The organism is Shewanella sp. POL2 (assembly GCF_000282755.1).
In the GTDB taxonomy this organism is placed as follows: Bacteria; Pseudomonadota; Gammaproteobacteria; order Enterobacterales; family Shewanellaceae; genus Shewanella; species Shewanella xiamenensis.
The window spans coordinates 1-57,671 of record NZ_AKZL01000016.1 but is presented as its reverse complement, the minus strand read 5'-3'; the positions used below and the strand labels follow the sequence as shown (position 1 = coordinate 57,671).

The following is a 57,671-nucleotide window of genomic DNA, read 5'->3' as shown; positions in this document are numbered from 1 at the left end:
AACGATCGATGGTGCAAGGCAAAATACCAGTTCGGGCCATCGCGGTTCCTATTTTATGGACCCTGAACTACTTAAATCTATCGAGGTGATCCGAGGCCCTGCCAGTAGTTTGTGGGGCAGTGGTGCCCTCGGCGGTGTTGTTGCACAAAATACTAAGTCTGCTCAGGATTTTTTAGCGCCAAATGAAACCTTTGGTGGTTATGTCAAGCAAGGCTATGACACCAATGGCGACCGCACTAAAACCAGCGGTGCAGTCTATGGCCAGCAAGCGACAGTCGATTGGTTGCTCAATGGTAGTTATTTTGATTCCAATAATATTAATACCGGCAATGATGAAACCTTAGTCAACAGCGCTTCTTCAGGAAGTAGTGGATTGGCTAAATTCGGCTGGCAGGCTGATGAAGCCTCGCGCTTAGCGTTATCGGCAAGAGTTAACAAGATTAATGAATTGGTGCCAAGTAACCCTTCTGCTGCGGTGAGTAGTTCGGTGCCTTTAGTGCGCCGCAAAACGGACGATCAAAATATCACCCTCAATTACAGCTTAGCGCCAGCCAATAATCCTTATTTGGATACTCATGTGCAGGTTTATTGGAATAGCACAGATTACGACGAAGACCGTGTCACTAAAGGCCAATTAGATAGTACTGAATACCGCACCGTTGGCATTAATTTGAACAATAGTTCTCAACTCGGTAACACTAAGTTGACCTACGGTGTTGATGGCTATCGCGATACCCTTAAAACCGTTAGAGACGATAAGGGACAGGTTGGGCAGCGTCCTGAGGATATTGATGGCGAAACAACGGTATGGGGAGCTTTTACTCGGGCGGATGTGCAACTGACACAAACGGTAAACCTCGATGCTGCTTTGCGTTATGACAGTTTTAAAAACCAGAGTCATAACCTTAATGCATCTGCTGATGATACTGAGCTATCTCCTTCACTTGGATTAAGTTGGCAAACGCAGCCATGGCTGACCTTAAGTGCGCGCTATGATCAGGCCTTCCGAGCGCCGACGGTGGAGGAAATGTTCTCTAGCGGTACCCATTACTGCATTCCGCCAATACCGGGTTTTTTACCCCAAGGGTTATGTAACACCTTTGCGACAAATCCTAGCCTAAAGTCAGAAGTGGCCCGTAATAAAGAGCTTAAAGCTGACCTTCGCTTCAATGACTTAGCTGGTGATGATGAGTTAGCCATTACCTTAAACATCTTCCGTAATGATGTGGACGATTTTATTGTTCAGCAAGTCTCTAATCCATATCGGGGGATACCAGGACTTGAGCAAACAACCTCGTGGAACAACGTGGAAGACGCTCAATTAACGGGCTTTGAGCTCAGTGGTCGTTATCGTATTGGACAAACGCGTTTAGCGATGAATTATGGTCAAACCCGCGGAGAAGACCGTAACACTGGCGATTATATCGAAGGGATGCCAGCCAATAAGTTTAATGTCGACTTGTCCCAAGGGATTATGGAAGGCGATATGAAGCTAGGCACGCGAGTGACCTATGTTGCCAGCCAAGCGAATACACCCAAAGGTTACAGTGTTGCAAAATATGATGAATACACCCTTTGGGATGTGTATCTAGCATGGGAGCCCGCGATGGGCGTAATGTCGGGCCTGAGAGTTGATTTTGCCATTGAAAACATTGGTGATGAGAAGTATCTGCAGGCATGGCAAACCTTGTATCAGCCCGGCCGTAATATGAAGCTGTCTGCACGCTACATGTTCTAAACCTTGGGATAGAGGATCTAGGAAATGACCCAAACAGTCGACATTGAAAACACGGATAACGTGCTGAGTCGCCGAGATTCAAATGCTGAAACCCAGCAAATGTTGCGGCAACGATTTGAAACTCAACCAGATTTAATGCCTGTACAGTTGGCGAGTGAAATAGGGATTGCCGAGCTTGAGGTGGTTACCGCCTTACCTCAAGCGCAGCGAGTGTTTTTACCTTTGGCCCATATGGACGAGTTACTACAAAGCTTACCCGAGTGGGGTTCGTTAACTACCATAGTGATGCTTTCGGGCAGTGTATTTGAATTTAAAGGCGATTTTCCCCAAGGAAAATTTGCCCATGGCTACTACAACCTCTACAGCAAAGGGGATGGCTTACATGGCCATCTTAAATTGGATGGCATGCGGGCGATAGCCTTGATCAGCAGACCTTTTAGGGGCAGCGAGAGCCATTCCATTAACTTTTTTGGACCTCAGGGTGAAGTGGTATTTAAAGTTTATTTAGGACGTGACAAGCAAAGAGTGCTTTTTCCTGAGCAAGTGCGCCGTTTTAAAGCGCTGGCCGCTACCTTTGCTGATTAACATTGATGAACGTAATTTATTGAGGAAACCAATATGAAGCCTGACATTTCCGAGCAAGAACAGCGTTTAAGGGACAAACTGTTACCTGAAATAGAGGTCTTTAAACAGCAACGTAAAACCTTACAACTCGCCACCGTCGATACCGATGGTCAACCTAATGCCAGTTACGCGCCATTTGCCTTAGCAGACGATGGTTTTTATATCTTGGTGAGTGACTTAGCGCGCCACGGCCATAATCTTAAACAGTCTACTAAAGTGTCTGTGATGCTGGTGGAGGATGAAGTCGAAGCCAAATCTGTATTCGCCCGCAAACGATTAACCTTTGATGCCATGGCTCAAGCGGTTGCACGTGATACGCCCTCGTTTAGCAAAGGAGTCAGCCTGTTATCTAAACGTTTTGGCGACATGTCGGATAATTTGGCAGCGCTGACGGACTTTAACCTGTACAAGTTAGCGCCCCATCAAGGATTGTATGTCAAAGGCTTTGGCCAAGCCTTTACTCTTACAGGCAGTGAATTACTCGATGTGAACTGGAAGCGTGATGGTCACCATGGCACCCCAAAAACGCCTGAAGATATGCAGGTAGCTTAGATATCTGTGTTTTACACTTCTGTACTTTGATCTTGCCCTACTCAAGGCGCAATCATAAACCCGCTATCAATGCGGGTTTATTTTTGGCTTTTATATTCTTAGCCTTGAATTTTTGCTTTGCTAGCATCACTTTGGTTATCGTGTGCGCTTTCTTGTGTGCTCAGTTCATTGTCATTTGTGCTAAGTTGAATGACAAATAAAGCCGAAGGATAACAAGAGTGAACAAACCGCTCATAGAGCCCACCGATTCGAGCATTCCACCTCTTCGACCATTATTGGAGTCCATTGTGTCTCAACAATCTTCACACACCTCGGTTCGCCAACGGGCGGTATTGCCCTGGCTTTGGCAATTTCTTAAGCCCTATCGCCTGCGGGTGGTAGCGGCGATTGTATTTCTGTTGATTGGTTCCTTGGCCTGGCTATCCCTCGGGCAGGGCGTGCGGTTGATGGTGGACGAAGGCTTTATTAAGGATAACGCCCAGCGTCTCAATGAAATTATTCTGTTGGTGCTGCTGATCACCGCCGTGAGTGGCACCGCGGTGTTTTGCCGTTTTTATCAGATGACTTGGCTCGGCGAGCGGGTCAGTGCCGATATAAGGCTTGCGGTTTATAATCAATTACTTAAATTATCTCCGGCATTTTATGCCAAGGTGCGCACTGGTGAGGTGATTTCGCGTTTTACCGCCGATTCAACCTTACTGCAAACCGTTGTCGGCTCGAGTCTTTCTATCGCACTGCGCTCCGGCGTGACGGTTATTGGTGGGCTGGCGATGATGGGGATCACCAGCGTGAAGATGACACTACTGGTGTTACTGGCCGTGCCTTTGGTGTTGGGGCCTGTCGGTTTCTTTGGCAGAAAGGTGCGCACCTTAGCGCGCGAGAGCCAAGATAGGGTGGCGGATCTCGGTGCCTATGTGGATGAAACCTTGCATGAGATCCACACAGTGCAGGCCTATGGCCATGAGGATAAGGACCGCATTTTATTTAACGGCCGTGTCGAAGATGTGATGACCGCCGCCAGCGGCCGCATTCGTTACCGCGCGCTGCTGATTTCTTCAGTGATGTTCCTCAGTATTGCTGCCATTGCGCTAGTGACTTGGGTCGGCGCCCACGATGTGATGTCAGGTAAGATGACGGGCGGCGAGCTCTCAGCCTTTATGTTTTATGCGGTCATGGTGGCAGGCGCGGTTGCGACCATTAGTGAAGTGGTCGGGGAAATCCAACGCGCCTCGGGCGCCGCAGAACGCTTAATCGAATTAGCCGAAACTGAGGTCGATATTCCGGCGCCACTGGTGCCTAAAACTCTGCCAGATAAAGTACGCGGCGAGTTGCAACTGCAACAACTTAACTTCCATTATCCCGAGCAAACTCAGTTAGTGCTCAGCGACTTAGACCTTGTAATAAATGCTGGCGAGCGGGTGGCTTTGGTCGGCCCGAGTGGTGCCGGCAAGAGCACGCTATTTCAGTTATTACAGCGGTTTTATGTGCCTTCATCGGGCAGTATCTTATTGGATGGGATTGATATTGCTGCGCTTTCACCACAGGATTTGCGGGCGCAGTTTGCGCTGGTGCCGCAGGACTCAGTGATTTTTGCCACCAGTGTGCTGGAAAATGTGCGCTATGGCCGCGTTGATGCCAGCGAGCAGGAAGTGATTGATGCCTGTATTGCGGCCCGTGCCCATGAGTTTATCAGTGAATTTAATGAAGGTTATCAAACCTATTTGGGTGAGCGTGGTGTGCGTTTATCCGGCGGGCAAAAACAACGGATTGCTATTGCGAGGGCCATTTTAGCCGACAGACCCATCCTATTACTCGATGAGGCCACCAGTGCACTCGATGCCTTGAGTGAGCAAAAAGTGAAGCAGGCGCTTGATGAGTTAATGGCGGGTAAAACTACGCTGATCATCGCCCATAGGCTTGCAACCGTAATTAATGCCGATCGAATTATTGTGTTTGATAAGGGGCGAATTGTTGCCAGTGGTAAGCATCAAACTCTAATGCAAACCAATGATCTATATCGCGAGTTTGCCAGTTTGCAGCTGCTAACGGATGAGGTTAACCCATTGAGCGAGTAAGACTTGGATTTAAAAAAGGCTCAAATAAAACCCCAGAGTGCTACCTGGGGTTTTATTTTGGATTTAAGACTGCTCAAATTAACTGATTTTTAGCCAAGTTTAAGGCTGATTTTTAAGCTCTCTGCGCAGAATTTTACCCACAGTACTCTTAGGTAGCTGCGGCATAAATTCAATTAACTTAGGCAGTTTGTAGGCAGTGAGTTGCTCGCGGCAGAAGTTGATGATGGTGGTTTTCATCAGTTCAGGGTCTTGGCTGTCATCTTTAAGCACAACAAAGGCTTTAACTGCTTCTCCAGAGTGTTCATCCTTTACACCAACTACGGCACATTCGATGATATTTGGGTGGCTAGCAAGCACGTTTTCGACTTCATTAGGATAGACGTTAAAGCCGGAGACAATAATCATATCCTTTTTACGATCAACGATTTGATGGAAGCCTTCCTCGTTCAGAATCGCAATATCCCCCGTTTTAAAGAAACCATCAGCCGTCATCACATTGGCCGTTTCTTGGGGATTATTCCAATAACCTAGCATCACCTGTGGGCCACGGGCGGCGAGCTCACCGGCTTCCCCTTGCGCGACTTCATTACCGTTTTCGTCTAACAGTTTGACTTCAGTGCCGAGAACGGGCTTACCGATAGTACCAATCTTTTGATATTCCGGGGCATTGAGCGAGATCACTGGCGAGGTCTCGGATAAGCCATAACCTTCGCTAATGGTATTACCCGTGGTTTGTTGCCACAGATTGGCAGCCGCAGCGGTCAGCGCTGTGCCACCTGAAATAGTGATTTTTAAATGGCTAAAATCTAGCGCCTTAAATTCGGGTTGATGGCACAGGGCGACAAATAAGGTGTTAAGCCCTGCAAAACCGGTAAAGGGGTATTTCGCCAGCGTCTTGATTAAGCCATTAATATCACGGGGATTTGGGATTAATACCGAGCAACCACCACATTCAAAATACAGCACCAAGTTCACCATAAAGGCGTAGATATGGTAAATCGGCAGTGGCGCGACAAAGGTATCTTCCCCTTCGGTGATAACACTGCCGATGCGGGATTTTACCTGCGCCGCATTGGCGAGCATATTGCCGTGGGTCAGCATGGCACCCTTGGAGAGGCCCGTAGTGCCACCGGTATATTGCAGCGCCGCTAAATCGCCTAAGGCGGGCACAAAGCGCGTAAACGGTAGCTCTGCACCTTGTTTTAATACGTGACAGAATTCGACATTTTTAAGCCCCGTTTTGGGCTGAACTTGCGGATCGATAAGATCTAACGGGTGGGTCGAAATCACCAATTCAATTGGTGTGGTTGCAACCACTTTGGCGAGGGTTGGCAACAGATCTGACAATACCACTAAGGCCTTAGCGCCTGAGTCATTAAACTGATGGATAAGCTCACGTTCAGTATAAAGCGGGTTAGTGTTGACGAGAATCAGGCCTGCTCGTAGTGCACCATAGGCGGCGATGACGAATTGGGTAATATTGGGTAATTGAATCGCGATCCGATCGCCAGGTTTTAGGTTAGTGTTATTCTGCAAATAGGCGGCAAAATAGCGTGAATCGCGTTCTATCTCATTGAAGCAACTGCTTTTACCTAAGCAAGCATATGCGGTTTTATCGCCAAAGCGTTGGCTAGTACGTTCGATTAAGTCTATGAGTGAAGAGTATTTGCCAAGTTCGAGTTGTGACTCTTGATCGTATGCCATGCCTAACTACCTCAAATCGGTTTAGTCGTTATTATTATTTTAAAATCAAACGAGTGTTTAGATTAGAAGGATTCAACCTATAAGGTCAATCTTTATCGCCAAATAATTCTATCCAAAGATTGCTACTATCTTTATGTTAAAAATAGTGTTTTTACTCTATATGGGCGGAGTAGAGTTAAGTCTTTATTAACTTGGGTATATTAGGGTGTGTTGATGTTTTAGGGGCATTTTTATAGCAATTGGTAGCTGAATTGGGGGAAAGAAAAGGGCGCGCAATAGGATGTGGCCATTTTAAAAACCAATAAGACGCTCAATCGATGGCGTCTTATTGGTTGTCTACAGCTAAATGGGAGCGTTGAGGCTATGAATTAAGGGCTAAAGAAGCCGGTTTCTTGGCTGACGCTTTGTTTGGGTTCGCTGACATCGGTTACCGAGAATTCGATAAGTTTGCGTCCCGCAGGGATAGCATTCTTATCGGCTAATACTGTCACGGGGTAATCTGCTTGTTCACCCGCCGCGAGGGTGATTACCGGGTCGGCAATTAAGCTGAATGGCATTTCGCTGTTGACCGCGAGTTGGTATTGCTTGGTTTGTTGAGTCTTGTTACGGATCTTCAGCTGGTAGGTATTTTCAACTTTATTATCGGTGGTTTCGCGGTACAGACTCTGTCTGTCGCGAATGACGTTAAGCTGAATCTCACTGCGACTGGAGAGATCTAAACCTATCACAACCAACATAATAACAACGGCAGCGCCGTAACCTAAAAAGCGTGGCGAGCGCAAATTGGAATGGGCGACACCTTTTAATTCATTCTCGCTAACATAGCTAATAAGGTTTTGTTTGTAGTCGAATTTTTGCATGGTTTCATTGCAGGCATCGACACAGGCGCCGCAGTTAATGCACTCGTATTGGAGGCCTTGGCGAATATCAATCCCCGTCGGGCAGACCTCAACACATAAATTACAGTCAACACAATCACCGAGTTCGGTTTGTTGCTTGCGTTTACGGGGGCCGCGGGCTTCGCCGCGTGCGGCATCATAGGTCACGGTTTTGGTGTTGGCATCGAACATCACGGCCTGAAAACGCGCATAGGGACAGCAGTGTAAGCACATTTGTTCGCGCATCCAGCCAGCGTTTAAGTAAGTGCAAATCGCGAAAAACCATACCCAGCAGGTTGTCCAAAAGCCGGCGTTGCCAGTAAAAATATCCAAGTAGAGTTCACGGGCTGGGATGAAGTAACTGATAAATCCACAGCCAGTAATCAAGGCGGCTAATCCCCACAGGCTGTGTTTGAGCGTTCTTTTACTGAGTTTACTCGCAGACCATGGCGCCTTATCGAGCAACTTGCGTTTATTGCTGTTACCCTCAATTTGGCTTTCGAGCCAGACAAACATAAAGGTCCACGCGGTTTGTGGGCAAAGATAGCCGCACCAGACCCGTCCCCAAAACACGGTTATAAAAAAGAGGCCAAAAGCCGCGGCAATAAACACCCAAGCGAGTAAGGTGAAATCCTGTGGCCAGAGCGTGAGGCCAAAAAAGAAGAATTGTTGCTGACTCACATCCAGCAGTATCGCTTGCCGACCATCAAATGAAATAAACGGCAGTGCAAAAAACAGCAGTACTAACAGGCTATTCATTGTGGTTCTGAGACGCTGAAAATAGCCTTTCTGCTCTCGGAAATGAATCTGGCCACTGCTTTTGTGTGCAGGCTTATCTTCCGCCTGGATATTTTTTACCGGGATAAATTGCTCGGCAGAGGGATGTTTGGCGTTCTCTCTGTGTTGGGTGTCACTCTTGGGCATATGCTGTCCTAACGGCTTAAATAAGATTCGGCTCCCTATAGCAAGCGTTAGGCCAAAATAATTTGCATTTAACTATTTGATATTTATTGATTTAAATTAGATTGGTTTTTATGTGTGTCGCGATATATCGTCAATTGGCGATATATCGCGTTTTTGAGACTATTCATCATTAGTGATTTGACGTGTAATCCCGAGCTTCTTCATTCGCGATCTGAGGGTACTTGGCGGGACGCCGAGTACACTGGCTGCGCCGTTTGCGCCCGAAATACGCCAGTTCAGCAGTTTTAATGTTTGCTCAATATGCTGTGCTTCTGCCTCGGCCAAGGTTTGTAATGGTTAAGCCGCGGTTTGAGTCTGTAGGTGATTCGTGGGCATGGCATGAATATGTAAAATATCCGTTTGAGATAATATAGCCTCTCGCTCAAGGATATTCTGCAATTCGCGCACATTGCCAGGCCAGCTGTAGGCCATTAATTTTTGTAGGCCTTTTTGACTTACCCCTCGGATTTTTTTGCCCAGCTTACGGTTAAGGGAATGCAGTATATGGCTGACAAGCTCGGGCATATCCTCCAGTCTCGCCCTCAGCGGTGGCACTTGAATTGGGAAGACATTCAAGCGGTAATAGAGATCCATTCGAAATAAGCCCTGTTCAACGCGTTTGAGTAAATCATGATGACTGGCGGCGACTAAGCGAATATTCACCTTGACGGTTTCGCTGCCGCCGAGTCGCTCAAAGGATTGCTCTTGGATCACTCGCAGTAACTTAGATTGCGCCTCCAAACTTAATTCGGCCACCTCATCGAGAAACAGGGTGCCTTGATGGGCAAGTTCGAAGCGGCCCTTGCGCTGTTGAGTCGCACCCGTAAAGGCGCCTTTCTCATGGCCAAACAGCTCACTCTCTAACAGTGAGGCTGAAAATGCCGCGCAGTTAACGCTGATCATGGGCTTATCTTTGCGGCGACTCAGTTGATGTAAGTTGCGGGCAACCAGCTCTTTGCCTGTGCCATTCTCGCCACAAATCAATACGGTACTGTCGGTATTGGCCACCATATGCAGTTGCTGGATCATATGGCGGATCACTGCGCTACTGCCCGAAATATCCACATCGCCAGTCTTATCGGCTAACTCGGCTTGGAGATAATGATTCTCGCTGGCCAGTTGCTCCGACAGAGCTTGAACCTGTGCTAAAGCCTGGCGTAGCGACTGCTCGGTTTGTTTTTGAATACTGATGTCACGAAATATCGCGACTACACCGATAAGTTTGTTGTCCCGATAGACGGGCGTAGAGCTGTAATACACGGGAAAGCTGCTGCCATCCTTACGCCAAAACACATCGTGGGTAATTTCCCTTGCAATCCCATCCTTTAAGGTGTTGTAGATGGGGCAATCTTCCTGGGGATAATGACTGCCATCCGCATGGCTATGATGATGGCAATTATGGATATTTTTGCCGAGTAACTCTTCATTCTTCCAGCCCGTCATGCGCTCGGCGGCGGGATTGATAAAGACAGCATTGCCATTTAAATCAAACCCATAAATGCCTTCACCCACGGCATTGAGCAGTAACTGATTCTCTGGCAGAAAATGTTTATCCAAGGGCATTACGGCGGGCTGTGTTGATGTCATTCCGTTGATTCCTTAATACGAATGAGTGCCCAGAGTATAACCCCTTGAGTCGTGTCGCGATATATCGCGAGTTGCTTTGTCATGTTTGAATAGAATGGTTTTGAGGCTAGCTTAGAGGTCTGACCATTAACTTGTTGATAATAAAAAGCTTATATTTTAATCAATAGAAAGTTTTATTTAGTGCTGGCTTAAATTGCTAAATTGTTATAAAAATGTTTCATAAATATTATTAGCAAGGTTGAAATAGACCAGTACGCTTACCCTTATATGGGAATACGCATTACTTCGCTAAGATATTTAAGTAACTCGCTAGTTATAAAACTATTTTTATAGTGTTTTGGGGTTAGACGGCTGTTGAGAGTACGGAGTGATTTTCTGCCCACCTTTCCGGAAAATTGCTTTCTACTGATTTGAAGTGTGCAAAAAGGCTGCGATGCAGCCTTTTTTATTGCGCTCTCAATACTCCATTTTTGAAGATTAAGCCAAATAAGCAAAATAGATTACAAGGCTTTAGCCTGAGCTAAGCCATTAAGCACGGCATCGATGGTGAGTTTTGACGGTAGTACTATGCCGTTAGGCGCCCTTGGACCATAGACCTTATTGTAAGGTGTACCCGGTACTCCTTCATGTTGCATGTAGTTCGCGATGGTGGAATCGGCTTCGCTCCAATTTCCCTGCATCAAAATAATCTTGTCGGCCATCAGTGCATTCACCACTTGCTCCCTATGGGTGACTTCAGCCTTATTGGTTTGGCAAATGCTGCACCAGTCTGAGGTGATATCCACAAACACTGTGTAGCCTTGGGCGACCAGTGGGGCGATTTTTTCGGGGGCCAGCGTGCGCCACTGTAGCTTTTGATAGGCTTGATAATCTTCGCCTTTATGCACAAAACCGATAATCCCGCCTAGGCCAACGGCGAAAAATCCCAACACAAAAATCACCGCCAGTGGAATGCGCTTACCTTTGCTACGTTGCCAGATTAACAGACCAATCGCGCCCACAAGTAATGCGAGAATGACCAGACTGATGAGAGTGATAGTGCCCATAGATGCCTACATAAGTTTCCGATAATCCATTCTATCTTAGCGGCTAACAGCTTAAATCTGCGTGAATTTATGTTTTAAAAGCCGATTAAACCTTTGACGCATTCAGTTGCAATTGTGCTTTTGCGCCGAGTGCGCAGTCTTTGTAAGCTGGTGCACTAATAAAAAGACCACAAAATAATGACTACAGAAGGGAAGGATAATTGATGCGAGTGCTAAATAAAAAGTCAACGCCCGCAGGGCTAACATGGGCAAGTATGTTGCTGCCCTTGTTATTTACTGTGTCCATGGTCGGCCATGCCGAGCCTGCTCAAAAAGGCGAAGCCAAAGTGGATAAGTTAGTGCCAGAGGTGGTGACCACTAAGCATAAAATGACGATTCAAAATCAGAAGATCAGTTATCAAGCCATTAGTGGGGAGACCATTTTAGAGGATGATAAGGGTGAGCCTCAGGCCAGTATTTTTTCTATTACTTATTTAAGGGATGATGTGCAGGACAGCAGTAAACGTCCGGTCTCGTTTATTTTTAACGGTGGCCCAGGTTCAGCCTCGCTGTGGCTGCACATGGGACTCTTTGGGCCCAAACGTGTGATTGTGCCTGCTGATGCCAAAGATGATGGTGCGGCACCTTATCGGATTGAATCCAACGATTACTCATTACTCGATGAATCTGACTTAGTGTTTATCGATCCTGTGGGTACCGGTTTTAGCCGCGCCCTGGGTGAGAAGAAAGGCACCGATTTTTGGGGCGTAAAAGAAGATGCCCAATCCATTGCCGAGTTTATGCGCCGTTGGTTGATTGAACATAAGCGTTGGAATTCGCCCAAATACCTTGCCGGTGAAAGCTATGGTACGACGCGAGCCGCGGCATTAGTGGATGAACTTCAAGGCGGCTGGACCGATATCTCTGTCAATGGCGTGATGCTGATTTCATCGATTCTCGACTTTAGCCACGCTCGCTATCAACCGGGCAACAACCAACCCTACATTGGTTTTTTACCGACCATGGCGGCGACTGCGTTTTATCATAACAAAGTCAGTGATGCCGATAAGGCCTTGGGGCTCGAAGCATTTGTCGAACAGGCGCGTCAATTTGCTATAAAGGATTACGCCTTAGCCCTATTGCAGGGTAGCCGTTTAGCGCAAAGCGATTATCAAGCTGTACGCAAACAGTTGGCGCGATTTACGGGCTTGAGTGAGTCCTACCTCGACAGAGTAAATTTACGGGTGAGTGCGAGTCGCTATACCAAGGAATTGCTCAGGGATCAGGATTTGACCATCGGGCGGTTAGACAGTCGCTATACTGGCAAAGATTACGACAGTGGCGATGACTCGACTGATAACGACCCGTCAGGATATGGTATTGATGGTGCTTATACAGCGGCTATCCATCAATATCTGTATGAGGATTTAGGGGTTAAATTATCACGCCCCTTCAACGTACTTTCCACCGATGTTAACCGTGGCTGGAACTGGAATATTAGCGGTAAACAAATGCATTATGTGAATGTGGCACCCTATTTAGGGCAGGCGCAGCGCGAGAATAAAGACTTGCGTATTTTTGTCGGTAACGGATATTTTGATTTCGCAACGCCCTTCTTTGCGACTGAAAATACCTTTGCCGATAACGGCATTGATAATAGCCGCGTCACTATGCATTACTACAAGGCGGGTCATATGATGTATGTAGAGCCCGTGTCGCTTGCGCAACTGGTGCAAGATATTCGCGCTTTTTATCATCCCAACGGGGTGAAATGAGAGTGACCGTATCGCTAGGCCAGTGTTAAACTGCCACTCCTGTGAAGGCCCTTTTGAGGGCCTTTTTATGCTTTAAAGGGGTGAAAATGAGCTTTAGTACTTGGTTGGGACTATTGGCGATTTGTTGTTTGGGCGCTATGTCCCCTGGGCCGAGTTTGGCGATGGTCGTGCGTCATACCTTAGGCGGTGGTCGCGGGAAAGGGATTGTGTGTGCTTGGGCGCACTCGATTGGCATAGGGGTCTATGCGCTAGTCACGCTACTTGGTCTTGCGGTAATGCTGAAAAATGCGCCTTTGGTTTTTAATGGGATAGCGATTTTAGGCGCGCTCTATCTGGCATGGATGGGGCTCCAAGCATTACGCTCAAACGGTGGCATGCAGGCAAAACTTACGGCGGGGGAGGCGACGGATACGCTCACGGCGGCGCGCGATGGTATCGCGATTTCCCTGTTCAATCCTAAGATTATGCTGTTCTTTTTAGCGCTGTTTAGCCAGTTTGTGATGGTTGCAGATAGTTTTACAGGTCAAGCACTTATCGTACTAACACCACTGGTAGTTGATGGGCTATGGTACACCTTAATTGCGTTAGTGTTATCCCATTCGAGTATATTGCCTAAGTTGCGGGAAAAAGCGGGCTTGATTGATAAACTTTCTGGTGTGGTATTGATTCTGCTGGCAATACGGGTGCTGTATAGCCTCTATGTGTAGTTGTTCACTATTTTTTGAGCATATAACTCGGATTGCCCGCCAAATAGCTAGTACCGCTAAAATTAGGTTTAACGCATCTGACGGCGCCATCTAACATTGCTAATTCTTGAAATTCTGAAGTAAGAAATAGCTTTATGTGGCAATGGAGATCTTGGGATTCGTGCTTAAATACTGCCAGCAGATTCTCAGGGCTACCAGCTTGTTGATAAACTTTGGTTAGGTGATATTGATGTGCGCTTAATGTTGATTGTGATATAAGCGCATCACCCAAATTCACAATAAACCACTCACATGTTGAAAGCATAATAATTTACCTTACCTGAACTCGGGGTAACGAGTGTCGAAAAAATCTAAATTTAACAAACTAAATCAATGCTATAAATGATTTTTTTGAAAGGAAAAATCTTTTCTTTCTGACTGAGTGCGCAGATTTTTGCGTATATCAAGGCGTTCAGTCGTACGGCATCGCGAGCTATGGTTAGACAGAGCAACGCACAGAGGCCCGAAAAGATGCCTATTCAGCGGCTCTACTTATCCCGAGCTCAGGTTACCTAGTTAGCGCTGCACAGTGTAAAATCTTTTAGCTGAATAAATGGTTTATGGGGCGTAACGTCACATTGGTCTGAGATTCGTTACCACACTTCATCTGACTATATCGCTAGTGCGGCTTTTAGCGTTGTAATTTCAGTGGGTGTTAGCGGTCGCATTTCTCCCTCTGGTAGAGTGTTTAGTGTGTTTGTTGCTGCTTTGCTTTCTGTACAATTATCTTCGCTTACTGTTTCAAGGCTGAGTGTCATTAAGGCCACTCGCTGTAAATCGATAACCTTATAACCTAAGGCGCTGGACATCCGCCGAATTTGCCGATTTAAGCCTTGGATCAGCACTATTTCAAATTTATCTTCACTAAGCCTACGAACGTTACAGGGGAGAGTATCTACCTCTTTGTACTTTACGCCGCTGGCCATTAGCTTAATAAACTCATCGGTGAAGGCCCTCTCTAGCTGCACATGATAGGTTTTACTGTGGGCAAAACTGGGGTGCATCAGTTTGTGGGTGAGTTCGCCATCGTTAGTGAGCAGCAATAATCCGCGGGAATCCTTATCTAATCTGCCGACGGGGTAGAGTCTTGGTGTTGGTGGCAGTAAGTGGAGCAAGCTGGATTTATCGTCTTTGAGTAAACGGCAATCTGTACCTACGGCCTTATTGAATAGCCAATAGGTAGGAGTTTCGCTGCCTAATACAGGCTTTGCATCCAAGCAAATACTATCAAGGCATTGACCATCTGTATCGAGCTGGACTGGGTCGTGATGTGTGGCAATCTTACCATTTAGCGTAATGCGTCCTGCCTCAATTAAGCGGCAGGCCTCTCGGCGTGAACTGATACCACATTGGGCAAGGTATTTAGCTAGACGCATAAACGATTAAGTTAAAATGGGTGATGGACTTGGGCGCGATAATACAGGATTTTGGATAAACGACGCATCGCAAATGCAAGGCTTAAGCACCAAATAATATTGAGGTTCGTTTGCAGCCACATATTGGTACTAACCAAACAGAAGTGATTGTCTATATCACAGGGCGGAAAATCCAGTTGGCTCCAATCCAGTTGTAAACTCAGGCTAATAGCACTGATAAAACTTAATAAACTCAAGTAAAACAATGGCCTTGGGCAGATAAGTTTAGGAACGACTCCGGCAATAATCACTAAGGCATGCAAGGTTAGCGTGCTTAAGAGATAGCTAGTGGAAACCAGTCTATGCATGGTTAAAAAGTTAATCGGAAAAATGCCCATCAAAATCACCGAAGTGCCAACCCAAACTCCTGTGAGTGCAATATATTGGCTAAAGCTATCGAGCTTGAGTAAGTACAGCCCAGCCATAGAGATCAGCATGCAAATCCCTGCGGCCAATAATCCTAAATTAAACACATAGGCAAGGGGCGAGTGGGTATAGTCCCCTAAAAAATCGGCGCGGATAAATAGGGCGCTAACGCCCATGGTTTGGTATTGTCCATACAGAGCAACCATCACTCCTATCGCACTGAGCAGTGCGGCTCCCACAATCAACCAAGTGATTAGGCGATGTAAATCGTAAAAACTGGGTTCACGCTGTCTTGGATTCATTTGGCTTTTAATGAATAGTGGTGTGGGTTAAGGGGCAAGGTTGAATAATCGGGTGTAACTTGCCTGAATCCCTTCATGAAGGCAAGTATTCTAAATAGCGCTGCATTTAACCTTTAAAACAAAGGGAGCCAGTCAAGTGGCTCCCTTTGTTTTGTGTTGCTTTCAATAAACCTTGTGATACTTAACTACATCAGTGGCGTTTACGGAAAATGACAATTGCAATGGCTACTGCTGCGAGGATCATGCAATACCATGCATAGGACACGGCTGCTAGCGGTGTGATGCTAAATGTCGAGGCGATTAACAGCGCTTGTGCACCATAGGGTATTAACCCTTGGATAATACAGGCAAAAATATCGAGTACACTGGCAGCTCGTTTAGGTGTTACGCCGTGTTTTTCTGCGAGATCTTTCGCAATGTCACCAGTGACAACAATCGACACCGTATTGTTAGCAACGCAGCTATTGGTCACGGCTACAATTCCCGCCATCCCTAATTCGGCCGCGCGGCATGAGGCTTCGCCTTGAGCTTTTGAGAAACGGGTGATGAGCTTTTCAATCTGTTTGCTCACAAAGGCTAAACCACCTTGTTGCTGCATCAGCGCGGCTAAACCACCGACTAACATCGACAGGATAAAAATTTCCTGCATATTGCTAAAGCCCGCGTAGATATCCTTACCAAATTGGATCACGCCATAGTCCATCGTCAGCAAACCAGTGGCTCCCGCAAGCAGTATGCCTAAGGTTAAGACGACAAACACGTTTAGCCCTGCAACTGCTAATACTAGAATCGTCAGGTAAGGAATCACCTTAATAAAGTCGATATCTTGAGCGGCTAGATCGGCTTGGCCTTGTCCTGCGATGACAAAGGCAACAAAGGTCAGCAGTGAAGCTGGGATAGCAAAAATCAGGTTCTCGCGGAATTTATCTTTCATATCACAGCCTTGAGTTCGAGTGGCCGCAATCGTGGTATCCGAAATAATTGAGAGGTTATCACCAAACAGGGCGCCAGACATCACGGCACCTGCCATCAGGGCATAATCAATTTGTGCCTGGTCGGCAACGCCTAAGGCGATAGGTGCCACGGCGGCGATTGTACCCATAGAGGTACCCATGGCCGTTGCAATAAAGGCGGCAATCACAAAAAAGCCTGGCAGTAATAGGTTTGAGGGAATAAGAGATAAACCTAAGGCTACGGTTGCATCGACACCGCCAGTGGCTTTCGCTACCGCCGCAAAGCCGCCAGCCAGCAAGTAAATTAAACACATGGCAATAATATTGCTATGGCCAATTCCACCAATAAAGGTATCAATGGCTTGATTTAATTTTTGCTTTGATAACACCAAAGCCAGAATAATGGCCGGCAAAATAGCAATCACACTCGGTAATTGATAGAAAGCAAAGTCCACACCTTGGCTTTGGAAATAGACGCCTGCGCCAATAAACAGACTTAAAAAAACGAATAAGGGTAACAGGGCAACAAATGATGCCGGGTTACTCGGTGCAGTGGTTTGGGTTGATTGACTCAATGTAATTTCTCTTTTACTCGGCGGGTTGTCTGCGTGCTCCTTGGCAGTCAAACTCGCTCTAAATCTATGTCGCCTTGGCATCATATCCTAGCAACTTGGTGCCAAGCATATTGGATTGCCAATTTACTGTCAATCTAGACGTCTAGATGTTTTTACTTCCGTTGTAATCTGTTCGTTAAAAAGAGGTTTAAATCGTGGTTTGTCTTAATTTTTAATCTTAATAAACAGTATATTAAAACTATTCTATTAATGATTTACTGGTTGTTGTTAGCCAATGCTAAATGTGGATTACTCAGTAATATAGCAATAGGGGGCTATTTCTTCCTCCACCGCTGATACAGTTTAGTGGATCTTAAGTTGGTGTACGATTCGGTGTTGTTAGGTTTTCTGTTGTTTTTGACACGGTACTACGTGCTGAGAGTGTGAGGAGTTATGTTAGTTTTTAACATTTTAATTTTGCGGGTATCTTTTCGCATAACATACTAAGGCCACTCTTGCTGTTAGTAACCAGATGCGGTAAAACGGTGATCCTTCATCCACACCTCACATAGCCAGCAGCATCGTGATACGAAGAGCTAAGCCATTACTGGGCACGTTAATTGAAATTGCAGTCGAATCGGTAGTTGAAGAACCCAGCCAACCAACACTCGATGAGCAAGCCATTCAAGCTGCGATTACTGCGGCTTTTTCTCGCATTGCACAAATTGGACGTTTATTAAGTTTTCATCAGCAAGATAGTGAGTTAAATCTTCTAAACCGTCAGCCTGGCCATTGGGTCACCCTAAGCCAAGATAGTCTAAGGGTATTTAAATTAGCCAAGTGGTTTGGTAAAGCTAGCGACAACTTATTTAATTGCACCATTGGTGGTGAAATGATGTCTCGCGCGGCGTTGCCTTGCTACCTTGGTATGCCGCTACTTTTGCAGGGCGATTGGCAAGATATTGAAATTAAAGGGAACCAAGCGCGGTTAGCTCGGCCATTAATTGTTACTTTTGACGGTATCGCCAAGGGGTATGCGGTTGATATGGCAGTAAGTGAGTTACGTCGTGCAGGGGTTTCTGGTGGTTGGGTCAATGCGGGAGGGGACTTGCGAGTATTTGGTTCTGCCTCCTTGGATGTGCTTTGTCGAGGCTCAAATGGATTAAGCCAGAAGATAACAGTCCGCAATATGGCTCTGGCAAGCTCACGAGTTTCGCAGCAATTGAGCCTAGGTTGTCCAGCATTATTACTGCCGACAGGTAATGTCGATATGATGAGCTTTGATGCGTCTAATGAGCGTGTTGTTAGCGTTCAAGCGCCTTTCGCATGGCGTGCAGATGCACTAACCAAGGTGGCAGGTTATCTTTCAGCTAAAGCTGCAAAAGATAAAATTAATCAGCTTGGCGGCCAGTTAGTCTGTTAACCGTTATATTTAAACATGCTCGGTACTAAGGCGGTGTGGTTGACGTGCCGCAGTTTGATGTACCTATCGGATTATTCTATTCAAGCCATTGTTTTAAATAAAAACTGGCCAATCCTTTTGGGCTTGGCCAGTATCTCAAATGCCTCTCTTTAAGCGACTTTAAAGCGCGAGACTTCTTTTTGTAGATTGCTACAAATGGCTCGGGTATTGACCACTATTTGCTGTGTTTCTTGGATCACCATATTGCAATATCTTGTTTTATCAGACAGTTCAGTCAAGTTACGATTGATTTCCTCAGTAACGTGGGTTTGTTCTTCTGTTGCGGTCGCGGTTTGAGTCGACATCTCACTGACTTTAGAGGTGGAATTTAGGATCTGATCTAAGGCATCTTGAGTCTGACTGGCAAGGGTAACCGTAGAATGGGTGAGGCTGGCGCCTGATTCAATACTCTTCACCGCATCATTAACGCCCCGCTGCAATTCTTCGATCATGCGCTGAATATCTTGAGTCGACGTTTCAGTACGACTCGCCAGAGTACGTACTTCATCGGCGACCACCGCAAAACCACGCCCTTGTTCACCGGCACGAGCAGCCTCAATGGCAGCATTAAGAGCGAGCAGATTAGTTTGCTCCGCAATTGAGCGGATCACATCCAGTACCGAGGCAATATTAGCGGAGTTGACGGAGAGCTTTTCGATAACAGCAACGGCATTTTTAACCGATTCAGACAATTGCTGAATATGATGTACCGATTGCGTGAGGATTTTTTTCCCCTCAATAGTCTGATCATTGACCTTAGTGATTTCGGTAGCAGTATGCAGGGCGTTGCTGGCCACTTCCCTTACCGCGGCACTCATTTCATTTACGGCTGTAACTATGGTGTCGACAAATTGTTCCTGCTCGTGGCTGATCCCTATGGTGGTAGCTGATTTAGTCGCTAGGTTTTCAACGGTATGGCTCACATCTTTGGTTTGGCTGATAATGGCGATGACCATCTGTTGCAACTGGGCAACGAACAAGTTAAAAGCATTGGCCAGTTCGCCAATTTCATCTTGGCGAGTGATAGGAATTCGTTGGGTTAAGTTGCCATCGCCATCGACTATATCATTAATTCTATTAGTAATGTCTTGAATCGCGTTGACAATAATCTTAGGGCCAAAGTAGGCAATCACGAGGGCGACAATAGCGACAAGCGTAGCTATCGTAACTGACATTTGAGTTTGGGCTGTAGCTTGTTCGGTGGCTTGTAAATCCAGTTCTTTAACGCGATTGTCGGCGGCTTCACCTGCGGCATTGTAGATGCTTCTTAGGGCTTTAAACTCTTTTTTGGATTTGCTTTCGTGTAGTTGTCTTGCCAGGTCGAACTGACTATTTTTTACTGCATTTATCACGTCAGATGAGGCTTGATACCAGAGCGAAAACTGTGCTTCAAAGCCATTGGTTGATTGCAATACTTGGGCATGATCCTGCAAGAGTTTTTTAAACTCTCCCATTCGATCGCGGGCCTGATCGACATTCTCTTGCCAGTTATCTATTTCGCTTTTACGGCTATCACTACCCAGATCGGATCTGAGTAACACTTCTTCACTTAGCTGTGCTTGGTAGAGATCGCGGTCAGCGTTGAGAATGGCTGAAATCGCAGGATTAAATAACTGACTAAACTCCTGCATTTGCTTCAGGGTTGAGCGGCTTTGCGTAGCATCAGTAATTGCCATAACGATCAAGGCGGTCGCCATAATGGCAAACATCAGCGAAAACTTTACTCGAATACTATTAAACATAGGGTACTCCATAACGTACTGACAAAATTGCTTATTAAATAGCTTAGTCGCTATTTTGTGGTTTGCAGCAACAACAGAAAATTAAGGAGAATCATCGTAGGAAAGCCCCACTGATATGGGGCTATTGAGTCGATTTAATCAGCACAGGCGCTTAGGGCTGATATTTTAGGTTTGGGCTTTATCTGCACTAACATTACCCCCAAGATAACCATTGAACCGCCAAGGTAGTGATAAACGGCTAAGGTCTCATTTAAGATTATCGCCGCAAATATAGCCGCCAGAATTGGCATTAGATTGAAGAAAATACTGGTGCGTTCAGCGCCCAATTTGCTAATGCCATTAATCCACGCCCAAGGGGCGATGAGTGATGCGCCAAGGGCGGCGTACACAATAAGTGGTGCAGCTTGGCTGCTAATCGTGACGCTTGGTGCACTAAACAGCAGCGGAGTTAACATCAACACAGCGATAATGCCCTGAATATACACTGATTCCCACGTCGATATCGGTAGCTGCCAGCGTTTTAGCAGTACCCCATAAAGGGCGTACACAAACGCACTGATAAGTAATAATAAATCCCCCTCAGTAACCCCTCTCGCCAGATTAGCCATATCCCCGTGGCTTAGCATAAACACTAAGCCCAGCAGTGAGATTAGGCTGCCAGCAAAAACTAATGGCGAGAGCCTTTGCTTGAGTAAAGGTACCGCCAAAAACAGGCTTACCATAGGCACTATCGAGTTGATTAATGCCATATTGGTGGCGGTTGTCGTCGCGGCGGCAAAATAGGCAAGGCTTTGGTTTAATACCATTCCTAAGGCGGCTAAGGTCGCTAATTTCGGTAGTAGAGGAATGATTGTTCTACGTTTTTTCAAGACGGGTTTGAGCATAAAAGGGGTAAGCACAAGCATGGCAAAAAACCAGCGATAAAAGGCAATGGCTTCGGGAGCTATAATTCCAAAGGAAAGTTTGTTAACAATGGTGTTACCCGCCCAAATCATTACGGCGAGTAGTGGAAATAAATACAACATAGGTCAGTCTTCATTGGGGGAAACGAGCCGATGCCAAGTGGCAAACGTGCTGTCATAGATAGTCGCTATTATTGCTGGTCTTTTATGATATAAATATTGCTTAAAAGACAATGTCAGTTCCTCGATAGACAACCACCGCGTCAATCGATGTTTTGATTGGATATAAAGTCGAGTTTTAGGAGTACGATGCGCCCTGTTTACCATCCACTTAGCTCGGAGCAAGCGCCAGTGGCAGATATTTTCTTCAACTATGAAGCCTTTCTGCCCAATACCATTACACCAAAACATAGCCACATTTGGGGGCAATTACAGCTGATCAGCGGTGGCATTATGGAGTTACATGCGGCTGGACAACGATTTTTGTCGCCATCCCAATATGCGATTTGGGTGCCAGCAGGCGTAGAGCATGAGAGTTACACCCGCCGCAGTATCCATTATTGCTCATTGAATATTGTTGCCAGTCGGGCGCAGGTTTTCCCTGATGAAACTTGTTTACTTGTGGTGACGCCGATAGCGCAGGCAATAGTGAACGATCTCCGCCAGAGGCAGGTGCGTGTTGCACAAACGGATGCGGATAAACGTTTGGTTGAGGTGTTAATTGACCAGTTAATCTTAGGTCAGGCGCAGCCACAATTTTTGCCTTCGAGTACCGATAAACTGTTGCAACCTATTTTGCAGCAACTTGAACTCGAGCCTGCCAGTCAAATAAGCCTTAAAAGCTGGGCGAGTGAATTACATACCACAGAACGCACACTCGCTCGGCGTTGCCAAGACTGCCTTGGAATGAGTTTTACAGAATTGCGTCAGCGACATAAGTTTATTTATTCGTTGCAATTGCTACGTGAAGGCTTATCAATCAAAGAAGTTGCCCTGACTTTGGGCTATAACCAAACTTCACCCTATATTGTGATGTTTAAAAAATATGCTCAATACTCACCCGAGCAATATCGCCGCCAGCTGGCATAAAAATAGGGCGCGGCTATCGCCGCACCCTATGTCATAAAAGAGAGGATTTAAGGGATTTTTATAACAGGCATTAATCGGAGGCTTTTTGGCGATTCCGCTTATCCTGTCGCTTCTCTTTTAAGGTTTTCATCGGCGGTTTTTTCGCTTTTTCTTTACTCATGGAAAATACTCCTAACTAAAATGAGATTAAGTAAAGTCAAACTATCGAGTGTAGCGCCGCATTCTCACCGACAGTTAGTTCAAATTAATCTATCGATAAATTTGAATAATTTAAAGCATTCTGAGCGAGATAAAACACTTTGACCTCTTTATGGTTTCTACATAAGCGCTGCCATACTTAGTAAGTTTTTAAGAGGAGTAAGTGTTAGCTCTCTGCTATTAATTTATTTCGCGGCCAGTAAATAACTTCAAAATCGTATCCTCCAATATATTTTATGCCTGTGCTAGATGCCGCCGCAAATAGCGACCTAAAAGCATGTTGCCACTGAAATTTGAACATGCTTTATTCTAAAGTTGTTATTTTTTCTGTTAATTTTTAGGTTGTCTCTTGCTAAGTGAAATATCCTTCACCATAAACAGCACGGGCTTACCTAAAATATTTACCTCAGCATATTCACCTTTGGTTCGGCCCAGTAAGCTCACACCTAAATCGGAAATGACAGAGTAGCGACCCGCTCTTGGTTTGTGTCTAGGTGGGTATACCAGTTCTATACGATACTCCTGCTGATCCTGTTGATTAACGAGGAGCACTTCACGCCCAACGGTCACTTTATCTAGGGTTTCTTCACTTTTAAGTTGATCGAGCTTTGCTATCACCGCCGCCAGTGCGGTGGGGCGTAATGAGGCATTAAAACTGTTTTGCAAGTAATAGGTTTCTGTTTTCAACATAAAAGACTGAAATAGATTACTAAAAAAAGAATAAAACATAGCTACCCCAAATATGAGCTAGATAACAGCTAAGCCCCAGCATAAAAATAGGAGCAATAAATTGAAATGTGGGTAATCAGATGCCGAGTGCGAGTAGCACTCGGCTTAAACTGGGAATTTAAGAGACAGGCGTGCCGCGCGGGATAAATAATCAAGTGTATTCAGCATTAACCAAGCTGACTTAAGTCTGAGTAATGAAAATGCATTTTTTAACACGGGCTACATCTCCATATAATTTTAAGATTAAATTAATCATCTAACAGAGTTAATGATTAATAAACTGTCCATACCATAGGCCAACTAAAAAATAAAGCAAGTCTGAAAATGATTGTCATATTAATAACAATATAATAACGGATAACTGGATAAAACTTATTTTACTCAAAATACTTGTTCTTTAATTGCAGCTGTTAAATTTTAAAGCACTATGTATAAAAATGTTTAGACTTCTAGATGGCCGTCTGGTAGCTTGGGTGCAGTGCACAAATCTTGTGCGGTTTTAGTGTCTATTTTCGCAAAGTGCCCCCAATGTTTGTGTTGGCTTAGGCGCAATGGTTGGGAATTTTTCAGGGGAAGGAAGCAAAAATGAAACTTGAATCACTGGCGTTACACCACGGATATGAGTCTGAGGCAACGACTAAAGCTGCTGCGGTACCTATTTATCAAACGACGTCCTATACCTTCGATGATACCCAGCATGGTGCTGATTTATTTGACTTAAAAGTCGCTGGCAATATTTATACGCGGATTATGAATCCAACGACCAGCGTACTTGAGCAGCGTCTTGCCGCCATTGAAGGCGGGATCGGTGCGCTTGCTGTGGCGTCTGGCATGGCGGCTATTACCTATGCGATTCAAGCTCTTACTCAGGTTGGCGATAATATCGTCAGCACCAGCCAGCTCTATGGCGGTACTTACAATCTGTTTGCCCATACGCTGCCGCGCCAAGGAGTCGAAGTGCGGATGGCGGCCTTTGATGATTTTGAAGGACTTGAAGCTTTAATCGATGCCAAAACCAAGGCGTTATTTTGTGAGTCTATCGGTAACCCCGCCGGTAATATTGTCGACCTTAAACGTTTAGCCGAGATTGCCCATAAACATGGTGTGCCTTTAATTGTCGATAACACTGTCGCCACGCCAGTACTATGTCGCCCGTTTGAGCATGGTGCCGATATCGTTATTCATTCCCTCACTAAATACATTGGCGGCCATGGTACAACCATTGGCGGTGTGATTATCGATTCGGGTAAATTCGATTGGATGGCGAATAAAGAACGTTTTCCCTTGCTAAATCAGGCCGATCCTTCCTACCACGGCGTGGTCTACACCGAAGCCTTTGGCCCTGCGGCCTTTATCGGACGTTGCCGTGTGGTGCCGCTGCGTAATACGGGGGCGGCACTTTCACCCCACAGTGCTTTTTTACTGTTACAGGGGCTTGAAACCTTAAGCCTTAGAATGGAGCGCCATTGCTCAAATGCGTTGGCATTGGCCGAATACTTGATACTGCATCCTTCCGTTAGCTGGGTAAATTATGGTGCTTTGCCGAGCAGTCCTTACCGTGAGAATTGTGAAAAGATCACTGGCGGTAAAGCCTCTGGGATCATCAGTTTTGGTATTAAAGCGGCAACGCCAGAGGAAGGTAAAATCGCGGGAGGTAAATTTATTGATGCCCTGAAGATGATTTTGCGCTTAGTGAACATTGGTGATGCGAAATCGTTAGCTTGTCATCCTGCTAGCACCACCCACAGACAGCTGGATGCGAATGAACTTGCTAGAGCTGGGGTGTCTGAAGATCTCATTCGTATTTCCGTCGGCATTGAACATATCGACGATATTATCGCCGATGTTTCGCAGGCGCTGGAAAAAGCTTTGATGTAAAGTTTGTCATATCATCGTATGTGTTTGAAAAAGGCCGCTAGTAGAAGCGGCCTTTTGCGTTTGAAGGATAAACGTCTCTTACTCATTTGCTTCTTGAAGGCGGTTACGCGCTTTTTGATAGAAGTAAGATACGCTCAGTAAAATGACTCCAATTAACATAAAGGCGATCACTTTTTGCACCAGTTCAAAGGACGCCATATCCAGTAATAACACCTTGAGCGTGGCTAAGGTAAAGAGCCCTGCGGCGAGGCGGATCATATCCGCATGTTGGGGTTTTAAGCTGATAAACATCAATACACTGCCATGCACCACTAATAAAATCGCACTGAGCGGCGCGGCAATCATGTTATCAAATACATAACTCCAGGTGAGATAGCTGAGCGCAAGTAATCCATGCCAACCCCATTTCAACCATTGCAGCGGTAAGAAGCGTCTATGTAAACGGATAGCAACGCCGCGGCATAATATCAGCGTGGCAAGCAATGCTAAGGCGGTAAATTCGCAGAGGATCAGTAACGCATTATTTAAATCTACTCTCAACGATATCTCAAAATGCAGCAGGATAGGCAGCAGCGCTAGGCCAAGGCAAAGACCGTAGGCAAGACTGTAGCTTGAGCGCACTGCGGCTTGGATTTCACAGGCAATGTGACCGAATAAGCTGGTCTTTTCGCCCGTATGGTTAGCTCCTCTTTGGAGTAATAGTGCAAAGTAGCCACTGAGCGCTAAAGCCGTCATCGACCAAGCCACCACATCAGTGCGATTTAATCCATAGACAAGTACAGCCAACGGCAGTGCAAAGTAATAGGGGCTCAGTTGCCATTGAAGGGTCAATAGCTGACGCCATCTGTCGGGGAGAGTGCGATAACGAATGAGTACAAATCCCATAACAAGCATGCCAATCAGCAGCGCAATAAGCCCTTGCCAGATTTCAATCAGACATAAGCTCGCTGTGGTGAGTATGGCAAGCCAGGTCAGAATTTTAGTTTCAATCTCAAGGGCTTTGTGTCTAACCAAATAGGCAAGTCCAAGGCTGAATAGGCCGCTAAACCAGAATGCGGCTGCGGTAAACTCCCAATAACTGCGGATGACTTTAGGTAATAAAAACAGTGGTAAAAGAAGATAACAGCCGATTTGTATCTGTTTAGCGGCCTGAGCGAATAAGGATTCTGGATAGTATCTACGATACCAATAATGACCCAACAATAGGGCGGCGAACAATTCAATCCGCGCGAGTTTGGCCATCAGTGGTTGTGCACTAAAACTCATGCTGCCGGAGAGGGTAACGCCTTCGATTACAGCAAACAACAATGGTAGCAGCAATAGCCAGGCGGCAAACTCACTGACCACCAGTTTATCTTTGCTACTTAAATATAAGAGTAACAGGCTAAGGAGTGGCACAATGGCGAGGTAGTAATCACTGCTAACAAGATAAGCTGTAATCAATAGCGTCGCGACATAAAACCCGCTGAGGGTTTCTTTTAGCAGATAACAGAGTTGCCCTTCTAAGGTGGAGAGTGTTGATTCATTAGTTTTTAATTGATTGATTGTAAATAACAATCCGCCAGCACTTAAAGCTAATGCGATAAGGGGGAAGCCAAGGGCACCCACTGGCGATAAGCCGCCGAGTTCGAGTAAGGTCAAGCCCGAGAGTAGGCTGTAGGCATTGAGCGCCAGTCCCATCACTAGCAAGACATAGGCTTCGGCGCGCACTGAAATCAGTTTTTCGTTGAGACCAATCCACAACAGTAATATTGCCTCGAGTAGCAATACTAATCCTAAGAAATCATGGCTTACCAGATAAAGTGCCGCAAAGGCGGCAAAGCTTCCGCCAAACACTAGCAAGAGGCTAGATTGGGATTTAGCGAGCCGATTGTTAAGTTTGAGGTATAGCCCTACGCAGACTAGTGCGTTAGCGACAAATATTTCCCCTGCAAACTCAGTAAATTGTGTCAGTTCAAAGATCACAAAAGCCAATAACGCAATCGGCAGTGCCAATACCCTATGGCTTAGTGATGTTGTCGATGAGTTAACGATAAGCCCAGCTAGCCCATAGAGATAAAAGAGCGCGTTAAGACTCACAACGGCCAGCACAGCTTCGCTGTGCCATTGCTGGAGTGGTAAATCGACAAAATAGCTGAAGGCTTCAATACAAGCGATATGTAATAAGGCGGTCATTTCAAGCAGTAATGGCCACTGCAATTTGCGGCTTTGTGCTAATGCCCCAGTACCAATCAGCAGTAAGTAGGGAATATATAGCAGCGGCGCATAGCTTTGGGATAACAGCATTATCGGTGCCGTTGAGCCACCAATTAAGGCGATGACCGCAATGACTTTAGCATCGAGGCGCATTGAAAGGCCATAGCCCGCTAAGGTAATCAATAGCAATAGAATAAAGCTGGCGCCGTTGGGAATAATCTCAAAATAGGGGCCAATAAAATAAGCGCACAGGTAGTTTAAGATCAGCCCTAATCCAACGATTCCCGAGCCAAAATCGGCCATACCTTGGCGTTTTTGACGGATAAAAATGCCGCCAGCGATAATCGCATTTGCACAGCCAAAACCGAGTAATGCTTTACCAAGTTCAGAAAACCAGTGATTGATGGAATATTGCAGCAGATAACCAAAACCTAGGGTGAGGGTAATAATGCCGGCCACAGTCATTAAAAACACTGGCCCCAAGCCCTTCGCTTGATAATGTTGATAGAAGCCTTTTAGCTGTTCTTTTATGGCCACAAAGGGAGCCATTATTGCGGCAATACCTTGCGATAAAAAGGCTTCTACTTGGGCTTCAACTTGGCTTGTTGCTTGAACACCTAGTTCTACCCTAGTTTGCTTTATCAGCTCGAAATCAGTGGCTTGTGGCGAATCATGTTGCTCGCGAGAGCGCGGGTTAGTTTGGCGCAGCCATGGATCATCCTGCCAAGGTGACGTGGCAGGGGCTTGTGACTCAATAGGATGTGAAACCGTTTCGGACTGCAGAGCGGCATGGCTCGCCATTGCGTGGGCATCTGTTGTGAACGCAATCGGGGATGACTCGGCAGCAGATTGCTCAGTTATGCTGCTCGTGTGAATGAAACCATTATTTTGCTGTTCAAGCTTTAAGCTTAAGGAATCGAGTTTGGCTGAGAACTCAGCTAGTTGGCGGTCAAGTGAAGATTGCTGCGCGAGGTGCTGCAACGTTAATTGCGTCAATTCTGCCTTGAGTTGCTCTACGTCATCCTTTAACTGCATATCAGTATCCTAAATACGCTATCCATATAAATCAGGTACATAAAAGTCTAAGTTGTTTAGTTTTATGTATTTGCTTTCGCGGATTGTACTGACAACTTCGGGCGGCGGCTAGTTAAAAGCCGCTGTTCAGAACATTCTGATGATGAGCATCTGAGCTAATTTTGCGAAAACAGCGCTAATCGCTAGCGCCAGTTTCGCGGTGTAGAAAGGACTATTTTTGGGCTTGCAGGATGACAAATTTGCCATTTGAGGCGACGGTGGTGCAGTTTTTAAATAAGCGTTGTAATTTCACATGATAAGCCAAGTGGCGATTGCCAACGATATGTAAAATCCCACCATTTTTTAACCGACGACGGGCATCTAAAAACATTTGCCAAGCAATATGATCGGTAATGGCCTCACCTTGATGGAAGGGCGGATTACACAGCACTAAATCAGGCTCTACATTATCGGGAAAGTGGCTCATGCAATCATCCCAATGAAAATGTCCCTTACCTTCGGGGAGTTGATTGGTTGTCCAATTGGCGTTTGCCGAGGCAACAGCCATTTCGGAGTCATCGATAAAATGGATATCGGCATTGGGATATAATTGGGCGGCACGAAGCCCGAGCACGCCATTACCACAGCCAAGGTCGACAACCGTTTTAAACTCTCCTTGGGGTAGATTGTCGAGCATAATTCGTGCGCCAATATCGAGCTTGTTGGCGGCAAATACGTTGCTTAAGTTGCTGATTTTCAGGTTAACCCCTGGAATATCCCAAATGATTTCATTTGGCAGTGTTCTTGGCTTACCATCACTAATACAAGTGATCACGCGGGTTTTCTTCCAAGCAAGGCTGGCGCTCGCTGGCCCCAAGTGTTTAGCAAATAATGCCAGTAAACTCGCGTTGATTGATTTGGCTTTTGCGCCAACGAAGACGCGACAGCCAGCCGGTAATACCTGCGACAGGCGCATGAGCTGGTGGGCAAAGTAGGTGAGATTCTTCGGTAATTTCATCAACACTAAGGCGACATCTTGAGGCAAGGTGTCGCGACTGGTAAACCATTGCAGGTTATCCATCGGCAACTGATTGTGATGATGATTTTGCTCGGCACCTAAAAAACTGGTTCTGGCATCGGTTTCAACGCGAAGCGGCCAGTTGGGATTGATACGCGAGAGGGCGCAACTTAAGGCGCCAAAACTATCGTTAATAATGGCCGTTGGCACAGCTGGTTGTTCACCTTCAATCAAACTATTGATTAAATGCTCGTCTGCGGCATCCCACGCTTGAAGATTCGATTCCTGCGATGCGGGATAGCGAAATAGTGCGAGTTCTATTCCTGCTACTGAAAATTGTGTCGTCATGTTGTGTTGTGCCAATAAAAATAAGGCGCTGATTATCGCAGATTTCATGGCCGCTTGCGATGTTTGCCTTAGTTTGTATACCTTGAAGTATGTCTTTGATGCCGTACCATGGCAGCCAAGTTTACTGGTCAAATTTGAATCCTCAGACTGAGGCTGGATACACTGTTGACTCGCAACGCTGCGCAAACCTACGTAAAACACTACTATCATTGGCGTTAGGCTGATTGTCGAAAGAGCGAACTGTGAATAAGGTGGGGGTATGAAACAAGCTGAATTAGGATTCGAATTTGAGGATTATCCTTTGGATACACCTGATGATGTGCTTGCCATCGAAAGCCTCGATATTGGACAACTCGAACCACCTATCACCTTAGTGCGGGATTATCTAGGTAAGGCGCAGCAAAATGCGTTGATTAATGAGGCGCAATCATATCCGCTTACTAGCCCGCAAATTCAAGTGTTTGGACGATACCATTCGATCCCTCGCCAGCAGGTTTGGTATGGCGATTTGGGATGTGACTATATGTATTCGGGGCTATTTATTCGCGCCTTGCCTTGGCCTCAGTATCTGCAAAAATTACGCGATAAATTGCAGCGAGATTTTAGCCTTGGCAGTAATGGGGTGTTAGTTAACCGTTACGCCGATGGCCAGGATTGTATGGGGGCCCATAGTGATGATGAACCTGAAATTGCCCACGGCAGCGATATTGCCTCCATCAGCTTAGGTGCGACTCGTGATTTTGTGATGAAACATAAACATAGCAAGCTTAAATACACGATTAGTTTACATAGTGGTGATTTATTAATTATGCACTGGCCTATGCAACGTGACTGGTTGCACAGTGTACCTAAGCGCCTAAAGGTCACAGAGCCTCGTTGGAACTACACATTTAGGCAACTTATCGTTAATTATCATGGATAATTGAAAGGTTATTGAATTCAAAATGTTGTCGGATTTGTTAGGTTTTAAGTTGCAAAACGGGCGCTGAAATTTGATCTTTTATACTTGAAGCAGTACTCTGCGGCCACTGGATTTACCCATATTGAGAGTTGAATATGTCCAATACCCAAGTGCAGAGCACAGTGGCTGAGACCATCAATCAGAAGTTAACTGAGAGCTTCTCACCAACCTATTTAGAAGTGCTAAACGAAAGTCATCGTCATCATGTACCTCCTAATTCAGAGACTCACTTTAAAGTTGTGGTGGTCAGCGATGAATTTGAAGGGCTCCGTTTGCTTGCCCGTCATCGCTTGGTGAACAACTGTTTAGCCGATGAGTTAGCTAATGGTGTCCACGCGCTATCTATTCATACCTTTACTCAAAGTGAATGGGCGACGAACGTCGAGGTGCCTAAAACTCCCAATTGTCGCGGCTAATTATCGCTATTTAGGACGGGTCATGCTTAAAACAAAAAGCCACTTTATTAAAGTGGCTTTTTGTTTTAAGTCAAATTGGTCTCATTCTTAGGTTCCCCTGTCGAATATTCTGTGTTAACAATATGTTCTATTTATTGAGTTAAGCGCCTATTTTCTACAAAAAGAGTGCTATTTTTCATGTGGTTAACAGTTTTTGTTGCGGGGAGTGCGTGATGCGTTATTTGGGGGGGCTGTTATTAGCGGTATTGTTTTTTGGCGTGACTGGCTGTAATCCCTCATCTCAACATGCGGAGTCTATTTCCGTTGCTGAAGGGCCTCCTGTTAAAGAGGTGATTGAATGGCGTTTAGCCACATCTTGGCCAAAAAATTTTCCTGGGTTAGGCATGGCCCCCGAGCGTTTTGCCACGCTTGTCTATGAGATGTCCCACGGCCGATTGCACATTAGCGTCTACGGCGCGGGAGAATTAATGCCTGCCTTTGCGGTATTCGATGGCGTTAGCCAAGGTAAAATCCAGATGGCGCATGCAGCCTCCTATTATTGGAAGGGCAAAGCCCCCGCCTCCCAGTTTTTTTCTTCAATTCCCTTTGGGATGACAGCACAAGAGATGAACGGCTGGTTACATTATGGTGGTGGTATGGCGCTGTGGGAGGAAGTCTATCGTCCCTTTGGCATTATCCCTCTGGCTGGTGGCAATACGGGAATGCAAATGGGTGGTTGGTTTAATAAACCCATTAATACGATAGCTGACTTTAAAGGATTGAAGATCCGCATGCCAGGCTTAGGCGGTGAGGTGCTCAAACGTGTCGGTGCTGTGCCCGTCAATATGCCAGGAAGAGAACTCTATGGTGCTCTGCAAACTGGTTCAATCGATGCGGCTGAGTGGGTTGGGCCTGTGAATGATCTCGCCTTTGGCTTACATAAAGTGGCTAAATATTATTACTATCCCGGTTGGCATGAACCAGGTTCCAATATGGAGTTTTTAATTAACAAGGACGCTTTTGAGAATCTGCCTAAAGATTTGCAAGCCATCGTTAAGACGGCTGCGCGTGCCATTAATCAAGATATGTTGGATGAATACACCACGCGTAATGTCAGTGCACTTGAAACTCTTGTAAAAGAGGAAGGGGTAGAGCTTAAGGCGTTTCCGTCTGCTGTGTTAACTGAACTTGAACGGATCTCACAACAGGTGATTGCAGAGCAGGCGCAACAAGATCCCATGATGGACAAAGTCTATAGGGCTTATCATGCTTATGAGCAAGGCGTGCGTGAATACCATAAGATTTCTGAAGATGCCTACAGTCAACAACGACAGCATTAATGATGGCTATTTACCCAAAATGTTCATATTAGCACCTTACTGATATGAGATGATTTCATCTTGCGTTAACTTGTTACTGTTTGGTGTTATGCTTGCACTCATATAAATAGATAGCGACAGTGGCGTTGTATCGCCCTGATAATTTGGAGATCCCTATGCCATTACTTGATAGCTTTACTGTTGACCATACTCGAATGAATGCACCTGCTGTGCGTGTCGCCAAACATATGACTACCCCCAAAGGTGATGCGATCACAGTATTCGATCTACGTTTTTGCGCGCCGAATAAAGATATCCTTAGCGAGCGTGGTATTCACACTTTGGAACATTTATTTGCAGGCTTTATGCGTGATCATCTAAATGGCAATGATGTGGAAATTATTGATATTTCGCCAATGGGCTGCCGCACTGGGTTTTATATGAGCCTGATTGGTGTGCCCACTGAACATCAAGTGGCGGATGCTTGGCTTGCTTCTATGGAAGATGTGCTGAAAGTCGTTGAACAATCTGAAATTCCTGAGCTGAACGAATATCAATGCGGTACCTACGAGATGCACTCTTTGGAGCAAGCACAGGAAATTGCACGCAATATTATTGCTGCTGGTGTGAGTGTTAACCGCAACGATGATTTAAAACTCAGTGATGAGATTTTAGGTAAACTCTAAGCCGCCAATATGGGCTTAACGCGAAAGCGTCAAGAAAGCGACATTAGTCGCTTTTTTTTTCGAACTAATTCCGCTATTTTACAAAATAACAACAAACGCCGTACGCTAACAAAAATTTTGGGAGCTTGGTATGCCAAGTCGCTATTTTGTCATGTCGCTGACCGCGCTGGCGGTTTCCTGTATTTACGCTAACTCACTCAATGCAAATCCCCTTTATTCTCAAACGCTCGATTTAGCCAAGCTCAATGATCAGTACCATTCCAGCGATGATGCGATGCAATTAAGCAATCTTAATAGCTTAACCTTGCTTCGAGCTGACCATAGTGGCAATTCCGCCAATATCAGTATGCGTTCTGCCAGCCAAGGTGTCGCTGTAATGCAAGATCGGGTGTATTTCTCACCTGCGCCTTACTCAGCCCCTCAACTGCAACTCTTACCCCATCTTTTATTACAGCAAAGTGTGACGACTACACCACTGGCCAATATGGCTGTTGGTGGTCAGGGAGCGTTTGGGGTTGTGGATTATCAAAGCCTTAACATTATTGAGCGCCCGCAATCCGGCAGTGTTCAAATTGAGGGGACAACAGATTCCGATGTAAATGCTGGCCTGCGTTGGGGCGTTAAGCAAAAAGAATACGGAGCCTTATTTGCCGCCAATTATTTAAAACAACAAGGCGATGCGAATTTTTTAAACGGCAGTGATGCTGACAGAAAAAAAACGGATATCTTATTTAAGGTCAACGCCACGAGCTTGCTTGGTGCTCGCAGTCCACAGCAAACTGAATTTACCTATCAATTTATCGATGACGATAGTTATCGCTCATTGCTTGGGATAACGGCTGCCGACTGGCAGCAAGATTCATTACAGCTATATTCCGCTACAGCACAAGATAACCACCAAGGGAGACAGCATAAATACCAGTTATCACATCAAGTGGATTTGGGTGACAGTCGAGTGATTAGCGACTTTTACTATCAATCATATTCACAACAACTGGATCAGCTTGGCGCGTTTAATGGGCAAAATATTGGCTTGGGAACGCTTTACGACATTGCCGCCTTTGACCGAAATCCCAGTGTTAATGGTGACGATATCAATATGTTGGTACAAGATAATGATTACAGTGCGTTTGGTGCTCAGACTCAGGCGATAAACCAATATGGAGAGCATCAAATTACCTATAGTGCTCGTTATCATACCGATAAAGCCGAAATGCGTTTCGGTGATCAAACGGCTTTGTGGCAAGCGGACAGAAGTATAGTGCGTGATGAGTCTAACTCGGTGTTAGCCTATACCGATGATGCCACTGCGCTGACGTCGGCAATCGACTCTTTATGGCGTTGGCAAGGTATGCAAATCAAGTTAGGGCTTACTTATGAGCATGTCAGTGTCAATCGTGAGATTAGCTTAGTCTTTGCTGGGCTTGATGAGGCTGACTTTTCCGATAGCGATTGGATGCCACAATTTGGTGTACTGTATGACGCTGGCGATTGGCGCTTTAGTACTGATATCCGCCGAGCGTGGGCCGCCGCGAGTGCAGGCAATCTTACTCAGGAAGCACAGGAGTCACTCCATTATCAAGTTAGCGCCCAATATGCGAGCGAGGGGATTAAGGCCGATTTGCGCGCCTATGTGCAAGAATTTGATAATCTGCATGTTGATTGTGATAGCTATTCCATGTGTGTTGATACTCGTCTACTCACCCAAGAGAATATTCCTGATGTGCTCAGCTATGGGATTGAACTTGGCCTAGGTTATCAGTGGATGCTGGGTGAATTTGAATTGCCCTTAGGCTTAAGCTATCAGTATCTTAGCGCTGAATATCAGACGAGCACCTGCACCGATATCCAAGGTTGCGTCCTGGAGGGCGACAAACTGGCTTGGTTACCCGAGCATCAATTGCAATTGAGTGCGGGGATTGAATACGCCCAATATCAATTAAACCTTGTTGCTGCTTATCAATCTGAGCGTGATTTCAGTCAGTATGGTAGTGAGTTGCAGCGTGTTGACGGTCAATGGCGTGCCGATATAGCGGCTAATTACGATATTGATAAGCACCATCGATTGTATGTTCGGGTCGAAAATCTACTTGATGAGTCCTTGGTAACCTCAGCATCAAATAGCGGAATTCGAGTAGAAAATGGACGGTTCAGCTATTTGGGCTATCAATGGCGTTTCTAAACTGAGTTAAATCTTGTTTGACGTTTGTTCAGCAAGAAAGCGAAAAGGTATTTATATTTCTGGTTATCTTGATATATCGACCTTTTGCTAAATTAATTCTTTTAAAATTAATGTTATAGTATTTAGTGACCGTAATACTCTCTCTTTCTGAGCCCTCACTCGGTCGGAAGGTGAACGCTGTAGTGCATGATTCTTTTAAATCCTTATTTTAGGTTTGAAAACACCTATAATTTTCGTGGCGATGGCACGGCAATTGGGGTAAAATGCGCGCGACCAGCGTGATTGCGATCGCATTTCTGTGATAAATCTGCGCTAGCTCAATGCAGTAGGTTTTGTTTAAAACCTACGTATTTAGCAGGAACGCGGCGCATTGTCTTTCCTTCAAAACGTAGTGCTTGTGGATATGATTACAATTAAGAAAGGATTGGAACTGCCTATAGCAGGCGGACCAGAGCAAGTTATCCATAATGGCCCAGCCATTAAACATGTAGCTACTTTGGGTGAAGAGTATATTGGCTTACGTCCAACGATGAAGATCAAAGTGGGCGATAAAGTACAAAAAGGTCAGGTGATTTTCGAAGATAAGAAAAATCCTGGCGTAAAATATACGGCTTTAGCCAGTGGTACTATATTAGACATTAACCGGGGCGCCCAGCGTGTGCTGCAGTCTGTTGTTATTCAAGTGGAAGGTAACGAAAGCGTTTCCTTTGCTAAGTATGACGCCACTGCTCTTGATACGCTTGACTCGCAACTGGTCCGTGACAACCTGATTGAGTCAGGTTTATGGACTGCATTGCGTACTCGTCCTTTCAGCAAAGTGCCAGCCGTAGATTCTTCTGCTGCGGGTATATTTGTAACCGCCATTGATACGCAACCCCATGCTGCCGATCCCGTAGTGGTGATCCGCGAGCATAAAGAAGATTTTGCTAATGGTCTTAAAGTCTTAGCAAGACTTACCGAAGGTAAAGTTTACCTTTGCAAAGCGCCTGGCGCCGATATTCCTGCTGCTAATGCCCAAGTTGAAGAATTTGCCGGTGTTCACCCTGCAGGTCTTGTTGGTACTCATATCCATTTCCTACTTCCAGCTTCTGCAAAACGTACTGTTTGGCATGTCGGTTACCAAGATGTAATAGCCATTGGTCAGCTATTTACAACGGGTCAACTGAATACCGAACGTGTGGTTGCAATTGCCGGTCCTAAAGCGGCTAAGCCACGTTTGGTTCGCACTGTTTTAGGTGCAAGCATGACTGAGTTGACTGCTGGCGAAACCTTAGATGGTAACGTGCGTTTCATTTCAGGCTCTGTGCTGAATGGCCGTACTGCAGTTGGTCCTCAAGGATATTTAGGCCGTTACCATATGCAGGTCAGTCTGCTTGAAGAAGGTACTGAAAAAGAATTTTTGGGTTGGGTATTGCCTGGCGCCAACAAGTTCTCTATCACTCGCGCATTCCTTGGTCACTTAAGCTCTTCTCGTTTGTTCAATATGACAACGAGCACTGGTGGCTCGGACCGTGCAATGGTGCCAATCGGTAACTTTGAGCGTGTAATGCCTCTGGATATTCTTCCTACAATGTTACTGCGTGACCTGATTTCGGGTGACTTTGACGGTGCGGCTACCCTAGGCGCGTTAGAGTTAGATGAAGAAGATCTCGCACTGTGTACGTTCGTATGTCCAGGCAAATATGACTACGGTTCATATCTGCGTGACTGTTTAGATACGATCGAGAGGGAAGGCTAATGAGCTTGAAAGATTTTTTCGAACGTATTGAACCCGACTTCGAGAAAGGCGGTAAATACGAAAAGTTTTATGCCCTCTTCGAAGCGGCATACACCATTTTTTATACGCCAGGTAAAGTGAACAAGGGAAAAACCCATGTTCGCGATAACCTTGACCTAAAACGTATGATGATTACGGTTTGGGCCTGTGCATTTCCCGCGATGTTCGTCGGTATGTACAACGTAGGTTTACAAGCACAACTCGCATTAATTGCGGGTTTTGCGACCCCAGATGTATGGCAAGTGAGCTTGTTTGGCATGTTCGGTACTGAACTGACAGCAAACTCTGGTTGGCCTGCATTAATGTGGTATGGCGCCTGTTTCTTCCTACCTATCTACGCGGTGACGTTTGCTGTCGGTGGTATTTGGGAAGTGTTGTTTGCCTCTATCCGCGGTCATGAAGTTAACGAGGGTTTCTTCGTTACCTCTATCCTGTTCGCCTTAACTTTGCCAGCAACGATTCCATTATGGATGGTGGCACTAGGTATCACCTTCGGTGTGGTTGTGGCTAAGGAAGTGTTCGGTGGTACAGGGCGTAACTTCTTAAACCCAGCGCTTGCCGGTCGTGCATTCCTGTTCTTCGCTTACCCATTGAACATGTCTGGTGACACTACATGGGTTGTGGCTGACGGTTACTCTGGTGCGACTGCACTGAGTCAAGCTGCTGCGGGCAATTTGGATTATGCCTTCAACCAAAACTGGTGGGATGCGTTCTTCGGTTTCATTCCAGGTTCTGTCGGTGAAGTGTCTACGCTAGCGATTCTTTTAGGTGGTTTGGTCATCATCTATACCCGTATCGCATCATGGCGCATCGTGGGTGGTGTAATGCTGGGTATGATTGCCATTTCTACGCTGCTGAACGTTGTGGGTAGCGACACTAACCCAATGTTTGCAATGCCTTGGTACTGGCACTTAGTGTTAGGTGGTTTTGCATTTGGCATGATGTTTATGGCGACTGACCCAGTGTCTGCGTCATTCACTAACCAAGCTAAATGGGCATACGGTATCTTGATTGGTGCAATGGCTGTGTTTATCCGCGTGATTAACCCTGCGTTCCCAGAAGGCATGATGTTAGCGATTCTGTTTGCTAACTTGTTCGCGCCATTGTTCGACCACTTCGTGGTTCAGGCAAATATCAAGCGGAGGATTGCTCGTGGCTAGTAATAGAGATTCGTTCGGAAGAACGCTATTTATCGTCGTTGGCTTATGTCTAATTTGTGCGATATTTGTGTCGACTGCGGCAGTATTACTGCGCCCAACTCAAGCAGAAAATAAACTGCTTGATAAGCAAAAGTACATTCTGGAAGCTGCGGGTCTGATTGACACTAAAGCCGGTAAAGTGACTAAAGCGCAAATTTTGGAAACTTACGGTAAGCATATCGAAGCTAAGTTAGTTAACTTAAAAACCGGTGATTGGGTTGAAGGTGTTGACGCCAATACATTTGATCAACGCAAAGCGTCTCGCGATGTGAAAACCTCATTTGTACCTGAAAACGATATCGCTTCAGTTAAGCGTGTTTCAGAAGATGCAGTGGTTTATCTGGTTCGCGACGATCAAGGTAAGTTAACCAGTGTGATCCTGCCTATCCATGGTTATGGCTTGTGGTCGACTATGTATGCTTTCCTCGCGTTAGATGCTGATCTGAACACGATTCAAAGCTTAGTTTACTACGAGCAAGGCGAAACCCCTGGTCTGGGTGGTGAAGTCCAAAACGCTCAGTGGAAAGCGAAATGGCATGGTAAAAAGTTATTTGATGCGCAAGGTAATATTGCGATCAGCGTAACCAAAAACCCCGCTGTTGCTAGCACTGAATACGGTGTAGATGCATTATCCGGCGCGACTCTGACCAGTAACGGTGTTCAACACTCTCTGACGTTCTGGTTAGGTAAAGAAGGTTTTGCGAGTTTCATTGAAAAAGCACGCAATGGAGGTCTCAGCTAATGTCTGACGCTAAAGAACTGAAACAGGTTCTGACTGGACCTATCGTCAACAACAACCCGATTGCATTACAAGTCCTTGGTGTATGTAGTGCGTTAGCGGTAACGAGCAAGCTCGAAACTGCACTGGTAATGGCGTTGGCATTAACTGCGGTAACAGCGTTTTCGAACCTGTTTATCTCAATGATCCGTAATCATATTCCTAGTAGCGTACGTATTATCGTGCAGATGACCATTATTGCCTCTCTGGTAATTGTGGTTGACCAATTGCTGCAGGCTTATGCTTATCAGATTTCTAAGCAGTTATCGGTATTCGTGGGTCTTATCATTACGAACTGTATCGTAATGGGACGCGCTGAAGCCTATGCGATGAAAACACCACCAATGATGAGCTTTATGGATGGTATCGGTAACGGTTTAGGTTACGGTGCGATTCTGTTAGCCGTTGGCTTCGTGCGTGAACTGTTTGGTAACGGTTCTCTGTTCGGTGTTGAAATCCTGCACAAGATCTCTGATGGTGGTTGGTATCAACCAAATGGTTTGCTATTACTGCCGCCAAGTGCGTTCTTCCTAATCGGTATGCTGATTTGGATTATTCGTACCTATAAGCCAGAGCAAGTTGAAGCAAAAGGGTAATTGAGATGGAACATTATATTAGCCTGTTAATTCGCTCTGTTTTCATTGAAAACATGGCACTGGCCTTCTTCTTAGGTATGTGTACTTTCTTAGCGGTATCAAAGAAAGTGACTACCGCGATGGGCCTAGGGATTGCGGTAGTTGTAGTGTTAACTATCTCTGTTCCTGCTAACCAAGTTATTTACCAAGGGCTGTTAGCGCCTGGCGCACTGGCTTGGGCTGGTGCACCTGAAGCTGACTTAAGCTTCTTGAAATTCATTACCTTTATCGGTGTGATTGCGGCTTTAGTTCAAATTCTGGAAATGGCACTGGATAAGTACTTTCCTCCTTTGTACAACGCGTTAGGTATCTTCTTACCTCTGATCACTGTGAACTGTGCGATTTTCGGTGCGGTATCATTCATGGTTGAGCGTGACTACAAACTGGGCGAAAGTGTGGTGTTTGGTTTCGGCTCTGGAGTAGGTTGGGCATTAGCTATCGTATTGATGGCCGGTATCCGTGAGAAGCTGAAGTATGCCGATGTGCCCAATGGCCTGCGTGGTTTAGGTATTACCTTTATCACCGCTGGTTTAATGGCCTTAGGTTTCATGTCGTTTTCTGGTGTGTCTCTGTAAGAGACACCAAACGGCTTCTTGAATTGGACCTTCTAAGGATAAGTTAATGGATATTCTTGGTATTTTTAAATCTACTCCGCTTGAGGTTTACCTCGGTGTGAGTATGTTTACTGCTATCGTCCTAGTCTTAGTGTTAGTGATTTTATTTGCTAAATCTAAGCTAGTGTCTAGCGGTGACATCACGATCGGCATCAACGACGATCCTGAAAAAGCGATTACAACCGGTGCCGGTGGCAAGCTGTTAGGCGTGCTGGCGAACAACGGTATCTTCGTATCGAGTGCCTGTGGTGGCGGTGGTTCTTGTGGCCAATGTCGCGTAGTGGTTAAGTCTGGCGGCGGTGATATTCTGCCAACAGAATTGGACCACATCAGCAAGGGTGACGCCCGTAAAGGTTGTCGTCTGTCTTGCCAGGTGAACGTTAAGAACGACATGGAAATCGAGCTTGACGAAGAAATCTTCGGTATCAAGAAGTGGGAATGTACTGTTATCTCTAACGATAACAAGGCGACCTTCATTAAAGAACTGAAGCTGCAAATTCCTGATGGTGAATCTGTTCCGTTCCGTGCGGGTGGTTACATCCAGATCGAAGCGCCAGCACACCATGTTAAATATGCTGATTTCGACGTACCAGCAAAATACCGTGGTGACTGGGAGCACTTTGGTTTCTTCAATCTTGAATCTAAAGTTGACGAAGAAACGATCCGTGCTTACTCAATGGCTAACTACCCAGAAGAGTTCGGCATCATCATGTTAAACGTGCGTATCGCAACGCCACCTCCACGTAACTTGAGCTTACCATGCGGTAAGATGTCATCTTACATTTGGAGCCTAAAGGCTGGCGATAAAGTGACTATTTCTGGTCCATTCGGTGAATTCTTCGCGAAAGATACCAATGCAGAAATGGTGTTTATCGGTGGTGGTGCGGGTATGGCACCAATGCGTTCACACATTTTCGACCAACTGAAGCGTCTGAAGTCTAAGCGTAAGATGAGCTTCTGGTACGGTGCACGTTCTAAGCGTGAAATGTTCTACGTAGAAGACTTTGACGGCTTAGCGGCTGAAAACGACAACTTCGTATGGCATGTGGCCCTGTCCGATCCTCAACCTGAGGACAACTGGGATGGTTACACAGGTTTCATCCATAACGTATTGTATGAAAACTACCTGAAAGACCATGAAGCGCCAGAAGATTGTGAGTTCTACATGTGTGGACCTCCAATGATGAACGCGGCCGTGATCGGTATGTTGAAAAATCTTGGTGTCGAAGACGAAAACATCCTGTTGGATGACTTCGGCGGCTAATGTGAATTAGCCCAAGGTGAGAAGAGTTGCAGATGTGGAGTAAAGCTCTCATCTGCAACTTTTGCATTAAAGGGCATCCAAAAGAGTTGTTAGTCACTATGTTTAAAACCCTAGCGTTAAAAACCCCTGTGTTAAAAACCTCAGTGTTAAAGCATTCAGTGAACTGGCTGGTCCTTGTAGGTCTAGCCTTTTTTATTTCAGCCTGTAGCAAACAGGATGAGGTTATCTCCCTTGCGGGCAGCACAATGGGCACGACTTACCATATTAAAGTGGTTCCTAATGAGCAAATGCCCACGGCCCAGCTATTGCAGGCCGAAATTGACTTAGCCCTAGAGCAAGTCAATAACCAGATGTCGACCTATCGACCTAATTCAGAATTGTCCCGTTTCAACCAGTTACCGCTTGAGCAAAGTGTCGAAGTGTCGCCGGATACTGTCAAAGTGGTTAAAGAAGGCATGCGTTTGTATCACGTGACAGACAAAGCCTTAGACATTACCTTAGGGCCGCTGGTGAACTTATGGGGATTTGGCCCCGATAAGCGCCCAACCAAAGTGCCGACTCAAGCCGAGATTGATGCAGCTAAGGCTAAAACGGGTATCAGTGAGCTTTCTATCGAAGGCAATCGCTTAAGCAAGCATAACGCCCATTTGTACGTGGATTTGTCATCTATCGCCAAGGGCTTTGGCGTGGATAAAGTGGCTACTATTTTAGATAAATATCACGCAACGGGTTACTTAGTTGAAATTGGTGGCGAGCTGAGCATTAAAGGCACCAAAGGCGATGGCAGTTCGTGGCGTGTCGCCATAGAGAAGCCGACCGATGAGGGCATGGCGGTACAGCAGGTGATTGAACCGGGCACTATGGCCATGGCGACGTCGGGGGATTACCGCAATTATTATGAGGAAGAAGGTCAACGTTTTACCCATATAATCGATCCGCGTACCGGTTTGCCTATCAATCATAAGTTAGCATCTGTGACCGTTTTGCATAAAGAATGTATGACGGCCGATGGTTTTGCGACGGCGATGATGGTTTTAGGCACAGAAGCGTCATTGGAGCTTGCCAAGAAAGAACACTTGGCGATAATGCTAATAGAAAAGCAAGGCGAAGGATTTAAAGTCTACTACAGTGACGCCTTCAAGCCTTTCCTTAAGTAGTTGGAGTTAACATGAGCACTTTTATCGCGGCATTTGTGATTTTATTACTGTTCTTTTTGCTTATGTCGATAGGTTATCTCATCAAGCGCAAAGCCGTTGAAGGAAGCTGTGGCGGTTTAGGTGTATTAGGGATTGAAAAAGCCTGCGATTGTGATGATCCCTGCGACAAGCGTAAGCGTCGTATGGCCGCTGAAGAAGCGCGCCGAGCGAAGTTAACTAAAGACCGGATCATTTAATTATCCGCTTCAACTAAAATAGCCTCCTCTGGAGGCTATTTTTTTGCCTCAAATTTAGCATCGTTAAAATTAATCCTTGATTTATGAGGAGGATAGCAGGCTAATCTAAGCGATAATGAGAATGCTTTTTATCTTTAAGTTTGTGAAAAATAAAGAAAATTTGAGTTAGCTTGAAAACTGTACTAGGCTAGAAGCTTGATTTAGATCAATCTTTCACTCATATCAAGGATCGTAACTTATGAAAGGTCATCCAAAAGTGGTGGGACAACTCAATCGGGTGCTTACCTGTGAGTTAACGGCCATTAATCAATATTTTCTCCACGCCAGAATGTTCAAGCATTGGGGGCTGGAGAAGCTAAATCACGTCGAATACAAGAAATCCATCCAAGATATGAAACACGCCGATAAGCTTATTGAGCGGGTATTATTTTTAGAGGGATTACCGAATCTACAACAGCTCGAAAAACTGCGTATTGGCGAACACACTCAAGAGATGCTCGATTGCGATTTAGCCATGGTGCAGGAACAACTCTCGCTGTTGCGGGATGCCATTACACTCTGCGAAGTTGAGCAGGATTATGTCAGTCGCGATCTGCTCGAAGATATTCTTGAAGATGAAGAAGAGCATTTAGATTGGCTCGAGTCACAGCAGGAGCTGATTAGCTTAACTGGCATTCAAAACTATCTTCAATCGCAAATTAGTGAGTCATAGGAGCTGAATATGAAAGGTGATAAAGACGTCATCGATGCGTTAAATCGACTCCTAACCGGAGAGTTATCGGCGATGGATCAGTATTTTGTGCATGCCCATATGTACGAAGACTGGGGACTAAACGAACTCTATGAGCGTATTGCCCACGAGTCGGATGATGAAAAAGGCCATGCTGCCAAATTGGTACAGCGTATTTTATTCCTTGAAGGCGTGCCAAATGTGGCCGCGCGGGAAGCACTCAACATCGGCTCAAATGTTGAAGAGATGCTGCGTAACGATCTCGCCTATGAATACAAGGTGGCCGATGATTTACGTAAAGTCATCGCGTTGTGTGAGCAGAAAAAAGATTATCAAACCCGAGAGATCTTAGAAGTGCTGCTCGATGATACCGAATCTGACCATATGTATTGGTTAGAGAAACAGCTCGGTTTAATTGACCGCATTGGTTTAGCGAATTATCTGCAAACTAAGATGTAACAATATCCGATTGCGCGGCTCAAACACAAAGGCCAGTCATTTTATGACTGGCCTTTGTTTTGGGATTTTGAGTATTTAGTCTAACACTCTGTAAAAATTCGCTGTAGTAATGAGATGTTCTGTTTGAGGTGGATTGTTTAGCGATTCCTGTTATTTCATGAATATCTATTCTTTACAAATACTTGTTTACGTTTTTTCTCATCATTTTGGCTGTTGTTGGCTGGTAAAAATTGTTACCGTGTGAAGCTGTTTTTGCAGGCTTTTATGTTAAGTGGTTGGTTAACCAGACGGGAAGATGAATGAGATATATAAAACGTTCTCTAAGTTTGCAGTTAGTGGTAACTATCGTCGGTGCCCTCGCTGTACTGCTTACTTTAGTTGCCGCTTTGCTCGTGAATAAAGAAAGTAATAATACACGTAAGCAAGTGGATGCCGACATTTCGGCACTTGTAGCTCTCAAGGCGAATGAGATTGGTGGTTACTTTGTTGCCAAGGGGCAAGTAATCCACTCGGTATTTGCCGAGCCTAGGCTTATCAACTGGTTTAGTCAGTATCATGCCCGGGGCAGTAATCTGGCGCAGGATCAGCAATATCAAGATATTATTCTTATTTTCGCTCGTTTTCCGACCGTGATAGCGATGTGAAATCAGTATTCTTTGGTTCGGCAAACACCTTTGAGTATTTTGATCTTAATGGACGCTTCGATGGCGATCCTGATTATTACACTAATAAGCGTCCTTGGTGGCAGGAGGCGATTGACCAGCGTAGCTTGTTTGTGGGCGATCCTGCGGTCGATGCCAACGATGGTTCTATTTCTGCAACGGTTAAAACCCCAGTCTATAGTGCTAATGGCGAACTTATTGGCATTGGTGGTATGGATATTCTGATCGATACCATTGGTAAAAACCTGTTAGCACCGATTAAATACCGCAACTATGGCCAAGCCTTCCTGATGACGGATGAAGGTAAGCTAGTATATTTTCCTGGATTTTCAGACAAATTCCCTCCCGGCTCACTTGCTAATCAAGTTGATAGCCAATTTAAAGATACCTCCGGTTTTACAGCATTAATGCAACAAATGCAGCGCGAGCCTCAGGGGTTTGCCGAGGTCAGTTTTAATGGCGTATCACAGCGAGTGACCTTTGTGACTGTAGGCGGTGATTATCCTAAGCAGAAATGGCACTTAGCCTTTATGTTGCCCCATGAAGTAATTGAAGCGCCTGTTACCAAAGCCTTTTGGAATGCTTGTTTTGTTGCTTTGGGGATTATGCTTTTGGTCGGCATTACTGTCTGGTTGATGTTATTGCCTTTTAGACGCCAGCTCAGCAAATTACTCGATGCGATGGAAGATATTGCCGAAGGTGACAGTGATTTATCCCAACGTATTTTGATGGAACGGGAAGATGAGTTAGGTAAACTGGGTGATGCCTTCAACCGCTTTGCCGAAAAGGTGCAACAGATGTTACTGCACACTCGCAACTTAACCCAAGAGGTGGGCACTGGGGTGATGGATGCGCGCCAAGTGTGTGATTTAGCGGTATCTTCGGTATCATCGCAAAAACAACAAATCGATTCTGTCGCCACGGCAGCAACTCAAATGGCGCAGACGAGCCAAGAAATGGCGATAAGTGCTCAACGCGCAAATGATTTTGCCGAAAAGGCACAGACTCAGGCCCTTGGTGGTACGCAAATCGTGTCCCGTGCGACCGAAGGGATGAAGGCATTATCGGTTCAAGTCATCGAAGCGGCTAATGTGATTAAGCGGCTACGAAGCAGCTCAGAGCAAATTGGTGAAGTCTTGAGCGTGATCCGCAATATTGCCGACCAAACTAACTTGCTGGCATTGAACGCGGCCATCGAGGCGGCGCGGGCGGGTGATCAAGGTCGAGGCTTCGCCGTTGTTGCTGACGAAGTGCGCACGCTGGCTTTGCGTACCCAAGATTCTACCGCCAATATTCAAGGCATTATCCAAACCCTGCAACAAAGTGCGCTTCAGGCTGAACAAGTGATGGAATCAGGGGTTGAGCAGGCAAGAGTAGGGCAAGACTTAACCACGCAAGTCGAGCAAGCCCTCAGCGACATCGCCAGTGCGATTACGTCTATCCAGCAGCAAACGGTGGAAATTACCGTGGCGATAGGCCAGCAGGCAGTGGTTGCCGATGAAGTGGCGCAAAACGTGGTGAGCGTGCGTGGTTTATCCGATCAATCCCTATTGTCAAGCCAAGATCTCTCCCAAAGTCTACAAGGATTTGAGCAAGCAACTCGAGAACTGACACGTAATATTGGTCAATTTAAAATTTAAACGCTGTTGTTTTAAAACCAAAGGAGCCTTAGCGCTCCTTTGGCTTTTTTGGGAATGTTATGCTTGGATAAGGATGCTTGAGTCGATAGATGAACTTCGCGACTGCGTAAATATGTCCTAGATACTTGATTACTGTTTTTATATACAGTATTTTGGGTGTTGGAGGAACCTTTAGTGCGAAAAATCATTCATGTTGATATGGATTGCTACTTTGCTGCGGTGGAAATGCGAGACTTTCCCGAATACCGTGGTAAACCGCTGGCCGTTGGTGGTAGCCGTGAGCGGCGAGGGGTTATCAGCACCTGTAATTACAAAGCGCGCCGATTTGGTGTGCGCTCCGCTATGGCAACGGCTTATGCGCTTAAACTGTGCCCTGACTTAATCCTTGTCCCCGGTCGAATGCAGGTCTATAAGGAGGTATCGCAACAAATTCGCGCTATCTTCTCTCGATATACTGAATTGATTGAACCCCTCTCCCTCGATGAAGCCTACTTAGATGTTAGCGATTGCAAGCTGTTTAAGGGCTCTGCAACTCTGATTGCAGAAGCGATTCGCCATGATATTTTGGCCGAAACAGGGCTTACTGCTTCGGCTGGCGTTGCTCCTGTTAAATTCCTCGCCAAGGTGGCCTCTGACTTAAATAAACCTAATGGTTTGTATGTTATTTCGCCCGACAAGGTTCCTGAGTTTATTAAAACCTTATCCCTACGCAAGATCCCCGGTGTGGGGAAAGTCACCGCAGAAAAACTTTCCTCTTTAGGGTTGAATACCTGCGGCGATATACAAACTTATCCAAAACAAGACCTTATTACTCGTTTTGGCAAATTTGGTGCTGTATTAATTGAAAGATCCCATGGGATTGATGAGCGTGGGTTATCAGTGAGTCGCGAGCGTAAATCTGTCGGCGTCGAAACTACGTTGGCGCAGGATATTTACAGCCTCGAGCAGTGCCAGCAGGTAATGCCGGGATTAATACATGAGTTATCAACTCGCCTAAGTCGTAGTGCCAAGGATCGACAAATCCATAAGCAGGTGGTGAAGCTTAAATTCAGTGACTTTAAACAGACCACAATCGAGCATCGCAGTGACGAGGTATCCATAGTGATGTTTTATGAGTTACTGAGCCAAGCAATGGCAAGGCAAGAGGGCCGTGGAATTCGATTACTCGGGATTTCTGTTGGACTCGCCGAGAGTAAAGATACGCTTCAGCCAATCATGGCTCGCGAGACTAAGCAGTTGGATTTGGTATTTTAATATCAATCTTACTGGGCGGATCTCGCTCAGCGCTAATCAAACCTAACTTAGTTAACGCGATAATAAGCCTTACGCAGTGCATAAATAAAAGGTACAAAAAGACCGCATTGGTGAACTCTCTGCGGCCTTTGTCATTTAAGTCTGCTTAGTGACTATTCATCTGTAGCGACTATTCACCTTTAGCGGGAATGCGCTCTAGCACGGCTAATAGTAGATCCCAGTATTGACCAACGGTGGTGATATTGACCATTTCATCTGGGCCGTGCGGATAACGGATGGTCGGGCCAATCGACACCATGTCCATTTCTGGATAGGGCTTTTTAAACAGACCACATTCAAGGCCGGCGTGGATCACCATAATAACCGGTTCTTTATTGTAGATTGACTCATAGGTCTCACGCACAATTGCCATTACCGGCGAAGTGTTGTCTGGCTTCCAACCCGGGTAAGCACCGCTAAGTTCAATATCTGCACCCGCTAAGTTGGTTAACGCAGTAAGCATGCCTTCAACTTGGCTACGGCCAGAATCGATGAGCGAGCGAATTAAGCAAAGAATGCTGACTTCTTCATCGTTAGTGCTGATCACACCAACGTTGAGTGAGGTTTCGGTTACGCCAGTTACTTCATCACTCATGCGCATTACCCCGTTAGGGCAAACATGCAATAAGTCGATAAGGGTATTTTGGCTGTTTTCGCTCATCACGCGTTTTGGCGTTGGGATTTCGCTCAATACTAAGCGCATATCTGGGTCGGCAATGGCCAATTCGGCGCGGACTAAGGCTTCAAAAGCACGCACTTTTTCATTCAGTGCATCAACATTTTCAGCAGGTAACATAAAGCTGATATTGGCTTCGCGTGGGATAGCATTACGTAGTGAACCACCGGTAAATTGGGTTAACTCTAGGGCTAACTCATCGGCATTTTCGAACAGGAAGCGCGCCAAAATCTTGTTGGCGTTGCCACGACCCAAATGGATGTTGACCCCAGAGTGACCACCTTTTAAGCCCGATAAATGCAGGCTAAATGATGCATAACTTTGCTCCGACGCTTGCCATACCATAGGCAAAGTGATCTGAGCATCGACGCCGCCAGCGCAGCCCATATAGATCTCACCTTCTTGCTCTGAGTCGGTGTTGATCAGGATCTCGGCATCAAGCATACCTGCTTGTAGTCCAAAGGCGCCTGTCATACCGGCTTCTTCGTCAATGGTGAGCAGTACTTCGAGTGGACCGTGTTTGATGTCATCTGAGCCTAAAATCGCTAAGGCCGATGCCATACCAATGCCATTGTCGGCGCCTAAGGTTGTGCCTTTGGCTTTTACCCAGTCACCGTCAACATAGGCTTCGATAGGATCTTTGGTAAAGTCATGCACTTTGTCGGCATTTTTTTGCGGCACCATATCGATATGGGCTTGGATCACAACGACTTTACGATCTTCCATTCCCGCAGTTGCGGGTTTGCGAATGATTAAATTGCCGACGGCATCTTCTACTACATCGAGTTGCTTGCTCTTAGCCCAGGTTTGGATGTGTTGGCTGAGTGCTTGTTCATATTTGGAAGGGTGGGGAATTGCACAGATTTGTTCGAACCATTGCCATAAAGGCTGTGGGTATAACTGACTTAACGCTGTCACAGAAGGTCCCTCATCAGGTCTTGTGGGTATGGGGCAAATTTGCGCTAATCCTAACACATTCTGCTCGGGCGATTAATCATCTCGATAACTCCGTGTGCGTTTGTGGCAGCGAAAGTTGCCACCCTCTGTATTTTCGATAGTGGCAAAGCGATTTTTTGATTGGTAATTAAGCGTTATAGCGGGAATAATGCTGGCACAATAATGAAAAAGGATGGGTCATGTTTCAAGTTAACTTTATTGATGTACAAGCAGAAAATTCCATTTTTGATGGCGAAGGTTGGGATGCGGTTGTGGTGGTCACACCGGATCTCGTTTCTATCGGAATTGATGAGATCAGTTTGTTGGCCGAGCACGGTGCTAAGGTCGATAAGCGGGTTGGTAAGAGCCCGACGTTACTGTTTGCCCCCGGTTTAGCCGGTGGCCGTTTAATCATAGCGCCCGTCACTCAAGTGACTGATGATTATGCCGATGTGCGTATTTATGGCGATGCGGCAAGAGCCGCGATTGCTATCGCCAAAGACGCGGGGGCTAAGCGTCCGCTGCTTTATGTTGTTCCTTCAGCAACCCCTAAGTTTGGTTTTGCGACCGAAGTCGCGGCGTTGGCCTGTGGTCAAGAATTATGGCAAACCTTAGAGTTACGTGAGGCGACAGGTTTAACGCCGGCCTTTGAAGCGATAGGTTTATTGTCGTTATCATCTGAAAAGAGTCAATTGCTCAACGCATTAGAAGCTGGCCGTGTGTTGGCAAGAGATTTATGTGGTACTGAGCCTGAGCGTATGTCGGCGAAGGCCTTTGCTGAATATTGTTTGCAAGCCTTTAAAGGCAGTGTGATTAAAACCGCATTGGTGGAAGATCGGGATATCCTTGAACGGGATTATCCGCTGTTAAGTGCGGTGGCGCGTTCTTCCTTTGCTGTTGGCCGGCATCAACCGCGGGTGGTGAAACTCGAATATCTGCCCGACGGTGAGATTACTCGTACCTTCTTATTTGCTGGCAAAGGCGTGGTCTACGATACGGGCGGCGCCGATCTGAAAGTGGGCGGCGCAATGGCAGGCATGAGCCGCGATAAAGGCGGCGCCGCTGCAGTGGCTGGGTTATTTAAAACCTTGTCTATGCTTAAGCCTAAAGGGATCCGCGTAATTGCCGAACTGGGTTTAGTGCGTAATAGCATTGGCAGCGAAGCGTTTGTCACCGACGAAATTATCACCAGCCATGCGGGCGTGCGGGTACGCATTGGTAATACGGATGCGGAAGGGCGCTTAGTATTGGCAGACCTGTTAAGCCATCTACGGATCAAAGCAGTAACGGCTGTTAAGCCTGAGCTGTTTTCGGTTGCGACGCTCACGGGACATGTGGTGCGCTGCTACGGTAATTATCCCGCAGCGATTGAAAATGCGGTCGCTAGTGGTGCACTGTGCGCGCAGACACTTGCGTCACAAGCGAGCCACTGGGGCGAACCCTTTGAGGTTTCCACATTACGCCGTGAGGATTTTGCCAAGATCCGCGAAGTGTCTGGGGCGGCTGATATTTTATCTTCAAACAATGCGCCGTCTTCAGTAACTGCCCGCGGGCATCAATATCCTGCAGCCTTTCTACTTAAGGCGTCAGGTCTGTTTGAACACGGTGTTAATGCCGCTATTCCTTTAGCTTACACACACTTAGATATTGCGGGCAGTGCAACTGAGGGCGATCCGCTCTACGGTAAACCCACTGCCAGCCCCTTGGTTAGTTTGTATCAATATCTGATCAATCGTTAACGAAATAACGTAACAAATAGAAATAATTCTGTAATATCTTATTTATTAGGTGGTTACAGGGTTATTTCTGTTTTTATGTGATGCAGGTCGCCAATATTTTTGATGGTTTGTGTAATTTAATTACATTAAAAAGCCTTAATCAAAATAAATACAAAAAAAGCTTGTAATAAAACTACGAAAACATATAATAGTTTTCGTGGACAGGGCATTAAGCCTTTCCCCTCTAGTCTATCCAGGATGGATACCCTTCTCCAAGGACCCGAGTGACAAGTCGTCTCAACGGATTTGAGAATCTCTAGTTCCAAGGAACCGAGCCAAGCTTTACTAGAGTACTTAATCTCAACTTTACTTAGGAGTAATTGACTATGTCTTATACAGGCAACAACCATTTTTATTGGCAAAATACTTGGTTTAACACTGATGTTTTGCGTGGCGGTTTATTCGCTATGAGCTTTAAGGGCTAACTATCCCTTTAAACCTAGTTTCCATCATCCATCAACCTTTGTATCGCCTTTTTGGGCGTGTTTAGACTCAAGTAGCATATCGGTGTTTTTGCATGGGTATGCCAGGTTTTTCCCGCTAGCGCGGTAATGTACTTCCCCGAAAGGGACGCTTGAAACATGTCTTGCCTGCTCATTGAGCAGGCTTTTTTTTTAGCTTTTTTCTGTCGTTATGACGCAATGCCTCTCATTCCTTCCCATAAACGTAAAATTTTTTGCGGCCATCTTGCGATGACTACTCTTCGCAATAGTTAATTTAATTAGCTGTTTTTAAAACATAAAACCTTGTCATTAATCTATTCATCTTTTTGTACGACTTAAGAATGATGAATTTGTTACATTTGTCACATAAAATACAAATGCAAATCGTTCTCAATGGTGTTACCGTATGCGCACCTTGACAAAACTTGCTGAACGACTATGCGTTTTAATCTACTTCCTCTGGCGGCTGCGGTCACGCTAGCCTTGAATCCTTTGGCATTGATGGCTGAAGAACAAACCTCTTCTAAAACAGAGGCACAAGATCAAAATATCGAAAAAATCACAGTGATGGGTAAATACACTGTGAGTCGCAATATTGATACCGCGACAGGTCTAGGACTCACATTACGAGAAACGCCTCAGTCGGTCAGTATCATGACGGCAGATCGAATTGAAGATCAGGCGTTAAATACTGTGGTCGATGTGGTCAACAACACTGTGGGTTTATCATCTTCAAAAACCGACAATGTGCGTAGCGGTTTTTCGGCCCGCGGTTTTACCGTGCAAAACTATCAAATTGATGGTGTGCCTTTATCTTGGAGTTTAGGCGGTGATGCTGGCGAAACGGTATCAGATGTGTCTATCTACGAGCGCGTTGAAGTCGTGCGTGGCGCTACCGGATTATTAACTGGCGCTGGCGATCCTTCCGCCTCGATTAACTTAGTGCGTAAGCATGCTGACAGTTCTGATCTTAAAGGTTATGTGGATGTCGCCACTGGAAGTTGGGATAAAAAACAAGTCACCGCGGATGTGTCTAATGGTCTGAATGAAGACGGTAGTGTGCGTGGCCGTTTGGTCGCTAAGTATGTGAATAGCGATTCCTATCAAGATCTATATCAAGACCGTAAAACCATTCTCTATGGTGTTGTCGATAGCGATATCACCGCCAACACTTTACTGCGTGTCGGTGGTAGCTATAACCACAACGATCCGAAAGGGGCGATGTGGGGCGCATTGCCCGCCGTCTTTAGCGATGGTTCTGCCACAGATTGGGATACATCGACCACTACAGCCGCCGATTGGAGCCGCTGGGAAACTAAAAACATTAACTACTTTGCTAACCTAAATCATTACTTTAGCAATGGCTGGCAAATGGTGGCCAACTACAACCGCATGGAATATGAAACCACCACTAAGATGATTTACATGTCGGGTTTACTCGATAAAGACACGGGGGCGGGGCTTAGTGGTCAGCGTTATCACAGCCATGGTGAAAGTAACTCGAATAACTTTGATGTGCAGCTTAAGGGCGACTATGACCTCTTTGGTCAAACCCATGAGTTTGTGACGGGGGCTTTGTATAGTAAGCAAAAATCCTACGCTGATACCTATGAGCCTATCCGTGACAATATGACGGGTTGGGACTCACAAGTGGTCGATAACTTCTACAAATGGCAACAAAATCAGTTTGCTGAGCCTGAATGGTCGAGCAATGCGAACCGTCAACTGAATATGGATACCGAGCAAAAAGGTTTCTACGCGGCGACCCGCTTGACCATTACCGATGATTTTAAACTGATTGCCGGTGGACGTATTTCAAGCTGGAACCGTGAAGGCGTGAGCTATGGTACCGATACTAACTTTGGTGATGATGGCGTGTTTGTGCCCTATGTTGGCACCTTGTACGATATCAATGACGCGCATCGTATTTACGCCAGTTATACCGGGATTTTTAATCCGCAGAATTATTTCGATGCCAATCAAGAATACTTAGACCCATTAGAGGGCAAAGCCTACGAATTAGGTTTGAAGAGTTCCTATCTTGACGATCGCTTACATACCACAGTGGCCTTGTTCCAAATTGACCAAGATAACTTGGCAACCTTAGCCGGAACGATTGTTATCGGTGGTCAACCCGTGAATTACTATGAGGCTGCACAAGGCACTAAGAGTAAGGGTTTTGAGTTAGAAGTCGTTGGTGAGCCTGCCGATGGCTGGAATATCTCTGCGGGTTACTCGCAATTTAATGCCGAAGATGCAGAGGGTAAGCGAGTCGCAACTACCAGTCCGCAGAAGCAATTTAAACTGTTTACCACCTATCAATTTGTGGACTTATTGCCTGAGTTAACCATTGGTGGTGGAGTGAATTGGCAAAGTAACAGTTACTCAGAGGGTGGTGGTACAACAATCAAACAGGGTGGCTATTCCTTAGTGAATCTAATGGCGCGCTACGATCTGGCTGAAGACATGGATTTGCAGTTTAACCTAGAGAATCTGCTGGATGAGAAATATTATGCCTATATGTCAGCGTCTGGCCTAGCATACAGTGTGTATCACTACGGTGCTCCACGTAACTTTACCGTCAGCTTTAACTATCGCTTTTAAGCATTTTTCCCGTTGAACTCAAAAAGCCGATGCCCTTAAGGGCGCTGGCTTTTTGCTATCGACTTCGATCCCATAGGCTGCGCAGATGCAGCCTAATATGCCTGTATGGGAAAACCATTGTACTGTTTTGTGATTATTTCGCTTTAAAAACAATGCGCTGTTAATCCTGAACGACGTTTGAATTTTTCCTAGATTAAGACTGGTATGCTAACCCCTATTTACAGTGAACTTTAATGTAAATTAAGTGCGGTGGTTTTTTGTTCTGTTTAGCGATTTCTATCAATAAAATCCCTATCAATTTTCTGGCCTGACCAGCACAAACTCCCTATAATCCCCTGCGAAAAACACTGCTACATAGTGTTTACATTTTTAGACCCTACCTACTTAAAAATAAAAGGAACCCAGTTCCATGTTAGAAAAGCTGTTCAAACTGAAACAAAATCAAACGAGCCTCAAGCAGGAAGCGATAGCAGGTTTGACAACATTTATGACGATGGCCTACATCATTTTTGTGAATCCCATGATGTTAGCCGATGCGGGTATGGATCATGGCGCCGTGTTTGTGGCTACCTGTTTAGCTGCGGCCGTAGGTTGTATCGTGATGGGTCTGATGGCGAATTATCCTATCGCGCTCGCCCCAGGTATGGGACTCAATGCCTTTTTTACCTACACTGTGGTGGGTGAGATGGGCTACAGCTGGGAAACGGCACTCGGTGCGGTTTTCTTATCGGGGATCTGCTTTCTAATCCTATCTTTAGTGCGTATTCGCGAGTGGATTGTTAACAGTATTCCTATGTCGCTGCGTATTGGTATTGCTGCGGGTATTGGTCTGTTCTTAGCGCTGATCGGCCTTAAGAGTGCAGGCATTGTAGTGGCAAGCCCTGCAACCTTAGTGACCATGGGCGATATTACTGCGTTTCCGGCGGTGATGGCGGTATTAGGTTTCTTCCTGATTATTGCTATGGTGCAGCGTGGCATGAAGTCAGCGGTGATTTTAAGTATCCTGATCATTACTGGGCTTGGATTGGTGTTTGGCGATGTGCATTACAACGGCATCGTCTCTATGCCGCCTTCAATTGCGCCCACGTTTATGGCGATGGATTTATCCCAAGTGTTTGAAGTAACGATGCTCTCAGTGGTGTTTGCCTTCTTATTTGTGGATTTGTTTGATACTTCAGGCACCTTGGTTGCGGTTGCACAGCGTGGTGGCTTTCTCGATGAAAAGGGCCGTTTACCTCGATTAAATCGTGCCTTAACCGCTGACAGTTTAGCGACGATTGCGGGAGCAGCTTTGGGGACTTCTACCACCACCAGTTATATCGAAAGTACTGCTGGGGTGAGTGCGGGCGGTCGAACTGGCTTAACGGCGGTGGTGGTTGGTTTGCTGTTTATCTTGGCATTATTTTTATCGCCTTTAGCAGGGATGATCCCCGCCTATGCCACGGCAGGTACGCTGTTTTATGTGGCTATTCTGATGATGTCAGGGTTGGTTCACGTTGAATGGGAAGACTTAACTGAGGCTGCGCCTGTAGTCGTGGTGTGTATCCTGATGCCGCTGACCTTCTCGATTGCGACGGGGATTGCACTGGGAATTATTTCCTATGCGGCCATCAAACTGTTAACGGGTCGGTTTAGCGATTTAAATATCGGTGTGCTTGTGCTCGCGGCGATGTTTATTGCGAAATTTATTTACGGCTGATACTTAGAACGAGTTGCCGTTTAAGGGATATTTTTTGAGGGTCATCTAATCGATGGCCCTTTTTAATGCGCGATCCCAAGCAGAATTGAAAATTTCTACCCGCATCCAGCCCTCTGACTACCAATTATCTAGCGGATTAGGTATAAGGATTGTACGGTTATTTTCTACAAATGAATAATGAACTTAAGTGAGATAGCGTATCGCCGCGTGGTGGTGAAGTTGGGGACGAGTGTGCTGACCTCTGGCAGTAAACAGCTAGATAAAGCCCATATGGTTGAGCTTGCTCGTCAAATGGCCGCACTGATGAGATCAGGGGTCGAAGTCGTATTATGTACTTCTGGGGCAATTGCCGCAGGACGCGAACATCTCCAATACCCGGTATTGCCCGACACTATGGCTAACAAACAGTTATTAGCCGCTGTCGGGCAGAGTCAGCTTATTCTCGCTTGGGCGCAACTCTTTAGCATCTACGGTTTACATGTGGGCCAATTGCTGTTGACCCGTGCAGACCTACACGATAGAGAGCGCTATTTGAATGCCCGCGATACGCTTAATGCCTTGCTGGCACACAATATTATCCCCATCATCAATGAAAATGATGCGGTTGCAACTAACGAAATCAAAGTGGGTGACAACGACAACTTGTCAGCGCGCGCAGCATTGCTGTGTGATGCTGATCTGTTGATTTTGTTGACGGATCAAAAGGGCTTATTCGATGCTGATCCACGCACCAATCCCAATGCCAAACTGATTTCGCAGGTTGAGAAAATTGATGACAGTTTGCGCCTGTTAGCGGGTGGTTCGGTCTCGGGGTTAGGCACCGGGGGGATGTCGACTAAGCTCGAAGCGGCCGATATCGCTCGTCGTGCGGGGATTGAAGTGGTCATTGCCTCGGGCCATCATCCTGATGTGATTAAAAAGGTGGTCGCTAAAGAATCCATTGGCACCCATTTTAGTGCCATCGAAAATCCGTTAGAGAGCCGTAAACAGTGGATTTTAGCGGGACCCGCCGCCCAAGGTTCACTGGTGCTCGATGCGGGCGCCGTTAAAGCCGTGACCGAAAAAGGTCGCAGCCTGTTATCGAAGGGCATTATTGGCGTTAAAGGGGAATTTGAACGCGGGGCAACCCTGCAATTGGTTGACCAAAAAGGCAAAATCATTGCCAGAGGCATAACTCGTTACTGTGGTGAGGCCTTAGGGTTAATTGCAGGTAAACATTCCGACGAAATCGAGTCTGTACTCGGTTACGATTATGGTGACGCAATAGTGCACCGCAACGACATGGTCGTCTTATAAGCGAGGTCTGTTTTGAGTCAAACTAATCAAGCGCAATATTTACAACAACTGGGTAGTCAAGCTAAGCAAGCCAGCTATGCCTTAGCAAATCTAAGCGCCGCACAGAAAGCGGATTTACTCGAGGCGATTGCCGAGGCCTTGACGCAGAACACTCAGGCTATTCTTGCGGCGAACGCCAAGGACGTTGTAGCCGCAAAGGCTGATGGTTTGAGTGATGCGATGATCGACCGTCTATTACTGACCGAGTCGCGCCTAGCGGGGATTATCGGTGACATTAGCGATGTGGTTCGCCTTGCCGATCCCGTTGGCGAAGAGTTCGGTAGCCGAGTGTTGGACAATGGCTTAAGGCTCACGCGCCGCCGAGTCCCGCTTGGGGTGATTGGGGTTATCTATGAGGCACGGCCGAATGTAACGGTCGA

General features: G+C 46.0%; 41 protein-coding genes and 3 pseudogenes (1 of these 44 running past the window's edge). 31 read left to right on the top strand and 13 right to left on the bottom strand.

Annotation, left to right across the window (positions count from 1 at the left end):
- The 4 genes from SHEWPOL2_RS06245 to SHEWPOL2_RS06230 all read left to right on the top strand — a co-directional run.
- A protein-coding gene (locus SHEWPOL2_RS06245) for a TonB-dependent hemoglobin/transferrin/lactoferrin family receptor (protein ID WP_037427101.1) crosses the window boundary here: on the top strand, nucleotides 1-1,738 show its 3' portion. The gene continues 356 nt to the left of window position 1, outside the view; only the last 1,738 of its 2,094 coding nucleotides appear in the window; the start codon falls outside the window, past its left edge; it ends in the stop codon at nucleotides 1,736-1,738.
- A 24-nt stretch (nucleotides 1,739-1,762) separates the two neighbouring features.
- Entirely contained in the window at nucleotides 1,763-2,323 is a 561-nt protein-coding gene (gene hutX, locus SHEWPOL2_RS06240) for a heme utilization cystosolic carrier protein HutX (RefSeq protein ID WP_037427100.1), read from the top strand.
- Nucleotides 2,324-2,356: 33 nt separating this feature from the next.
- A complete protein-coding gene (gene hutZ, locus SHEWPOL2_RS06235; protein WP_037427099.1) occupies nucleotides 2,357-2,914 on the top strand; it encodes a heme utilization protein HutZ in 558 nt (185 codons plus the stop codon).
- A 287-nt stretch (nucleotides 2,915-3,201) separates the two neighbouring features.
- Complete coding sequence (locus SHEWPOL2_RS06230; RefSeq protein ID WP_086023995.1) at nucleotides 3,202-4,989, top strand: ABC transporter ATP-binding protein/permease; 1,788 nt, start codon at nucleotides 3,202-3,204, stop codon at nucleotides 4,987-4,989.
- Nucleotides 4,990-5,088: 99 nt separating this feature from the next.
- Here the strand turns inward: SHEWPOL2_RS06230 and SHEWPOL2_RS06225 are convergent, their stop codons facing one another.
- From SHEWPOL2_RS06225 to SHEWPOL2_RS06210, 4 genes and pseudogenes are all read right to left on the bottom strand, one after another.
- The gene (locus tag SHEWPOL2_RS06225) at nucleotides 5,089-6,693 is read right to left on the bottom strand and encodes a long-chain fatty acid--CoA ligase (RefSeq protein ID WP_037427097.1); all 1,605 of its coding nucleotides are present in this window, start codon (nucleotides 6,691-6,693) and stop codon (nucleotides 5,089-5,091) included.
- Between the two features lie 368 nt (nucleotides 6,694-7,061).
- Nucleotides 7,062-8,495, bottom strand: a complete 1,434-nt coding sequence (gene ccoG / locus SHEWPOL2_RS06220) for a cytochrome c oxidase accessory protein CcoG (RefSeq protein ID WP_037427095.1) — start codon at nucleotides 8,493-8,495, stop codon at nucleotides 7,062-7,064.
- A 159-nt stretch (nucleotides 8,496-8,654) separates the two neighbouring features.
- Nucleotides 8,655-10,121, bottom strand: a pseudogene (locus SHEWPOL2_RS06215) (sigma 54-interacting transcriptional regulator).
- Between the two features lie 500 nt (nucleotides 10,122-10,621).
- Nucleotides 10,622-11,167, bottom strand: coding sequence for a thioredoxin family protein (locus SHEWPOL2_RS06210; protein WP_037427092.1), 546 nt, complete (start codon nucleotides 11,165-11,167; stop codon nucleotides 10,622-10,624).
- A gap of 203 nt (nucleotides 11,168-11,370) precedes the next feature.
- Between SHEWPOL2_RS06210 and SHEWPOL2_RS06205 the strand changes: the two genes are divergently transcribed.
- Complete coding sequence (locus SHEWPOL2_RS06205; protein WP_037427090.1) at nucleotides 11,371-12,921, top strand: peptidase S10; 1,551 nt, start codon at nucleotides 11,371-11,373, stop codon at nucleotides 12,919-12,921.
- Between the two features lie 86 nt (nucleotides 12,922-13,007).
- Nucleotides 13,008-13,628: a LysE family translocator gene (locus SHEWPOL2_RS06200; RefSeq protein WP_037427088.1), complete on the top strand. Its 621-nt coding sequence runs from the start codon at nucleotides 13,008-13,010 to the stop codon at nucleotides 13,626-13,628.
- 650 nt (nucleotides 13,629-14,278) lie between these two features.
- Here the strand turns inward: SHEWPOL2_RS06200 and SHEWPOL2_RS06190 are convergent.
- The 3 genes from SHEWPOL2_RS06190 to SHEWPOL2_RS06180 form a co-directional block, all read right to left on the bottom strand.
- Nucleotides 14,279-15,043 (bottom strand): 23S rRNA pseudouridine(2604) synthase RluF, encoded by a 765-nt coding sequence (locus SHEWPOL2_RS06190; protein WP_037427083.1) that lies wholly within the window; start codon nucleotides 15,041-15,043, stop codon nucleotides 14,279-14,281.
- 11 nt (nucleotides 15,044-15,054) lie between these two features.
- On the bottom strand, nucleotides 15,055-15,750 hold the full coding sequence (locus tag SHEWPOL2_RS06185) for a hypothetical protein (RefSeq protein ID WP_037415052.1): 696 nt from the start codon (nucleotides 15,748-15,750) through the stop codon (nucleotides 15,055-15,057).
- A 190-nt stretch (nucleotides 15,751-15,940) separates the two neighbouring features.
- Nucleotides 15,941-17,278 carry a Na+/H+ antiporter NhaC family protein gene (locus tag SHEWPOL2_RS06180; RefSeq protein WP_037427081.1) on the bottom strand — a complete coding sequence of 446 codons (1,338 nt, stop codon included), beginning with the start codon at nucleotides 17,276-17,278 and terminating at the stop codon, nucleotides 15,941-15,943.
- A 562-nt stretch (nucleotides 17,279-17,840) separates the two neighbouring features.
- Between SHEWPOL2_RS06180 and SHEWPOL2_RS06175 the strand changes: the two genes are divergently transcribed.
- Nucleotides 17,841-18,680, top strand: a complete 840-nt coding sequence (locus SHEWPOL2_RS06175) for an FAD:protein FMN transferase (RefSeq protein ID WP_037427080.1) — start codon at nucleotides 17,841-17,843, stop codon at nucleotides 18,678-18,680.
- Nucleotides 18,681-18,829: 149 nt separating this feature from the next.
- Here SHEWPOL2_RS06175 and SHEWPOL2_RS06170 read toward each other — a convergent pair whose 3' ends face one another.
- Nucleotides 18,830-20,461, bottom strand: coding sequence for a methyl-accepting chemotaxis protein (locus SHEWPOL2_RS06170; protein ID WP_037427078.1), 1,632 nt, complete (start codon nucleotides 20,459-20,461; stop codon nucleotides 18,830-18,832).
- 134 nt (nucleotides 20,462-20,595) lie between these two features.
- The gene (locus SHEWPOL2_RS06165; protein WP_037427076.1) at nucleotides 20,596-21,486 is read right to left on the bottom strand and encodes a DMT family transporter; all 891 of its coding nucleotides are present in this window, start codon (nucleotides 21,484-21,486) and stop codon (nucleotides 20,596-20,598) included.
- A gap of 186 nt (nucleotides 21,487-21,672) precedes the next feature.
- On the opposite strand from SHEWPOL2_RS06165, the gene SHEWPOL2_RS06160 reads away from it, so the two are divergent.
- The gene (locus SHEWPOL2_RS06160) at nucleotides 21,673-22,452 is read left to right on the top strand and encodes a helix-turn-helix transcriptional regulator (RefSeq protein ID WP_037427075.1); all 780 of its coding nucleotides are present in this window, start codon (nucleotides 21,673-21,675) and stop codon (nucleotides 22,450-22,452) included.
- 528 nt (nucleotides 22,453-22,980) lie between these two features.
- Here SHEWPOL2_RS06160 and SHEWPOL2_RS06155 read toward each other — a convergent pair.
- Nucleotides 22,981-23,379 carry a GreA/GreB family elongation factor gene (locus SHEWPOL2_RS06155; protein ID WP_037427074.1) on the bottom strand — a complete coding sequence of 133 codons (399 nt, stop codon included), beginning with the start codon at nucleotides 23,377-23,379 and terminating at the stop codon, nucleotides 22,981-22,983.
- A gap of 585 nt (nucleotides 23,380-23,964) precedes the next feature.
- Between SHEWPOL2_RS06155 and SHEWPOL2_RS06150 the strand changes: the two genes are divergently transcribed.
- Nucleotides 23,965-25,257 (top strand): aminotransferase class I/II-fold pyridoxal phosphate-dependent enzyme, encoded by a 1,293-nt coding sequence (locus tag SHEWPOL2_RS06150; protein ID WP_037427071.1) that lies wholly within the window; start codon nucleotides 23,965-23,967, stop codon nucleotides 25,255-25,257.
- Nucleotides 25,258-25,335: 78 nt separating this feature from the next.
- Here SHEWPOL2_RS06150 and SHEWPOL2_RS06145 read toward each other — a convergent pair whose 3' ends face one another.
- Complete coding sequence (locus SHEWPOL2_RS06145; protein ID WP_037427069.1) at nucleotides 25,336-28,488, bottom strand: DUF2339 domain-containing protein; 3,153 nt, start codon at nucleotides 28,486-28,488, stop codon at nucleotides 25,336-25,338.
- Nucleotides 28,489-28,699: 211 nt separating this feature from the next.
- Entirely contained in the window at nucleotides 28,700-29,833 is a 1,134-nt protein-coding gene (locus SHEWPOL2_RS06140; RefSeq protein ID WP_037427119.1) for a methyltransferase, read from the bottom strand.
- A gap of 259 nt (nucleotides 29,834-30,092) precedes the next feature.
- Between SHEWPOL2_RS06140 and SHEWPOL2_RS06135 the strand changes: the two genes are divergently transcribed.
- The 17 genes and pseudogenes from SHEWPOL2_RS06135 to dinB all read left to right on the top strand — a co-directional run bounded on the left by SHEWPOL2_RS06135 (nucleotide 30,093) and on the right by dinB (nucleotide 47,781).
- Nucleotides 30,093-30,755, top strand: coding sequence for an alpha-ketoglutarate-dependent dioxygenase AlkB (locus tag SHEWPOL2_RS06135; protein ID WP_037427067.1), 663 nt, complete (start codon nucleotides 30,093-30,095; stop codon nucleotides 30,753-30,755).
- Between the two features lie 134 nt (nucleotides 30,756-30,889).
- The gene (locus tag SHEWPOL2_RS06130; RefSeq protein WP_037415031.1) at nucleotides 30,890-31,210 is read left to right on the top strand and encodes a BolA family protein; all 321 of its coding nucleotides are present in this window, start codon (nucleotides 30,890-30,892) and stop codon (nucleotides 31,208-31,210) included.
- Nucleotides 31,211-31,422: 212 nt separating this feature from the next.
- Complete coding sequence (locus SHEWPOL2_RS06125; RefSeq protein WP_037427064.1) at nucleotides 31,423-32,529, top strand: TRAP transporter substrate-binding protein; 1,107 nt, start codon at nucleotides 31,423-31,425, stop codon at nucleotides 32,527-32,529.
- Between the two features lie 155 nt (nucleotides 32,530-32,684).
- Entirely contained in the window at nucleotides 32,685-33,194 is a 510-nt protein-coding gene (gene luxS / locus SHEWPOL2_RS06120) for an S-ribosylhomocysteine lyase (protein ID WP_037415025.1), read from the top strand.
- 130 nt (nucleotides 33,195-33,324) lie between these two features.
- Complete coding sequence (locus tag SHEWPOL2_RS06115; protein WP_037427061.1) at nucleotides 33,325-35,376, top strand: TonB-dependent receptor; 2,052 nt, start codon at nucleotides 33,325-33,327, stop codon at nucleotides 35,374-35,376.
- A 403-nt stretch (nucleotides 35,377-35,779) separates the two neighbouring features.
- The gene (locus SHEWPOL2_RS06110; RefSeq protein ID WP_037415063.1) at nucleotides 35,780-37,114 is read left to right on the top strand and encodes a Na(+)-translocating NADH-quinone reductase subunit A; all 1,335 of its coding nucleotides are present in this window, start codon (nucleotides 35,780-35,782) and stop codon (nucleotides 37,112-37,114) included.
- Nucleotides 37,114-38,313, top strand: coding sequence for an NADH:ubiquinone reductase (Na(+)-transporting) subunit B (locus tag SHEWPOL2_RS06105; RefSeq protein WP_037415023.1), 1,200 nt, complete (start codon nucleotides 37,114-37,116; stop codon nucleotides 38,311-38,313). The genes SHEWPOL2_RS06110 and SHEWPOL2_RS06105 overlap by 1 nt, the downstream gene beginning before the upstream one ends.
- Nucleotides 38,306-39,094 carry a Na(+)-translocating NADH-quinone reductase subunit C gene (locus tag SHEWPOL2_RS06100; protein WP_037415022.1) on the top strand — a complete coding sequence of 263 codons (789 nt, stop codon included), beginning with the start codon at nucleotides 38,306-38,308 and terminating at the stop codon, nucleotides 39,092-39,094. The genes SHEWPOL2_RS06105 and SHEWPOL2_RS06100 overlap by 8 nt, the downstream gene beginning before the upstream one ends.
- Nucleotides 39,094-39,726 carry an NADH:ubiquinone reductase (Na(+)-transporting) subunit D gene (locus tag SHEWPOL2_RS06095; RefSeq protein WP_037415013.1) on the top strand — a complete coding sequence of 211 codons (633 nt, stop codon included), beginning with the start codon at nucleotides 39,094-39,096 and terminating at the stop codon, nucleotides 39,724-39,726. Before SHEWPOL2_RS06100 ends, SHEWPOL2_RS06095 begins: the two co-directional genes overlap by 1 nt.
- Nucleotides 39,727-39,731: 5 nt before the next feature.
- Nucleotides 39,732-40,340, top strand: coding sequence for an NADH:ubiquinone reductase (Na(+)-transporting) subunit E (gene nqrE, locus SHEWPOL2_RS06090; RefSeq protein ID WP_006080469.1), 609 nt, complete (start codon nucleotides 39,732-39,734; stop codon nucleotides 40,338-40,340).
- 46 nt (nucleotides 40,341-40,386) lie between these two features.
- Nucleotides 40,387-41,643 (top strand): NADH:ubiquinone reductase (Na(+)-transporting) subunit F, encoded by a 1,257-nt coding sequence (gene nqrF, locus SHEWPOL2_RS06085; protein WP_037427058.1) that lies wholly within the window; start codon nucleotides 40,387-40,389, stop codon nucleotides 41,641-41,643.
- A gap of 98 nt (nucleotides 41,644-41,741) precedes the next feature.
- Nucleotides 41,742-42,800 carry an FAD:protein FMN transferase gene (locus tag SHEWPOL2_RS06080; protein WP_037415060.1) on the top strand — a complete coding sequence of 353 codons (1,059 nt, stop codon included), beginning with the start codon at nucleotides 41,742-41,744 and terminating at the stop codon, nucleotides 42,798-42,800.
- Nucleotides 42,801-42,811: 11 nt separating this feature from the next.
- Nucleotides 42,812-43,036, top strand: coding sequence for a (Na+)-NQR maturation NqrM (nqrM, locus tag SHEWPOL2_RS06075; protein WP_011071354.1), 225 nt, complete (start codon nucleotides 42,812-42,814; stop codon nucleotides 43,034-43,036).
- Between the two features lie 238 nt (nucleotides 43,037-43,274).
- On the top strand, nucleotides 43,275-43,748 hold the full coding sequence (gene bfr, locus SHEWPOL2_RS06070) for a bacterioferritin (RefSeq protein ID WP_037415005.1): 474 nt from the start codon (nucleotides 43,275-43,277) through the stop codon (nucleotides 43,746-43,748).
- 9 nt (nucleotides 43,749-43,757) lie between these two features.
- On the top strand, nucleotides 43,758-44,225 hold the full coding sequence (gene bfr / locus SHEWPOL2_RS06065) for a bacterioferritin (RefSeq protein ID WP_011071356.1): 468 nt from the start codon (nucleotides 43,758-43,760) through the stop codon (nucleotides 44,223-44,225).
- 299 nt (nucleotides 44,226-44,524) lie between these two features.
- Nucleotides 44,525-46,527: pseudogene (locus SHEWPOL2_RS06060) on the top strand (methyl-accepting chemotaxis protein).
- Nucleotides 46,528-46,701: 174 nt separating this feature from the next.
- The gene (gene dinB, locus SHEWPOL2_RS06055) at nucleotides 46,702-47,781 is read left to right on the top strand and encodes a DNA polymerase IV (RefSeq protein WP_037427055.1); all 1,080 of its coding nucleotides are present in this window, start codon (nucleotides 46,702-46,704) and stop codon (nucleotides 47,779-47,781) included.
- A gap of 169 nt (nucleotides 47,782-47,950) precedes the next feature.
- Here dinB and SHEWPOL2_RS06050 read toward each other — a convergent pair whose 3' ends face one another.
- Entirely contained in the window at nucleotides 47,951-49,414 is a 1,464-nt protein-coding gene (locus SHEWPOL2_RS06050; protein ID WP_037427053.1) for an aminoacyl-histidine dipeptidase, read from the bottom strand.
- Nucleotides 49,415-49,632: 218 nt separating this feature from the next.
- On the opposite strand from SHEWPOL2_RS06050, the gene SHEWPOL2_RS06045 reads away from it, so the two are divergent.
- The 5 genes and pseudogenes from SHEWPOL2_RS06045 to SHEWPOL2_RS06020 all read left to right on the top strand — a co-directional run.
- On the top strand, nucleotides 49,633-51,171 hold the full coding sequence (locus SHEWPOL2_RS06045) for a peptidase M17 (protein ID WP_037427051.1): 1,539 nt from the start codon (nucleotides 49,633-49,635) through the stop codon (nucleotides 51,169-51,171).
- Between the two features lie 920 nt (nucleotides 51,172-52,091).
- A complete protein-coding gene (locus SHEWPOL2_RS06035) occupies nucleotides 52,092-54,257 on the top strand; it encodes a TonB-dependent siderophore receptor (RefSeq protein ID WP_037427048.1) in 2,166 nt (721 codons plus the stop codon).
- A gap of 409 nt (nucleotides 54,258-54,666) precedes the next feature.
- A complete protein-coding gene (locus SHEWPOL2_RS06030) occupies nucleotides 54,667-55,956 on the top strand; it encodes an NCS2 family permease (protein ID WP_037414991.1) in 1,290 nt (429 codons plus the stop codon).
- Between the two features lie 177 nt (nucleotides 55,957-56,133).
- The gene (proB, locus tag SHEWPOL2_RS06025) at nucleotides 56,134-57,252 is read left to right on the top strand and encodes a glutamate 5-kinase (RefSeq protein ID WP_037414989.1); all 1,119 of its coding nucleotides are present in this window, start codon (nucleotides 56,134-56,136) and stop codon (nucleotides 57,250-57,252) included.
- Between the two features lie 12 nt (nucleotides 57,253-57,264).
- Nucleotides 57,265-57,671, top strand: a pseudogene (locus tag SHEWPOL2_RS06020) (gamma-glutamyl-phosphate reductase); the annotation flags it as partial.

Coding starts and splice junctions, on each gene's coding strand:
- hutX (WP_037427100.1), top strand. CDS start 1,763: ATGACCCAAACAGTCGACATTGAAAACACGGATAACGTGCTGAGTCGC.
- hutZ (WP_037427099.1), top strand. CDS start 2,357: ATGAAGCCTGACATTTCCGAGCAAGAACAGCGTTTAAGGGACAAACTG.
- SHEWPOL2_RS06225 (WP_037427097.1), bottom strand. CDS start 6,693: ATGGCATACGATCAAGAGTCACAACTCGAACTTGGCAAATACTCTTCA.
- ccoG (WP_037427095.1), bottom strand. CDS start 8,495: ATGCCCAAGAGTGACACCCAACACAGAGAGAACGCCAAACATCCCTCT.
- SHEWPOL2_RS06210 (WP_037427092.1), bottom strand. CDS start 11,167: ATGGGCACTATCACTCTCATCAGTCTGGTCATTCTCGCATTACTTGTG.
- SHEWPOL2_RS06205 (WP_037427090.1), top strand. CDS start 11,371: ATGCGAGTGCTAAATAAAAAGTCAACGCCCGCAGGGCTAACATGGGCA.
- SHEWPOL2_RS06200 (WP_037427088.1), top strand. CDS start 13,008: ATGAGCTTTAGTACTTGGTTGGGACTATTGGCGATTTGTTGTTTGGGC.
- SHEWPOL2_RS06190 (WP_037427083.1), bottom strand. CDS start 15,043: ATGCGTCTAGCTAAATACCTTGCCCAATGTGGTATCAGTTCACGCCGA.
- SHEWPOL2_RS06185 (WP_037415052.1), bottom strand. CDS start 15,750: ATGAATCCAAGACAGCGTGAACCCAGTTTTTACGATTTACATCGCCTA.
- SHEWPOL2_RS06170 (WP_037427078.1), bottom strand. CDS start 20,461: ATGTTTAATAGTATTCGAGTAAAGTTTTCGCTGATGTTTGCCATTATG.
- SHEWPOL2_RS06165 (WP_037427076.1), bottom strand. CDS start 21,486: ATGTTGTATTTATTTCCACTACTCGCCGTAATGATTTGGGCGGGTAAC.
- SHEWPOL2_RS06160 (WP_037427075.1), top strand. CDS start 21,673: ATGCGCCCTGTTTACCATCCACTTAGCTCGGAGCAAGCGCCAGTGGCA.
- SHEWPOL2_RS06155 (WP_037427074.1), bottom strand. CDS start 23,379: ATGTTTTATTCTTTTTTTAGTAATCTATTTCAGTCTTTTATGTTGAAA.
- SHEWPOL2_RS06150 (WP_037427071.1), top strand. CDS start 23,965: ATGAAACTTGAATCACTGGCGTTACACCACGGATATGAGTCTGAGGCA.
- SHEWPOL2_RS06145 (WP_037427069.1), bottom strand. CDS start 28,488: ATGCAGTTAAAGGATGACGTAGAGCAACTCAAGGCAGAATTGACGCAA.
- SHEWPOL2_RS06140 (WP_037427119.1), bottom strand. CDS start 29,833: ATGACGACACAATTTTCAGTAGCAGGAATAGAACTCGCACTATTTCGC.
- SHEWPOL2_RS06135 (WP_037427067.1), top strand. CDS start 30,093: ATGAAACAAGCTGAATTAGGATTCGAATTTGAGGATTATCCTTTGGAT.
- SHEWPOL2_RS06130 (WP_037415031.1), top strand. CDS start 30,890: ATGTCCAATACCCAAGTGCAGAGCACAGTGGCTGAGACCATCAATCAG.
- SHEWPOL2_RS06125 (WP_037427064.1), top strand. CDS start 31,423: ATGCGTTATTTGGGGGGGCTGTTATTAGCGGTATTGTTTTTTGGCGTG.
- luxS (WP_037415025.1), top strand. CDS start 32,685: ATGCCATTACTTGATAGCTTTACTGTTGACCATACTCGAATGAATGCA.
- SHEWPOL2_RS06115 (WP_037427061.1), top strand. CDS start 33,325: ATGCCAAGTCGCTATTTTGTCATGTCGCTGACCGCGCTGGCGGTTTCC.
- SHEWPOL2_RS06110 (WP_037415063.1), top strand. CDS start 35,780: ATGATTACAATTAAGAAAGGATTGGAACTGCCTATAGCAGGCGGACCA.
- SHEWPOL2_RS06105 (WP_037415023.1), top strand. CDS start 37,114: ATGAGCTTGAAAGATTTTTTCGAACGTATTGAACCCGACTTCGAGAAA.
- SHEWPOL2_RS06095 (WP_037415013.1), top strand. CDS start 39,094: ATGTCTGACGCTAAAGAACTGAAACAGGTTCTGACTGGACCTATCGTC.
- nqrE (WP_006080469.1), top strand. CDS start 39,732: ATGGAACATTATATTAGCCTGTTAATTCGCTCTGTTTTCATTGAAAAC.
- nqrF (WP_037427058.1), top strand. CDS start 40,387: ATGGATATTCTTGGTATTTTTAAATCTACTCCGCTTGAGGTTTACCTC.
- SHEWPOL2_RS06080 (WP_037415060.1), top strand. CDS start 41,742: ATGTTTAAAACCCTAGCGTTAAAAACCCCTGTGTTAAAAACCTCAGTG.
- nqrM (WP_011071354.1), top strand. CDS start 42,812: ATGAGCACTTTTATCGCGGCATTTGTGATTTTATTACTGTTCTTTTTG.
- bfr (WP_037415005.1), top strand. CDS start 43,275: ATGAAAGGTCATCCAAAAGTGGTGGGACAACTCAATCGGGTGCTTACC.
- bfr (WP_011071356.1), top strand. CDS start 43,758: ATGAAAGGTGATAAAGACGTCATCGATGCGTTAAATCGACTCCTAACC.
- SHEWPOL2_RS06045 (WP_037427051.1), top strand. CDS start 49,633: ATGTTTCAAGTTAACTTTATTGATGTACAAGCAGAAAATTCCATTTTT.
- SHEWPOL2_RS06035 (WP_037427048.1), top strand. CDS start 52,092: ATGCGTTTTAATCTACTTCCTCTGGCGGCTGCGGTCACGCTAGCCTTG.
- SHEWPOL2_RS06030 (WP_037414991.1), top strand. CDS start 54,667: ATGTTAGAAAAGCTGTTCAAACTGAAACAAAATCAAACGAGCCTCAAG.
- proB (WP_037414989.1), top strand. CDS start 56,134: ATGAACTTAAGTGAGATAGCGTATCGCCGCGTGGTGGTGAAGTTGGGG.